The organism is Nocardia sp. NPDC055002 (assembly GCF_053608825.1).
The window spans coordinates 167,962-217,314 of sequence record NZ_JBSGWE010000010.1 but is presented as its reverse complement, the minus strand read 5'-3'; the positions used below and the strand labels follow the sequence as shown (position 1 = coordinate 217,314).

The 49,353-nt window shown below is 67.8% G+C and carries 52 protein-coding genes (1 of these 52 only partly in view); 23 read left to right on the top strand and 29 right to left on the bottom strand.

Going from position 1 to position 49,353, the window contains the following annotated elements:
• Nucleotides 1-207 precede the first annotated feature (207 nt).
• From ACWF99_RS30800 to ACWF99_RS30790, 3 genes are all read left to right on the top strand, one after another.
• Nucleotides 208-873, top strand: coding sequence for a YdcF family protein (locus ACWF99_RS30800; protein WP_452538096.1), 666 nt, complete (start codon nucleotides 208-210; stop codon nucleotides 871-873).
• Nucleotides 874-965: 92 nt separating this feature from the next.
• Complete coding sequence (locus tag ACWF99_RS30795; RefSeq protein ID WP_378639364.1) at nucleotides 966-1,775, top strand: SAM-dependent methyltransferase; 810 nt, start codon at nucleotides 966-968, stop codon at nucleotides 1,773-1,775.
• Between the two features lie 34 nt (nucleotides 1,776-1,809).
• Nucleotides 1,810-3,102: a diguanylate cyclase domain-containing protein gene (locus ACWF99_RS30790; RefSeq protein WP_378639361.1), complete on the top strand. Its 1,293-nt coding sequence runs from the start codon at nucleotides 1,810-1,812 to the stop codon at nucleotides 3,100-3,102.
• Between the two features lie 18 nt (nucleotides 3,103-3,120).
• Here the strand turns inward: ACWF99_RS30790 and ACWF99_RS30785 are convergent, their stop codons facing one another.
• Nucleotides 3,121-4,113: an acyl-ACP desaturase gene (locus ACWF99_RS30785; RefSeq protein ID WP_452538095.1), complete on the bottom strand. Its 993-nt coding sequence runs from the start codon at nucleotides 4,111-4,113 to the stop codon at nucleotides 3,121-3,123.
• A gap of 201 nt (nucleotides 4,114-4,314) precedes the next feature.
• Here ACWF99_RS30785 and ACWF99_RS30780 point away from each other — a divergent pair, with 201 nt between their 5' ends.
• Nucleotides 4,315-5,562 (top strand): KasA/KasB family beta-ketoacyl-ACP synthase, encoded by a 1,248-nt coding sequence (locus ACWF99_RS30780; protein WP_378639369.1) that lies wholly within the window; start codon nucleotides 4,315-4,317, stop codon nucleotides 5,560-5,562.
• Nucleotides 5,563-5,617: 55 nt separating this feature from the next.
• Nucleotides 5,618-7,501, top strand: coding sequence for a long-chain-fatty-acid--AMP ligase FadD32 (gene fadD32, locus ACWF99_RS30775; RefSeq protein ID WP_378664315.1), 1,884 nt, complete (start codon nucleotides 5,618-5,620; stop codon nucleotides 7,499-7,501).
• A gap of 89 nt (nucleotides 7,502-7,590) precedes the next feature.
• On the opposite strand, the gene ACWF99_RS30770 is transcribed toward fadD32, so the two are convergent.
• From ACWF99_RS30770 to ACWF99_RS30750, 5 genes are all read right to left on the bottom strand, one after another.
• Complete coding sequence (locus tag ACWF99_RS30770; protein WP_452538094.1) at nucleotides 7,591-9,201, bottom strand: LCP family protein; 1,611 nt, start codon at nucleotides 9,199-9,201, stop codon at nucleotides 7,591-7,593.
• Nucleotides 9,198-10,406: a L,D-transpeptidase gene (locus ACWF99_RS30765; protein ID WP_452538093.1), complete on the bottom strand. Its 1,209-nt coding sequence runs from the start codon at nucleotides 10,404-10,406 to the stop codon at nucleotides 9,198-9,200. Before ACWF99_RS30765 ends, ACWF99_RS30770 begins: the two co-directional genes overlap by 4 nt.
• A 25-nt stretch (nucleotides 10,407-10,431) precedes the next feature.
• On the bottom strand, nucleotides 10,432-10,974 hold the full coding sequence (locus ACWF99_RS30760; protein ID WP_378639347.1) for a YceI family protein: 543 nt from the start codon (nucleotides 10,972-10,974) through the stop codon (nucleotides 10,432-10,434).
• Between the two features lie 92 nt (nucleotides 10,975-11,066).
• Complete coding sequence (locus ACWF99_RS30755; RefSeq protein WP_452538092.1) at nucleotides 11,067-11,261, bottom strand: hypothetical protein; 195 nt, start codon at nucleotides 11,259-11,261, stop codon at nucleotides 11,067-11,069.
• Between the two features lie 82 nt (nucleotides 11,262-11,343).
• Complete coding sequence (locus ACWF99_RS30750; protein WP_378639341.1) at nucleotides 11,344-12,564, bottom strand: MFS transporter; 1,221 nt, start codon at nucleotides 12,562-12,564, stop codon at nucleotides 11,344-11,346.
• A 167-nt stretch (nucleotides 12,565-12,731) separates the two neighbouring features.
• On the opposite strand from ACWF99_RS30750, the gene ACWF99_RS30745 reads away from it, so the two are divergent.
• Entirely contained in the window at nucleotides 12,732-13,574 is an 843-nt protein-coding gene (locus ACWF99_RS30745; protein ID WP_378639338.1) for a DUF72 domain-containing protein, read from the top strand.
• A 280-nt stretch (nucleotides 13,575-13,854) separates the two neighbouring features.
• Nucleotides 13,855-14,217 carry an Rv3235 family protein gene (locus tag ACWF99_RS30740; RefSeq protein WP_452538091.1) on the top strand — a complete coding sequence of 121 codons (363 nt, stop codon included), beginning with the start codon at nucleotides 13,855-13,857 and terminating at the stop codon, nucleotides 14,215-14,217.
• Nucleotides 14,218-14,289: 72 nt separating this feature from the next.
• Here the strand turns inward: ACWF99_RS30740 and ACWF99_RS30735 are convergent, their stop codons facing one another.
• The 5 genes from ACWF99_RS30735 to ACWF99_RS30715 all read right to left on the bottom strand — a co-directional run bounded on the left by ACWF99_RS30735 (nucleotide 14,290) and on the right by ACWF99_RS30715 (nucleotide 18,287).
• A complete protein-coding gene (locus ACWF99_RS30735) occupies nucleotides 14,290-14,829 on the bottom strand; it encodes a metallophosphoesterase family protein (protein ID WP_452538090.1) in 540 nt (179 codons plus the stop codon).
• A 10-nt stretch (nucleotides 14,830-14,839) separates the two neighbouring features.
• Complete coding sequence (locus ACWF99_RS30730; protein WP_452538089.1) at nucleotides 14,840-15,670, bottom strand: metallophosphoesterase; 831 nt, start codon at nucleotides 15,668-15,670, stop codon at nucleotides 14,840-14,842.
• A gap of 114 nt (nucleotides 15,671-15,784) precedes the next feature.
• Nucleotides 15,785-16,240: a DUF4254 domain-containing protein gene (locus ACWF99_RS30725; protein WP_378663877.1), complete on the bottom strand. Its 456-nt coding sequence runs from the start codon at nucleotides 16,238-16,240 to the stop codon at nucleotides 15,785-15,787.
• Nucleotides 16,241-16,468: 228 nt separating this feature from the next.
• Nucleotides 16,469-17,614: an acyl-CoA dehydrogenase family protein gene (locus ACWF99_RS30720; RefSeq protein ID WP_378639328.1), complete on the bottom strand. Its 1,146-nt coding sequence runs from the start codon at nucleotides 17,612-17,614 to the stop codon at nucleotides 16,469-16,471.
• A gap of 112 nt (nucleotides 17,615-17,726) precedes the next feature.
• Complete coding sequence (locus ACWF99_RS30715) at nucleotides 17,727-18,287, bottom strand: hypothetical protein (protein ID WP_378639326.1); 561 nt, start codon at nucleotides 18,285-18,287, stop codon at nucleotides 17,727-17,729.
• A 425-nt stretch (nucleotides 18,288-18,712) separates the two neighbouring features.
• Here ACWF99_RS30715 and ACWF99_RS30710 point away from each other — a divergent pair, with 425 nt between their 5' ends.
• Nucleotides 18,713-20,005 (top strand): hypothetical protein, encoded by a 1,293-nt coding sequence (locus ACWF99_RS30710; RefSeq protein ID WP_378639323.1) that lies wholly within the window; start codon nucleotides 18,713-18,715, stop codon nucleotides 20,003-20,005.
• Nucleotides 20,006-20,065: 60 nt separating this feature from the next.
• Here ACWF99_RS30710 and ACWF99_RS30705 read toward each other — a convergent pair whose 3' ends face one another.
• The 10 genes from ACWF99_RS30705 to ACWF99_RS30660 form a co-directional block, all read right to left on the bottom strand.
• On the bottom strand, nucleotides 20,066-21,601 hold the full coding sequence (locus tag ACWF99_RS30705) for an AIM24 family protein (RefSeq protein WP_452538088.1): 1,536 nt from the start codon (nucleotides 21,599-21,601) through the stop codon (nucleotides 20,066-20,068).
• A gap of 88 nt (nucleotides 21,602-21,689) precedes the next feature.
• Complete coding sequence (locus ACWF99_RS30700) at nucleotides 21,690-22,247, bottom strand: GNAT family N-acetyltransferase (RefSeq protein WP_452538087.1); 558 nt, start codon at nucleotides 22,245-22,247, stop codon at nucleotides 21,690-21,692.
• Nucleotides 22,244-23,221 carry an ABC transporter substrate-binding protein gene (locus ACWF99_RS30695; protein ID WP_452538086.1) on the bottom strand — a complete coding sequence of 326 codons (978 nt, stop codon included), beginning with the start codon at nucleotides 23,219-23,221 and terminating at the stop codon, nucleotides 22,244-22,246. Before ACWF99_RS30695 ends, ACWF99_RS30700 begins: the two co-directional genes overlap by 4 nt.
• A 75-nt stretch (nucleotides 23,222-23,296) precedes the next feature.
• A complete protein-coding gene (locus tag ACWF99_RS30690) occupies nucleotides 23,297-24,385 on the bottom strand; it encodes a FecCD family ABC transporter permease (protein ID WP_452538085.1) in 1,089 nt (362 codons plus the stop codon).
• A complete protein-coding gene (locus tag ACWF99_RS30685) occupies nucleotides 24,382-25,194 on the bottom strand; it encodes an ABC transporter ATP-binding protein (RefSeq protein WP_452538084.1) in 813 nt (270 codons plus the stop codon). Before ACWF99_RS30685 ends, ACWF99_RS30690 begins: the two co-directional genes overlap by 4 nt.
• Nucleotides 25,191-26,138 (bottom strand): GHMP family kinase ATP-binding protein, encoded by a 948-nt coding sequence (locus ACWF99_RS30680; protein WP_452538083.1) that lies wholly within the window; start codon nucleotides 26,136-26,138, stop codon nucleotides 25,191-25,193. The genes ACWF99_RS30685 and ACWF99_RS30680 overlap by 4 nt, the downstream gene beginning before the upstream one ends.
• Before the next feature lie 5 nt (nucleotides 26,139-26,143).
• The gene (locus tag ACWF99_RS30675; RefSeq protein ID WP_452538082.1) at nucleotides 26,144-27,448 is read right to left on the bottom strand and encodes an MFS transporter; all 1,305 of its coding nucleotides are present in this window, start codon (nucleotides 27,446-27,448) and stop codon (nucleotides 26,144-26,146) included.
• A gap of 34 nt (nucleotides 27,449-27,482) precedes the next feature.
• The gene (locus tag ACWF99_RS30670; RefSeq protein WP_452538081.1) at nucleotides 27,483-28,523 is read right to left on the bottom strand and encodes a PLP-dependent cysteine synthase family protein; all 1,041 of its coding nucleotides are present in this window, start codon (nucleotides 28,521-28,523) and stop codon (nucleotides 27,483-27,485) included.
• Nucleotides 28,520-29,347, bottom strand: a complete 828-nt coding sequence (locus ACWF99_RS30665; protein WP_378663846.1) for a hypothetical protein — start codon at nucleotides 29,345-29,347, stop codon at nucleotides 28,520-28,522. Before ACWF99_RS30665 ends, ACWF99_RS30670 begins: the two co-directional genes overlap by 4 nt.
• Nucleotides 29,344-30,600: an ATP-grasp domain-containing protein gene (locus tag ACWF99_RS30660; protein WP_452538080.1), complete on the bottom strand. Its 1,257-nt coding sequence runs from the start codon at nucleotides 30,598-30,600 to the stop codon at nucleotides 29,344-29,346. Before ACWF99_RS30660 ends, ACWF99_RS30665 begins: the two co-directional genes overlap by 4 nt.
• A 101-nt stretch (nucleotides 30,601-30,701) precedes the next feature.
• Between ACWF99_RS30660 and ACWF99_RS30655 the strand changes: the two genes are divergently transcribed.
• Nucleotides 30,702-31,409, top strand: coding sequence for a Rieske (2Fe-2S) protein (locus tag ACWF99_RS30655; RefSeq protein ID WP_378639298.1), 708 nt, complete (start codon nucleotides 30,702-30,704; stop codon nucleotides 31,407-31,409).
• A 65-nt stretch (nucleotides 31,410-31,474) separates the two neighbouring features.
• Complete coding sequence (locus ACWF99_RS30650) at nucleotides 31,475-32,899, top strand: amidase (RefSeq protein ID WP_452538079.1); 1,425 nt, start codon at nucleotides 31,475-31,477, stop codon at nucleotides 32,897-32,899.
• Nucleotides 32,900-32,946: 47 nt separating this feature from the next.
• On the opposite strand, the gene ACWF99_RS30645 is transcribed toward ACWF99_RS30650, so the two are convergent.
• Nucleotides 32,947-33,177, bottom strand: a complete 231-nt coding sequence (locus ACWF99_RS30645; protein WP_378639293.1) for a hypothetical protein — start codon at nucleotides 33,175-33,177, stop codon at nucleotides 32,947-32,949.
• A 212-nt stretch (nucleotides 33,178-33,389) separates the two neighbouring features.
• Nucleotides 33,390-33,830 (bottom strand): MarR family winged helix-turn-helix transcriptional regulator, encoded by a 441-nt coding sequence (locus ACWF99_RS30640; protein ID WP_378639291.1) that lies wholly within the window; start codon nucleotides 33,828-33,830, stop codon nucleotides 33,390-33,392.
• Between the two features lie 80 nt (nucleotides 33,831-33,910).
• Between ACWF99_RS30640 and ACWF99_RS30635 the strand changes: the two genes are divergently transcribed.
• From ACWF99_RS30635 to ACWF99_RS30615, 5 genes are all read left to right on the top strand, one after another.
• Nucleotides 33,911-34,285, top strand: a complete 375-nt coding sequence (locus tag ACWF99_RS30635; protein ID WP_378639288.1) for a cupin domain-containing protein — start codon at nucleotides 33,911-33,913, stop codon at nucleotides 34,283-34,285.
• A 133-nt stretch (nucleotides 34,286-34,418) separates the two neighbouring features.
• Complete coding sequence (locus ACWF99_RS30630; RefSeq protein WP_452538078.1) at nucleotides 34,419-35,291, top strand: metal ABC transporter substrate-binding protein; 873 nt, start codon at nucleotides 34,419-34,421, stop codon at nucleotides 35,289-35,291.
• Nucleotides 35,288-36,022, top strand: a complete 735-nt coding sequence (locus ACWF99_RS30625) for a metal ABC transporter ATP-binding protein (protein ID WP_358116468.1) — start codon at nucleotides 35,288-35,290, stop codon at nucleotides 36,020-36,022. The genes ACWF99_RS30630 and ACWF99_RS30625 overlap by 4 nt, the downstream gene beginning before the upstream one ends.
• Complete coding sequence (locus ACWF99_RS30620; protein ID WP_378663827.1) at nucleotides 36,019-36,903, top strand: metal ABC transporter permease; 885 nt, start codon at nucleotides 36,019-36,021, stop codon at nucleotides 36,901-36,903. Before ACWF99_RS30625 ends, ACWF99_RS30620 begins: the two co-directional genes overlap by 4 nt.
• 54 nt (nucleotides 36,904-36,957) lie before the next feature.
• The gene (locus tag ACWF99_RS30615; protein WP_378639280.1) at nucleotides 36,958-37,296 is read left to right on the top strand and encodes an MmcQ/YjbR family DNA-binding protein; all 339 of its coding nucleotides are present in this window, start codon (nucleotides 36,958-36,960) and stop codon (nucleotides 37,294-37,296) included.
• A gap of 30 nt (nucleotides 37,297-37,326) precedes the next feature.
• On the opposite strand, the gene ACWF99_RS30610 is transcribed toward ACWF99_RS30615, so the two are convergent.
• Complete coding sequence (locus tag ACWF99_RS30610) at nucleotides 37,327-37,758, bottom strand: hypothetical protein (protein ID WP_452538077.1); 432 nt, start codon at nucleotides 37,756-37,758, stop codon at nucleotides 37,327-37,329.
• Nucleotides 37,759-37,844: 86 nt separating this feature from the next.
• Between ACWF99_RS30610 and ACWF99_RS30605 the strand changes: the two genes are divergently transcribed.
• Both ACWF99_RS30605 and ACWF99_RS30600 read left to right on the top strand, forming a co-directional pair.
• The gene (locus ACWF99_RS30605; RefSeq protein ID WP_378639275.1) at nucleotides 37,845-38,387 is read left to right on the top strand and encodes a YaeQ family protein; all 543 of its coding nucleotides are present in this window, start codon (nucleotides 37,845-37,847) and stop codon (nucleotides 38,385-38,387) included.
• 100 nt (nucleotides 38,388-38,487) lie between these two features.
• The gene (locus ACWF99_RS30600; RefSeq protein ID WP_452538076.1) at nucleotides 38,488-39,390 is read left to right on the top strand and encodes an alpha/beta hydrolase fold domain-containing protein; all 903 of its coding nucleotides are present in this window, start codon (nucleotides 38,488-38,490) and stop codon (nucleotides 39,388-39,390) included.
• A 6-nt stretch (nucleotides 39,391-39,396) separates the two neighbouring features.
• On the opposite strand, the gene ACWF99_RS30595 is transcribed toward ACWF99_RS30600, so the two are convergent.
• Complete coding sequence (locus tag ACWF99_RS30595) at nucleotides 39,397-39,978, bottom strand: TetR/AcrR family transcriptional regulator (RefSeq protein WP_378663813.1); 582 nt, start codon at nucleotides 39,976-39,978, stop codon at nucleotides 39,397-39,399.
• A gap of 89 nt (nucleotides 39,979-40,067) precedes the next feature.
• Here ACWF99_RS30595 and ACWF99_RS30590 point away from each other — a divergent pair, with 89 nt between their 5' ends.
• The gene (locus ACWF99_RS30590; protein ID WP_378639267.1) at nucleotides 40,068-41,105 is read left to right on the top strand and encodes a beta-ketoacyl-ACP synthase III; all 1,038 of its coding nucleotides are present in this window, start codon (nucleotides 40,068-40,070) and stop codon (nucleotides 41,103-41,105) included.
• Here ACWF99_RS30590 and ACWF99_RS30585 read toward each other — a convergent pair.
• The 4 genes from ACWF99_RS30585 to ACWF99_RS30570 form a co-directional block, all read right to left on the bottom strand.
• Complete coding sequence (locus ACWF99_RS30585) at nucleotides 41,102-41,614, bottom strand: DUF1990 family protein (RefSeq protein ID WP_452538075.1); 513 nt, start codon at nucleotides 41,612-41,614, stop codon at nucleotides 41,102-41,104. The genes ACWF99_RS30590 and ACWF99_RS30585 overlap by 4 nt on opposite strands.
• A gap of 28 nt (nucleotides 41,615-41,642) precedes the next feature.
• Nucleotides 41,643-41,972, bottom strand: a complete 330-nt coding sequence (locus ACWF99_RS30580; RefSeq protein ID WP_378639262.1) for a hypothetical protein — start codon at nucleotides 41,970-41,972, stop codon at nucleotides 41,643-41,645.
• Between the two features lie 156 nt (nucleotides 41,973-42,128).
• Nucleotides 42,129-42,710 (bottom strand): TerD family protein, encoded by a 582-nt coding sequence (locus ACWF99_RS30575; RefSeq protein WP_378629622.1) that lies wholly within the window; start codon nucleotides 42,708-42,710, stop codon nucleotides 42,129-42,131.
• A gap of 54 nt (nucleotides 42,711-42,764) precedes the next feature.
• The gene (locus tag ACWF99_RS30570; protein ID WP_378629624.1) at nucleotides 42,765-43,043 is read right to left on the bottom strand and encodes a hypothetical protein; all 279 of its coding nucleotides are present in this window, start codon (nucleotides 43,041-43,043) and stop codon (nucleotides 42,765-42,767) included.
• Nucleotides 43,044-43,429: 386 nt separating this feature from the next.
• Between ACWF99_RS30570 and ACWF99_RS30565 the strand changes: the two genes are divergently transcribed.
• From ACWF99_RS30565 to ACWF99_RS30545, 5 genes are all read left to right on the top strand, one after another.
• Nucleotides 43,430-44,470, top strand: coding sequence for an ATP-grasp domain-containing protein (locus ACWF99_RS30565; RefSeq protein ID WP_378629625.1), 1,041 nt, complete (start codon nucleotides 43,430-43,432; stop codon nucleotides 44,468-44,470).
• An 89-nt stretch (nucleotides 44,471-44,559) separates the two neighbouring features.
• On the top strand, nucleotides 44,560-46,515 hold the full coding sequence (locus ACWF99_RS30560; protein WP_378663888.1) for a hypothetical protein: 1,956 nt from the start codon (nucleotides 44,560-44,562) through the stop codon (nucleotides 46,513-46,515).
• 79 nt (nucleotides 46,516-46,594) lie between these two features.
• The gene (locus ACWF99_RS30555; protein ID WP_067457219.1) at nucleotides 46,595-47,170 is read left to right on the top strand and encodes a TerD family protein; all 576 of its coding nucleotides are present in this window, start codon (nucleotides 46,595-46,597) and stop codon (nucleotides 47,168-47,170) included.
• A gap of 193 nt (nucleotides 47,171-47,363) precedes the next feature.
• Nucleotides 47,364-49,169: an alkyl/aryl-sulfatase gene (locus ACWF99_RS30550; RefSeq protein ID WP_452538074.1), complete on the top strand. Its 1,806-nt coding sequence runs from the start codon at nucleotides 47,364-47,366 to the stop codon at nucleotides 49,167-49,169.
• 110 nt (nucleotides 49,170-49,279) lie between these two features.
• On the top strand, nucleotides 49,280-49,353 hold the beginning of the coding sequence (locus ACWF99_RS30545; RefSeq protein ID WP_452538073.1) for a nuclear transport factor 2 family protein. The gene runs 325 nt beyond the window's last position; the window shows 74 of its 399 coding nt (coding positions 1-74); its start codon is at nucleotides 49,280-49,282; its stop codon lies beyond the right edge, outside the window.

Sequence of the window (49,353 nt, the reverse complement as noted above, 5' to 3'; positions counted from 1 at the left end):
GTACTGCACTCGACAGGGTGTGGGAGAGTAGGACACTGCCGGAACATCATTGCGAAAGGCCCTCCAACTTCGGTTGGAGGGCCTTTTTGCGTTCCGAGGATACCTCCTGGACCGGGGCGAACAGTCCGAACCGTCAACATTTCAGAAATGGGCATGTCGGAGGTTCCGGTAGGCGACGATGATGCGACGTCGCTTCGGGAGGTCACCATGAACTGGCTCTTCACCCACCAGGCACTGCGTCGTTGTGCGGCCGTCCTGGTGCTGCCTGCCGCACTGGTCGGAGCGGTCGCGACCGCGCCACTCGGTGCCGCCGCGCCTTCCGCCGATCCGCTGATCGGCGCGGCCGGTTCGGTCGCCGGCCTCGCCGGGATCGTGCTGCCTGCCACCTACGGCCCCGAGACGGCGATCGTGGTGCTCGGATACGGTCTGCTGCCCGATGGCACGATGCGGCCCGAATTGGGTAATCGCTTGCACGCGGCGCTGATTCAGGCCTTTATGTCGCCCGCTTCGCCGGTGATCGTGACCGGCGGTAACCCACGCAACGGTGTCACCGAGGCGCAGGTGATGGCCGACTGGCTCAATGTTCGTGGTGTCGCCAGGCACCGGTTGCACGCGGAAACCGAAGCCGGTTCCACCGTGCAGAATGCCGAGTTCTCGGCGCGCATGATGGAAGCGCTCGGCGTGACCGAAGCTGTCCTGATCACCTCCGCCGACCATATGCGCCGGGCGCTGGACAATTTTATGGCGGCCGGTATCCCGGTCGTCGCCACTATGACCCCGGATGTGGCCCCCCTGTGGGCCCAGCCGTACGGCTCCGAAAAAATAGACCCGGCAGCACCATCGGTCGAGGACATGACCCTCGCTAATGGATAGCCGCGCCGATGTCGGTGGCGCCGATTACGATGCGGGAGGCGTCATCGCGGGTTGCGAGGGTGCGGTGCGGTAATGGCAGACAGGGGAATTCGATGGAACGGCCGGTATGGGCGCCCGAAGGTGTCGATATGCAGCATCCGAGTCCGGCTCGGATGTACGACGCTTTGCTCGGCGGCTCGCACAACTTCGCGGTCGACCGGGACGCCGCCGAGATGGCTACCGGGCTGGTTCCCGACCTGCCGCGGTTGGCGCTGAGTAATCGCGCGTTTCTGCGCCGGGCGGTCCGCTTCATGCTCGACGCCGGTATCCGGCAGTTCCTCGACGTCGGGTCGGGCATCCCCACCGCGGGCAACGTGCACGAGATCGTGCACGAGCTCGACCCGGAGGCCACGGTGCTCTACGTCGACATCGACCCGGTGGCGGTCGCTCATTCGCGAACCATCCTGCAGGGCAACGAGCGCGCGGGTGCGATCGAGGCCGATCTGCGCAAACCCCTCGACCTGGTCGCCGCGGTACGCGAGACAGGATTGATCGACTTCGACGCCCCTGTGGGGTTGCTGCTGATCGCGGTGCTGCATCTGGTGCCCGATGCCGACGATCCGGTCGGCAAGGTGGCAGCGCTGCGCGAAGTGGTGGCAGCGGGTAGTTTCATAGCCATTTCACATCTCACCTCCGAGCTTCGGCCCGATGACGCCGGTAAACTGGGCACGCACTCGGTGAACCAGTCCAAGGTCGGTATTCATTTCCGTTCCAAGGATGAGATCGTCGCGTTGTTCGAGGGATGGGATTCGGTCGAGCCAGGCGTTGTCGAGTTGCCGTTGTGGCGACCCGAGTCCGAGCGTGATCAGCACGAGAAGCCGGGCCGTTCGCTCGGCATGGGCGGTGTCGCGATCAAGAAGTAGACCGCTGACATGGCGGGGCGATAGACGATGACAGGTGGATGAGGCAGTGGGGTCGTGGGAGCTGGCGCAGCGGTGGGCGGATGCCCTCGATGGCGTCGTAGCTCCTACCCTCAACCGCTCGCAGATCGAAGAGATGCTGGCTGCCCTGTGCACCGGTCTGATCGACGCGGCGCGCGGTGGGGAGGATCCCGACATCGCGCGGCGGGCGGCGCGGATGCTGGTCGCCGCCAACTACCGTGACCCGTCGGCGGTGAGCCGTTCGGTGCCGGTGATCTGTGCCGATCTGGTCGAGATCGTCGCCGACGGGCCGACCGACCCCGCGCTGCCGCAGATCCGCGACCGGGCGATCGTCCTGGCAGCTGACTTCGCGGCAGGCTTCACCGCGGCGCTGCGGGCCGCCGCGCTGGCCGAACAAGAGGCCACGCTGGCCGCGGTGCTCGCCGCGGCGCAGGAGGCCGAGAACCGCCGTGCGCTGTCGGAAGCCCGTTTCGAGGCGGTCTTCGACGGCGCGCTCGTCGGCATCGGCACCGTCGACATGACCGGGCAGGTGGTGAATTGCAACGCCATCATGGCCCAGATGCTCGGCCAGACCCCGGAGACGATGCCGGGCCGGACCGTCGCCGACATCCTGGGCCCGCAGAACCTGAACTTCGCGTTCGAACAACTCCAGTTGATGGTCGCCGGCGAATCCGAGAGCTTCCGCACCGAGACCGAGCATCTGCATACCGACGGTCGGGTGACCGCGATCGACCTGTCGATGTCGGCGGTGCGCGGCACCGATGGGGGTATCGAGTTCCTGATCGGCGTCGCGGTCGACGTCACCGAGCGCAAGCAGCTCGCCGACCGCCTGTGGCACGACGCCAATCACGACGCGCTCACCGGTCTCCCGAACCGCCCGCACCTGTTCAACCGGCTGGCAGAAGCGCAACCGCCGATCGGGGTCTGCTATCTGGACCTCGACGGGTTCAAAGAGATCAACGATCTGTGGGGGCACACGATCGGAGACCGTGTGCTCGAGGTCGTGGCTGACCGGATGCGCGAAGCGGTGCGCCCGGACAAGGCGCTCGCCGCCCGCATCGGCGGTGACGAGTTCCTGGTGCTGGTCGAAAGATGTTCCGGTGAAGCGCAATTGGCGCGACTGGCCGACGAGCTGCTGTCCGCGCTCACCGAGCCGCTCGAGGTGGACGGACACATGCTCGCCGTCGGCGCCAGCATCGGCACCGCGTTCTTCGAGCAATTACCCGGCGCCGTAGACGAATTGGTGCACGCCGCCGACGCGGCGATGTACCGCAACAAGAACGACGCGCGCCGGGATCCGGCCCGGTAGCGGCCGGGCCGTAGTCGATCAGACCGATTGCCGGTCGCGCTCGGCCGCCCGCGCCAATGAGCGGTCGCGTTGTTCCTCGAAGCGAAGAACGTCTCCGCCCAGTCGATCGAGGAAGGCTGCCAGATCCTCGCGAGCACGCTCGCCTCGAGGTCCGAAGTCGTTGCGCTCGAAGATGTTCCATTTGCGCAGCACCGGCATCACAACCTCTTCGAGATGCTGGCGCAGATCGTAGATGCCGTGCTTGGCCATCAGCACGCCGTTGCGCCGCCAGCCGGGCATGCCCGCACCGGGCATCTGGAAGTTCTGCACGATGGTGTTGATCGCCTCGATGGTCTGGTCGGGGGCCAGGTCGAGCGAGGCGGCGCAGAGGTTGCGGTAGAAGATCATGTGCAGGTTCTCGTCGGCGGCGATGCGGGCGAGCATGCGATCGGCGATCGGATCGTCGCAGACACGACCGGTGTTGCGGTGGCTCACCCTGGTGGCCAGTTCCTGGAAGGTCACATAGGCCACGGAGAACAGGAATCCGGCGCCGGTCGAGGCGTGGATGTCGAAGCCCGGCGCCTTGTCGTCCACCACGGCCATCGCCGAATATCCGTTGGTCATGTGGATCATTCGGGCCTGTTCGAGCGCGACCGGGTCGACCCCGCGGGTCACCACGAGGTAGTCGCGCAGCACGATCCCGTGCCGGTTCTCCTCGGCGGTCCAGCGACCCACCCAGGTGCCCCAGGCTCCGTCCTTGGAGAAGTTCTCGGCGATCTCACGGTGGTAGGAGGGCAGGTTGTCCTCGGTGAGCAGGTTGGTGACCATGGCCGCCTTGGCGAGTTCGCTGAGGGCGGATTGTTCTGGGTCCCAATCGATTCCGCCCATGGATGCGAAGTTGCGGCCACGGTCCCACGGCACATAATCGTGCGGGTGCCAGTCCTTGGCCATCGATAGATGGCGGTCGACATTGCTCGCGGCGATGGGTTCCAGCTCGATCAGTAGTTCCAGTTGGGTCAGGTTCCTGGCCACGCTCGTTGCCCTTTCCGGTTAGTGAAAAGCGAGAGTTGCGTCGGTCCGGTAGTGTTGCCCGTCGTCACAATAGACCCGGCGCATCGCGCCTGGAAACGACACGGTGTTCCTGCGCACTGTTTCGGAATTTGGGCGCGTCGCGCCGTGTGCATATACGCTCCACCAGTTCAGCTCCATCAGCGGTTCCCGTTCAGTCGTGGCATAGCTAGAGAGAGTGAGCGAAAAATTATGACGGACATCGTGGTCACGAGCCTGGCGGCGACCACGTCGATCGCGGGCGACGTCGACTCGACCTGGAAAGGTCTGCTCAACGGCGAGAGCGGAATCGACGTCTTGGAAGACTCCTTCATCGACGATTTCGAACTGCCGGTGCGGATCGGCGGCCACCTGAAGGTGTCGCCCACCCTCTCGCTCACCCGCGAAGAGGCGCGCAAACTGTCCTACGTCGAACAGATGGCCGTGGTTCTCGGCCGCGAGGTGTGGCGCAACGCGGGCAGTCCCGCCGTGGACCGCGACCGGCTCGGCGTCTCGATCGGTACCGGCCTCGGCGGCGCCGAATCGCTGATCTACGCCCGCGACCGGCTCCGCAACGGCGGCTACCGCAAGGTCTCGCCGTTGACCGTGCAGGCCATCATGCCCAACGGTCCCGCGGCCTGTGTCGGCATCGAATTGGGTGCGCGGGCCGGGGTTTCCACGCCGGTGTCGGCCTGCTCGTCGGGCTCGGAGGCGATCGCCAACGCGTGGCGGATGATCATGATGGGCGATGCCGACATGGTGGTGACCGGCGGTGTCGAGGGCTCCATCCAGGCGGTGCCGATCGCGGCGTTCACGCAGATGCGAGCCATGAGCACCCGCAACGACGATCCCAAGGCGGCCTCGCGTCCCTTCGACGCCGACCGCGACGGGTTCGTCTTCGGCGAGGCGGGCGCGATGATGGTGATCGAAACCGAGGAGCACGCGAAGGCGCGTGGCGCGACGATTCACGCCAGGCTGCTCGGCGCGGGCGTCACCTCCGACGGATTCCATCTCGTCGCACCGGATCCCGAGGGCACCGGCGCCGCGCGGGCGATGACCCGGGCGATGCAGACCGGCGGGATCAGCCGCACCGACGTCACCCACATCAACGCACACGCCACCGCGACCCCGATCGGTGACACCGCCGAGGCCAACGCGATCGCGAAGGCGATCGGCTCGCACGCTTCGGTGTACGCGCCGAAATCGGCTCTCGGGCATTCGATCGGCGCGGTCGGTGCGCTCGAATCGGTGCTGACGGTGCTCAGTGTGCGCGACGGCATCGTGCCGCCCACGCTGAATCTGGACAATCAGGACCCTGAAATCGATTTGGACGTGGTGTCGGGTCAGGCGCGGCGTGGTCGCATCGATTACGCGGTGAACAACTCCTTCGGTTTCGGCGGTCACAACGTGGCGATCTCGTTCGGACGGTATTGACGATTCGCCTTGTCGTGGCGGATTCGGAGTCAATGTGCGTTGAAAAGGATTGGGAATGATCGGCGAGACTTTCGACGACTATGTAGACGAACTGGGGACTATCCGGATTCCCGGTGATCAGACCCTGATCGACTTCGTCGACAAACACAGCGAGGCCAACGGGGACGACCTGGCCTATCGCTTCATCGACTATTCGACAGAACGTGAGGGGGAATACCAGGAGCTGACCTGGCGTGAGTTCGGCGTGCGGCTGCGCGCGGTGGCCGCGCGACTGCAGCAGGTGACCCAGCCCGGCGACCGGGTGGCGGTGCTGGCGCCACAGGGCCTCGACTATGTCGTCGCGCTGTTCGCGGCGGTGTACGCGGGGAATGTGGCTGTGCCCCTGTTCGATCCGGAGGAGCAGGGCCACAGCGACCGGCTGCACGCCGTTCTCGGCGACTGCGAACCGGCCGCGGTGCTCACCGTCGGTAGCGCGGCGGCCGGCGTGCGCAACTTCTTCCGCGAACAGCCCGCGGCGCAAAGGCCCAGAATCATCGCGGTCGAGGCGATTCCCGACACTGTCGGCACGCGGTGGCGCAGGCCCGACATCAATATCGACAGCGTGGCGTATCTGCAGTACACCTCCGGGTCCACGAGGGTGCCCGCCGGTGTCGAGATCACCCACCGCTCGGTGGGGACCAACCTGCTGCAGATGATCGACGCCATCGGGATCACCGAGAACGCCCGCGGGGTCACCTGGCTGCCGCTGTTCCACGACATGGGGCTGCTCACGGTGATCCTGCCGACCATCGGTGGCAAGTTCATCACCATCATGTCGCCCAGCGCGTTCGTGCGCAGGCCCTCGCGCTGGATCAAGGAGCTGGCCGCGCAAGCGGATGGTGCCGAGATCTATTCGGCGGCACCTAATTTCGCCTTCGAACACGCGGCGATGCGCGGGTTGCCCAAGGGAGACGAATCGCTCGACCTGTCGAACGTGATCGGTCTGATCAACGGCAGTGAGCCGGTGTCGGTGGCCTCGATGCGCAAGTTCAACGAGGCGTTCGCGCCCTACGGGCTGTCCAAGACCGCGATCAAGCCGTGCTACGGGATGGCCGAGGCGACGCTGTTCGTGTCGGCGACCAAGCGCGACGACGAGGCGCGGGTGGTCTATGTCGATCGCGGGCAGCTGAACGACGGCCGGATGGTGGAGTGCGACGAGCACGCCGAGAACGCGGTGGCGCAGGTGTCGTGCGGATACGTGGCGCGGTCACAGTGGGCGGTGATCGTCGATCCCGGTACCGGGGTCGAGCGTCGCGACGGCGAGGTCGGCGAGATCTGGCTGCACGGTGACAATATGGGCATCGGGTACTGGGGCCGGGCGGAGGAGACCGCGGAGACCTTCCACAACCGGGTGGTCGCGCGCATGCCGGTCGGTAGTCGCGCCGAGGGTGCGCCCGATGACGCGAAGTGGATGCGGACCGGCGACTACGGCGCCTATCACGACGGCGAGCTGTTCATCACCGGCCGGGTGAAGGACCTGGTGATCGTCGACGGGCGCAACCACTATCCGCAGGATCTCGAATACTCGGCGCAGGAGGCCAGTACGGCGCTGCGACCCGGCTTCATCGCGGCCTTCTCGGTGCAGGCGGGGCAGTTGCCCGCGCCGGTGCTCGAGGCCGGGGCGGTGTCCGATCCGGCGGCGGAGCGATTGGTGATCGTCGCCGAAAGAGGGACGGGCGCGGCGAAACTCGAGCCGGGCCCGATCACGGACGCGGTGCGCGCGGCGATCGCCCGCAGGCACGGGGTGATGGTGCGTGATCTGTTGCTGGTGCCCGCGGGGTCGATTCCGCGGACGTCGAGCGGGAAGATCGCCCGACGGGCTTGCAAGGCCGCGTATCTGGACGGGACGCTGCGCGGTGGATACCGGCAGCAGGCCTATCCGGACGCACCGGAGGAGTGAGAGTCGGTCGGCCACTGGGCATTCCGGTGGCCGACCGATATCCGCCGAGGGCTCCGGCACCTGCGCCCGGCTGATGCGGCGCAGGTCGCTCAGTTGACGCAGGGAATGGTGTCACCGATGTTGGTGGACAACGGTTTTCCCCGGTCGGGCAGTGGCATCGAGCCCGACGTCGTGGTCGTGGGGGGAGTGGTCGTCGATGTGGTCGGGCTCAGCTCGGTGGGCATGGTGAAGTCGGTGGGCATGGTGAAGTCGGCGCCGAGCGCGACCTTGATCCGCCCGTCTTCGATCGACGGCGACGCGGAAACCGGCAGCCCGCCGAGAAGTTCCGCCAGCGCACGCGCATCGTCGGCGGCACCGAGGCCGTAGGTGATGGCCGAGTACGGGCCGTCGCTCGAATCGCCGTTGCCGATCAGCCCCGCACCGTAGCCCCTGCTCGTCAGTGCGGCCGAGAGCGCCGCCGCCTGACCTTTCGCGGTGCCCACATTGTGTACATCGACCACGCTCGCTGGGGTCGGCGCCGTGGTCGTGGTCGCCGGCACCTCCTGGCCGAAGGCCGCCCGCACCTCCCGTTTGATCGCGGCCGGGTCGACGATGTTCACGTCCTGACCGTCGATCACGTCGTAGCGCACCACCGGCAGCGTGCGGAATTCGACCGGTACCGAGCCGGCGGAGCCCATGTCGCGGGCGAAGTCGAACAGATTCCAGCCGTCGGAGAGCACCACGTCACGGTGCGCCACGTCCATCAGTTCTGTGAGCTGGCTCAGGTTGGTCAGCGTTCCGGAGTCCTTGAGCGACTTGGCAACCGAGGTGAGGAACGCCTGTTGACGATGGGTGCGGTCGAGGTCGCCGTTGAGCAGTCCGTGACGTTGACGGACGAACGCCAGGGCTTGTGCACCATCGAGATGCTGCCTGCCCGCGGGGAAGCTCGCGCCGGAGAACTCGCTGTCGTCGACGGCGTGGTTGAGACACACGTCGACCCCACCGACCGCGGTGGCCAGGTCGTAGAAGCCCGCGAGGGAGATCTCGGCGAACCGGTCGATCGGAACCCCGACGAGATTGCGGACGGTGGTGACGATGGACGCGCGTCCGGCTTCCCGGCCGCGCCGCTCCAGCACGACCGGATCCTTTTCGCCCTGGTCGATCAGCTTCGCCTGCACCGCGGCCTTTTTCAGCCCGTACGCCTCTTTGATCTTGATCTGCTGGTAGCCGGGGATACCCGTCACCGGCACATAGTCGTCGCGGGGGATGGAGAAGGCGACGACCTTGCTCTTGTCGGCCGGGATGTGCAGCAGGATCAGCGAGTTCGCGTTGTAGCCGCCCTCGGTGCCGTCACCGGCGTGCAACTGGTCGAGCACCTCTTTCGGCAGGTCGTTGCCGTTGAGGTCCTTGCGGGTGTCCAGGCCGATCAACAGGATGTTGACAGCGCCGCCCCCGGAACGCGGGGCGTCCTCACCGAGTGCGGTGGAATGGGTGAAGCCGGAATCGAAGTCCTGCTTGGCCGACCAGGCCAGGCCGGTGCCCGCGAGGACGGCCAGCGCGGTGGTCGCCACGAGCATCCTGACCATGATCAGCCCGGCTCGGCGAGCGCGTCCGTGCCGTGGGGCGCGATGGTCGGTGGGGGCGTGCCTGCCGACGCGCTGTGGTTCCCGCCGTGTTTTCTCCCGGCGCGGCGGCGCCGGAAAGGTGTTGTCCCCGTTCACCGCAGCGCGCTTCCTGCCTGCCACTGTTCCCACGGCACACTCCAGTCGCCGTTCTGCCACACCTCGAGCGGGGCGCCGCCGGTATTCCTGATCTCGACCACGTCGCCGGGTTGGGAGAAATCGTAGAACCAGCGGGCGTTCTCGCCGCTGAGATTGAGGCAGCCATGTGAGACGTTGGTGTTGCCCTGCGCCCAGATCGTGTCGTCGAGTTGGTGCAGATAGATGCCGTCGGTGCTGATCCTGGTCGCCCAGCCGATGGATTCCTTGTAGCCGAGCCGGGAGTTCACCGGCAGGCCGTAGGTGGAGGAGTCCATGATCACCGGGTTGGCCTTGTCCATCACGGTGTACACCCCCGGCTGGGTCCAGAAGGTGATGGTCTTGCCCGCGACGGTCTGGCTGCCGCCCATGCCCAGCGAGGTGGGCATGGTCTTGATCAGCGTGCCGTTCTCGTACACCTGCACCTGCTTGTCGTTGTCGTCGACGATCGAGACGTGCGAGGGGCCGATGGTGAAGCTGGTCTTGGTGTCTTCCTGCCCGTAGAGGCCGCCGCCGAGATCCTTGCCGTAGATGTCGGCGGTGAGTGTCACCTTCGTGCCGGGCGCGTAGTAGTTCGCGGGGCGCCAGTGGGCGTTGCGGTTGTCGAGCCAGTACCAGGCGCCGGTGACGGGCGGATCGGTGGTGACCGACAGGTACTTCTCGGCCGTCGCGCGATCGGGCACGTCCTCGTCGAAGTGCGCGACGACGACGGTGCCCACGCCGAAGGTGCCCGACGAGGAGAGTTCCGTGCCGCCCGTAGTGCGGAAATAGACCTTGGTCTGGTTGTTCGGCGCCAGGGTGGTGAACGACGAGGTGATCGGCCCGACCCGGCCGGTGACGGTGACCGCCTCGGCCGTGACCGTGTAGGTGTGGCCGTAGCCCAGCGGTTCCGACGGCTTCCATGCCGACTGGTCGGGGGTGAAAATACCGTCGACCGTGCCGCCCTGCTCGTTGGTCATCGTGACCGCGGTGAGCTGTCCGTCGCTGGTACTCACGCGGACCGGGCCCAGCGGATCGATCTCGGTCGCGCCGTCTTGCGGCGCGACCGAGATCGCCGGCGCCGGTGGGGCGGCGGATTCGGTCCCGGATTCGGTGGGCGAGCCGCCGCAGGCCGCGACCAGCACCAGGAGCCCGGCGGCTAGGCCGGCTCGAAAACGTCGTCCTGACATGCGCCCCTCCTGTGCTCGGTGCCGCTCAGCTCTGCAGGCCGACCTCGACGTCGAGCGAGAGGTTGATCTTGTCGCCGATCACGGCGCCGCCGTCGGCCATCGGTATGTCGGTGGTGAGGCCGAAATCGCGGCGGTTGATGGTGGCGGTCGCGGAGAAGCCGGCGACCGGGGCGTCGGCCATCCCGGGGCCGGTGCCGAGGAATTCGACCTCGAGGGTCACCGGGTGGGTGTTGCCGCGGATGGTGAAGTCGCCGGTGACGGAGAATTCAGTGCTCAGCGCCTTGAAACCGGTGGCCTTGAAGGTGGCGATCGGGTGGTTGGCGACGTCGAAGAAGTCGGCGCTGGCCAAGTGCCCGTCTCGCTGCGCGTTGTCGGTGGTGACGGAGGCCACCTTCATCTCGACATCGGCGTCGGCGGTGCCGTCGGGATGAACCACGAGCGTGCCCGCGAAATCGGTGAAGCGGCCGCGCACTTTGCTCACCATCAGATGACGCACGGAGAACTGGAGCGTCGAATGCGCGGGGTCGATGACCCAGGTTCCAGCGGGTAGTCCGGTAGGGGCCGACATGGTCTCTCCTCACTTGGCGATCCGGCCGTGTGCGGGCCGACTGGCGTGAAGCGATAACGCCAACCAGCGTAACCCTGTTCACCGCGGGCGGGTCAGTCCTCGCTGGTGGCGCGTTCGCCGAGAAACCGCAGGAGGGCGGGATCGGTGGAGGTGATGCGGTCTACTTCCTGTCCGCCGGTGCATTCGTAGAGGGCGACGGTCACGGAGTCGGGCCTGCGGCTGACGACCCGCCAGACCGCCCCGGAATCCTGCCAGCGGAGAAGGGTTTCGACGGGGTCGGTGCTCACCCGATCCACCGTAACGCGCGGTCGCGGATCGTCGAGGTCGGCCGATGCGCGGGCGACGGGCTTCAGCGGGGAGGGATTCCGTTCAGATCCGTTCGCGGTAGTTCGCGGCTACGAGCGCGAGGCAACCTGCGGCGATCGCGGCGGTGACCAGATACATGGCGGGGTAGCCGAAACCGAGGCCGCTGTGCAGGGACGACAGGACCGCGGGCACGCCGAAGCCGAGGTAGCTCACCGAGTAGAAGACCGCGTTCAAGCCCGCGAGGTCGCCGGGGCCCGCGAGACGTTCGATCTGCTGCAGCCCGGCGACGAGGCCGATGCCGTAGCCGCTGCCGAGCACCACGGCGGTCAGCAGCGTCACCCAGATGCTCAAAGTGGCCGCCGTCCACGCCGCCAGGACCATGCCGGTGGTGAGCAGCACGAGCGCGACCACCGCCGCGCGCGCGGTGCCGGGACGGTCGATGCGTCGCGCCACCGATTGGATGGTGAATCCGCAGCCGAGCGTCACCATGGTGACCAGGGCGGAGAAGGCGATCGGGGCCTGCTGCACGCGCGGCAGCATCAGCGTCGGCAGGACCGCGTAGGCGGTGGCGTTGGCGGTGAACAGCCACAGGGCGATCGGCACCGCCACCCGCAGGAACCGCCGGTGCCCGGCGGCGGGGATCTTCAAGTCGTCGCGCAGCCTGCCCGGATTCGCTCGGCGGGTCACGGTTTCCGGGGTTCGGGCCACCCAGAACGCGGTCGCGACGCAGAGCGCCGCATTGACGAGATAGGCGGTCGAATCGGGCAGCGGACCCCACTGCGCGAGGGTTCCCGCCACACCCGCGCCGAGAGCGAACCCGGCGGTCAGGCTCATCGCGGATCGCCGGGCACCCTTGCCCGTGGCAGCCGCGGCGAACGGAGGTTGCGACAATTCCTTGAGCCAGCTGCCGCCGACCGCCATCGCCAGTCCGAGCGCGACACCGCACAGCATCCGCCCGGCCGCCAGCATCGGCACCGAGGCCGCGCCCACCGCGAGCAGCAGCGAACCGGCCGCGGCGATCAGCGGTGCGGGCAGCATCAACGGGCGGCGGCCGAACCGGTCGGACAGTGGGCCGCCGATGAGCAGGGCGGGCACGATGCCGAGGACGTAGTAGAACAGCAGCAGGTCGACCGCGGTCAGCGCAAGGCCGTGGGCTTTGTACATCACCAGCAGTGGTGTGAACTCGTTGCCGCCCCACGCGATCGCCACCATGGCGGCGGACACGCCCAGCCACGCGCGGGTGACGGAGACAGCACTGGGCCGCTCGGTGGTGAGAATCGCCATCACAGGCCCTTTCCGTTGTGCGCGCACCGGAATTCATGGATGTGGCGGTCGTACGGTCGCCGACCTGCTCGGCCGGACACCGCTACTCCCGCCGCCCGCGCACAGGGCGAACTGGTGGCAACCGGTCTCATTTTAGGGGCGGCCGGTCGCTGTATTACCGTCGGCCTGTGCGTGAGCTGCGGATGGGGTGTGCGATGTGGACGCATCCGCAGTGGCAGCAGCGGTTGCCCGCGCCGGGGGAGCGCTTGCGTGCCTACGCCGGGCACTGCGGTGCGGTCGAGGGCAACACCACGTTCTACGCGACGCCGTCCGCGTCCACCGTCGAGTCGTGGGCGCGACAGACCGCGCCCGATTTCCGGTTCGTGCTCAAGCCGCCGAGGGCGGTGACGCACGAGCGCCGGCTCGTCGACGCGGGCGCCGAACTCGGTGCGTTCCTCGACGTGATGGCGCCGCTCGGGCCCCGGGTGCACGCGTTGTGGATCCAGCTGCCCGCGTCGTTCGGCCCGACCGATCTCGGCGCCCTCGCGCGCTTCCAGCGCGAGCTGCCCGGTGGACTGCGCAGCGCCGTGGAAGTGCGTCATCCAGCGTTCTTCGAAGACGAGCGGGCCGCGGTGCAGCTGGAACGGGTGCTCGGGCGGATCGGGGCCGAATGGGTGCCGTTCGACACGACGGTCCTGTTCGACGGGCCACCGGGTGACCCCTCCGAATTCGAGGCACGGGCCAAGAAGCCTCGCGTTCCGCGCCGGATGCGGGCGCTCACCGAGTACCCGATCGTGCGCTACCACGGGCGCGCCGACACCGACCGCACCGTGGCGGGCTGGCAGCCGTGGGTGGAGACGGTCGCGGGGTGGCTGCGCGAAGGTCGCTCGCCGACGGTCTTCGTGCACACGCCCGACAATGCCGCGGCCCGTGGCCTGGCTCGCCGCTTCCACGACGAGGTCCGTGCGATCGTCCCCGACCTGCCCGCCCAGCCGACGCCTGAGTCCGACGAGCCGATGACGCTGTTCTGAGCGGACATCCGCGGCAAACTGCGTTGATTTCGCGAACACTTGTCGGAGCTCCGTGTCATGCTGTGCGCCACCACTGGGGAGTGGGTGGGCTGACTCGAAGGGGACGAGCATGTCTACGGAGGGAACGGTGTTGTCGCCCGCGCCGCATTGCGAGCCGCGGTTGGAGGGTGGGGAAGAGGTGCCGCGGTCTGTGGCCGTGAATACTGCTGTGCCCCAACGGGTTACTGGTTCCGGTCGCCCGAGGGCCGCGGGCGGGACGCCGGCGAGTATCCGCAGGGCAGTGCGCGCGTCCTGCACGCAGGCAGCGCCTACCGGCGAATCTGTCGCGACCGCAAAGCGATTCGCCGAGCAGGTGCTCCGGCTGCTCCTGGAGGTGGTCGATCGGCGCAGATCGTCGACTCACCTGCGCGCTCACACAGACGCGCGAGTACTCGCCGCCATCAACACCATGCTCGCGCAGGACCTGGTCCCCGGCCGGGGCTTGGGCGGCGCCACCCTGACCCGCGTGAAACTGACCGCGACACAAGACGGTGCCGCCGAAGTCTTCGCCTCGTATCAGCGTGGGCCGCGGACCCTCGCTATCGCGGGCCGCATCGAGGCGACCAAGGACAGTTGGCGCTTGGTCGCGGTGCGGATGTTCTGATCGCCGGGACGGTCGAAGCGTGGATGTCGAAGTCGATATCGACGAGCTCCTCAGCGAGGTCTGTCGACTGCCTCAACGCAGCGCGGTGACGCCCGAGAAGTCGTGGGGTGCGCGGTGATTGCGATCGGAAAGGCTGCCGAGAGAGTGGTCGGGATGAAGGCCGAAGTATTGCCTGCGGGTCCGGCTGGTCCAGGCCAGCGCGGCCGCGGCGGCGATGCGGTGGAAGTGGACGGTGTAGCCGTGTTCGTAGATGCGCAGCAGGGCGTAGCCCCCGGGGTACTCCTTCACGGCAGCCACCTCCAGATATTCGACGTGGCCGGAATCGGGGCGGCTGCGGCGATTCCGGTGGGTGTGGCCGCTGTGGTGCAGGAATACTCCAGGGGTCGTTCGATAGCAGGCCTGCAGTGCGGCCACGCTCGCACGATCGAGAACGAAACCGGGGCCGCCGGGGTTGCTCAGTGCCGCGTAGCGGGTCGCGGGGTGGTGTCCGAAGATCAGCGTCGGGCGGTCGGGGTCGGCGGCGAGTGTCGCGCGGAGCTCGGCCAGTTGGTCGGGGTCGATCGTGCCGCCGGAACCTCGCCTGCGCGTGGTGTCGAGACCGATCAGGCGCAAGCCGCCGAGCTCATGGCAGGGTGAGTTGACCGAACGGCTGAAACACCGTGCCCCAGTGATCATTCGCGCCGCGCGCAACGTCGTGATTGCCACGGCAGACGAAGTGATCGCTGCCCGCCTTGCCCCAGGCGTCCAGACGCGTCGCGATGCCCGCGGACTGTTCGGCGGTGCCACAATCGGTGAGATCGCCCGCGACCACCAGATGATCTACCGCGCGATCGGGTCGGCGGATGTCGTGCAGCAGTGCCTCGGTCATCACCTGCGGGTAGTGGCCGTCGTCGTGGCGCAGCCCCGGCGGCAGCCCGGCGACGATCAAGCCGCTGCGGTCCTCGCCCCAGTGCAGGTCGTTGGCGAGGGCGATCGTGCGCAGCAGTCGGCCCGGCGGTGGCGGCGCGGTCAGGAAAACGCCCGTGACCTCCGGAGTTCCAGGGCGCCGAGTCACCCAGGTGCGGCCGGGAACAGCGGTTTCGCCGTCGGAGCAGGCCCGGAAGCGATATCGGCGGCCCGGCTCGAGGCCACGTACTTGCGCGTAGTGGTGCGCGGTGCGACGGCCGTCGAGGTAGCGGGTCACCGGTGCGGCCGAGCTGTCGGCGGGCGCGAGCAGCACTTCGGTGTCGGCCGCGGCCGGGTGCAGCTGTCCCGCGCGATCACGTCGATGGGTCGACCACGTGAGGATCGCGGTGTCGTGAGTGACCGTGACGACCTCGAGATCGGTGACGACGAGCCGATCACGCACGCCGTTCCACGAGTACGGCCGTGCCATCGGCGCGCGCACGGTTGCCGCCGCCGCCCCCGAGGCGGCGTTGACCAGCCACGCGGTGTGCAGTCGCGGATCGAGCATGCCGGGCTCCGTTCGCCGTCTCCGGCTGACGGTACGGCGCCCGCCTGAACACCCGTGGGCGGTGATGTGGACATTGATCGCCCAGGTAGCGACCGGAAAGCGAGGACGCCGCCGCTAGTCGTTGCGTGGCTTCTTCCGGAGCTGCTGTGTCCCATCGCTGTGCGGTGGGTCGCTGTCGAGTCCGTCGGGTAGCCGCCGCGCCCCACTGGCTACCTCGGCGATGAGATCGTCGTAACCACAAGCCAATTCGTGCAGGCGTAATTGCGCGGCGCGCAGTTGGGCCTCGGCGCCGCAGGCCAGCGCGCGGTAGGTGAGCGCGGCGAAATGGGCCATGCGGTCCACGACGGCGCCGATGCTCTCGGTGTGCATCGGCGCCGAGGTCGCCGGAGTGGGTGAGCGGATCACGACCCAGCGGTCGATCTCGCAGACCAGACGCGCACGCGCCCAATCGATCTCGCTGGTATCGCCGGGAATCTGCTGTTCGCGGCGTTCGTGCAGCGTGGCCAGCTCGTGCGCGGCGGAGAGGACGGGGTCACTGGCACCGGCGACCCCGCAGACCGCCTGCATCATCTGTGCTCGGTCCGGCAGTACCGGTTCCGGTCCGGGTCGTCCCGTCGAACCGCTGCCGTCCGTGTCCACTGTTGCCGCACCGTCCCCGTCGTCGGTTTTGTACCGCTTGTCGAAGGACATTCGTCTCGGCGGGGACGACGGATAGGTCACGAAATGACCCCCCAACAGCGAAAACCGGCCGTGAACAGGTGTTCACGGCCGGTCGGGATCACCGATCGAGCTGGAGTATCACAGGCTCCGGGCGATGATCTCCTTCATGATCTCGTTGGTGCCCGCGTAGATCAGCTGGACGCGGTTGTCGACCCACATGCGGGCGATCGGGTACTCGTTCATGTACCCGTAGCCGCCGAACAGCTGCAGACAGGTGTCGGCGATCTGCATCGCCTTGTCGGTGGTCCACCACTTCGCCATGGCGACGGTGGGGATGTCGAGTTCGCCGCGGATGTGCTTCTCGACGCAGTCGTCGATGAACACGCGCGCGATGCGGGCCTCCGTGGCGACCTCGGCCAGCTTGAACTTGGTGTTCTGGAAACCGAACACCGGACGGCCGAACGCCTCGCGCTCCTTGGTGTAGCGCAGCGTGTGGTCGAGGGCGACCTCCATGCCCGCGACCGCGCCCATCGATACGATCAGGCGCTCCTGGGGCAGCTGCTGCATCAGCTGGATGAAGCCCTGACCCTCCTGGGTACCGAGCAGGTTGGTCACCGGGACGCGCACGTCCTCGAAGAACAGCTCGGAGGTGTCCTGGCCCTTCTGGCCGATCTTGTCGAGCACGCGACCGCGACGGAACCCTTCGCGATCGGCCTCGACCAGGACCAGCGAGACGCCGGAGGCGCCCTGGGTGGGGTCGGTCTTGGCGACCAGGATGATCAGGTCGGCCTGTGCGCCGTTGGTGATGAAGGTCTTGGAGCCGTTGATGACGTACTCGTCACCGTCACGGATCGCCTTGGCCTTGACGGCCTGCAGGTCGGAGCCGGTACCGGGTTCGGTCATCGCGATGGCGCCGACGACCTCGCCGCTGGCCATCTTGGGCAGCCAGTGCTTCTTCTGCTCCTCGGTGCCGTAGGCGAGCACGTAGTGGGCCACGATGCCGTTGTGCAGGCTGACGCCCCACGAGGTGTCGACCGCGCGGGCCTGCTCCTCCATGAGCACGGCCTCGTGCGCGAAGGTGCCGCCACCGCCGCCGTACTCCTCGGGGATCGAGATGCACAGCAGGCCGACTTCGCCCGCCTTGTTCCACAGGTCGCGGTCGACGTGGTGCTGCTCGCGGTACTTGTCGATGTTGGGGACAAGTTCCTTGGCCATGAACGCACGGGTCATGTCACGCAGGGCGTCCAGGTCCTCGTTCATCCAGCTGGACCGATTGGCGGCCATCGAGTCTCCTTGTTCGGCTCGGCACAGCACCGGCCCAGGCGTGACCGGTGGTTACGGACACCAGTGTGCCGCAGTATTGGCGTCGTGACAATAGTGCTGCCGAAATGGCCTCTCACCAGCGCATCATGGGTAACGGTGAGAATGGATGGATGAGCGCGCGCCGGACCGTCAGCTCCACCAGCTTGAGGTGGAAGCCGCTGTCGGGGTACCGGCGCATCAGCGCGGAGTAGGCCGCGTAGGGCAGTCCGTAGCGCCGCGCGCCGAACGTCACATCGATCAGATCGGCTCGCCGGAACAGCTCCACCGGATCGGTCGCGCCCCCGGCCGGGCGCACACGGTGGTGGTCGCGGATCATCTCGGTGACGAGCTCAGCGATGTCCTCCCGGTCGTGCGTGATCAGCCAGTCGCCCGCCAGCGCGCACGACGGTTCGAGATAGTCGAAGGTGCACGCTGCCCAGATGCCGAGATCGTGGAAGGTCGCCGCGGTGCGGAACTCCTCGCGCGAACTCGGCGGCGGCCCCGGCTCGCCGCTGCGGGCGAACAGGAGATCGGCTGAGCGCAATACCCGCAGCACATGATGGAAATAGGCCTTGCGGTCGGCGCCGAGCCGGGCGGTCCACGGTTCGAGTCGTTCGGCGATCGCCTGGTCGAGTTCGCTTGTGTGCTCGGTCAATTCGTCACTCCGAAGTAGATCTCACGGGCGTGTGCGACCCCCCGGCACCCCCGAACCAACCCTAGGTGTCCACGGCAAGCGCCGCCGGGCGAAACGGAGTTTCACTCGCACCGCTCGGCTACGCGGTAGGGCGGCGTGCGAACAGTGCGCCACAGCGGCCCGGTCGGGTTGTCCGCGAGCGGTGTTCGGCAACGGTCGGGCACCGAACTGCCGGAAACTCGGGCCCGGGCGGCGGCGGGGGATTATCTTCGCTGATCGAGTGTCCGACCGAAATTGTTGGGCGTGTCGCGCGCGGCGCGCCGTGTTCGGGGAGCCGTGTAGGAGCATCGGTTTCGCGCTCGAGGGTATATCGACTAAGAATGGCCTGTGCCGTTCACACCTGTGGTCACCTGCCTGCCTTCGCGCGCCCGGGGCGGTGGTCTGGCATGACGATCGAATCCGGTCTCGAGGACGACGTCAGCCAGCTCGCCCAGCGAGTCGAACGTGCCCGCGGGCGTCTCGCTTACCAATTCGATCCGGCCCTCACCGACGCGCTCTCCGAAGACGAGCTGCGCGCCGAACGCGAACTCGCCGAACGCATCCGTGAACAGGATCGCGAACAGCGCTGGAAGCACACCCAGGCGATGGCGTCCGCATCGGACCGCAGCCGACAGACCACCGAAGCGATCGAGAAGGCCGACATGCGAGATCTGCTGCTCGCCAGGAAGGCGATGGCGTCCCAGCGTCGCGAATCGAGCCCGCACGCGAAGCTCGCTTCGCTGTACCGGCACCGGTCGTGGTCGCTGAAGGCACTGGCCGGCGTGGTCGGCGCGGGCATGCTGTGGTCCGCGGTGAACGTGCAGCAGAACATCGCGCCCGGTGGGCCGAGCGATCCGCTGTTCTGGTTCAGCTACCTGCTCGAAGCGATGATCAGCGTGTGTCTGATCATCATCATGGTCGGCACGAACAAGGTCGCCGAGTGGGGCGTGATCGACAACCGCCGCCAGGTCGCGCTCGCCGAGCTCGCGCTGCTGGGGCTCACCGTCACCCTCAACACCTATCCCTACGTGCGGGAAGGGCGCTGGTACGACGTTGCCGTGCACGCGGTCGCGCCGGTGATGATCGGTGTCGCGCTACTGATCCACGACGCGGTCAGCGCCCGGTACGGCTTGGCCATCACTCGCGCGACCAGCCAGGTCAGGGACCTGCCCGACCCCGCCGACAACATCCTCGGCCGCCAGGCCTCCGAGGGTATCCGCCTCACCTACACCCCGCCGATGACGGGCGCGGCGCGCGCCGAGGCGATCGCTGCCACCGAAACGGCCGCGACCACGCCGATCACCCGCGAACCCGCCTGGACTCCCCCCGAGCCGGTCACCAACGGCAACGGCCGCTCGCCGGAGAAGCGCAAGCGCTTCGGCATCGGCAAGCCGTCCTCCGCGGACAAGGCCACCGCGAAGAAGTCCGCTCCCGCGCCCGTAGTGGCACCGGAGCCCGCCAAGGAGCCGGTCAAGCCGGAGCCGGCCACCGATTCGGTTCCCGCCGCCCGCAAGAGCGCCATCTCCGATATCGAGGCCCGGGTCGAAAAGGCGTTCGCCGAAGCCAATTTCGGCTACGAGGCGATCGAGCCGACCAGCATCTACGACACCGGCCAGTTCCGCATCGCGGAGAGCCTGGAACAGGAACTCAACGACATGCGTGAGGCCCGCCGCCAGGCCCGCAAGGAGCGCGCGAACTAGCAGGAAGGACAAAGGCCGATACCCGCGACTGCGCGGGTATCGGCCTTTTCCGTGTTCGGGTCAGCCGAAGATGCTGCCGCCGGTGCCCGCTTGCTGGCCGCCGCCGGTGCCGCCGATGAGGCCGCCCGGGGGAAGTTCGGAGGGCTGGACGATGACGAAGCCGCGGCCGGAGAAGGCGAGGGTGCTCGCTTCGCCGGTGCTGCGGCCCATCAGGCGACCGAGGCCGAAGGAGTCGTTGCGCTTGATGCCGGTCTGCAGGCTCGACGACCACGCTACGGCGGCGTTGGGGTCGGCGTAGGTGGCCTGGTCGACGGTGAGGACGACCGGGGTGCCGTGGGTGGTGATGGCGATGCGGCCGCGGCCGGTGAAGACGCAGTTGAACAGGCCCGCGTTGGAGGCGTAGCCCGCGGCGCCCTGGACGCGGCCGATGTCGTAGCGCAGCGTGGAGTCGAAGGCGAGCACGTTGGCGCCGTTGATGGTGAGTCCGTCGGTGCCGTCGAGGTCGATGATGTGCACGTCGGCGGCGCTGTTGGCCAGGAACAGGTCGCCGCGGCCGGTCACCTTCATCAGCGGCACGCCTTCGCCGGTGAGGTGCTGGCGGATGGCGCGGCCGATGCCGCCGGAACCGAGCGCCTCGAACTTCAGGTCACCCTGGTAGGCCACCATGGACCCGGACCGCGCCATCACCTCCCCGTTCATGCCGACCTTCACCATCTTGCCGCCCTGCTTCTGGATACCGAGGCCGTTGACCTCGGCATGCGAGGGGTCGAACAGGTCGCTGTGCACGGGCTGGGCTCCTTGCTGAGATGCATACGTCGGCTGTTGAGCGGGTCCGCCGGGTTGTCCGTAGGCGGGTGGCGGGTAGGGCGGTGGGGGCGCTGCTGGGTAGGCAGGTGCGCCCGGCGGGGGTGCGGCCGGGTAGCCGGATGGCGTCCCCGGCTGACCGGGAACAGGGGGCGGCGCGAATCGGCCGGGTGGCATCGGGGCGTGGGAACCGGGAGGGGGCGGCGGCGGGTGACCTGGGCCGGGTGCACCTCGGGAGTCGCCGGCAGTGCCCGCCACGGCACCGGAATTGCCCTGTGCCGCAGCGGGTGCGGGGTCGTCGTCGAGGTTCACTCCGTAGGCCGATGCGATACCCGCGAGCCCGTCGTCGTACCCCTGGCCGATCGCGCGGACCTTCCACGCGTCGTTGCGGCGATAGATCTCCACGCACACCACACCGCTTTCGGTGGTGAGTCCGGGGATCGGGAAAGTCAGTGCGGTGGAGCCGGATTCGATGGTGGTGGTCAAGGTGCCGACGGCGGCGAACGTCGCGGGTCCACGGCCGTCGAGGCTCGCGGTGACCACCACCTTGTCCACATCGGCGGGCAATGCCGAGGTCTGCACGCCCACCACGTCGGGTCCGCCGTTGCCGTGCCGGTACACCACGCCCGGCCCGGTCGGCTGATTGAAGAAGACGAAGTCGGCGTCGGAGCGCACCTTGCCCGCCGCGTTCACCAGCAGGGCCGACACGTCGACCGACGCCGAACTCGCGACCGTGACGGTCAGTTGATCACCGGGCGCGGGCCGGTTCTCGCCGGGAGCCAGCGCGGTCACGACACAGCACCCGAACGTCGCGCGATTCGCAAGTGTTCCACGCGTTCGATAGTGCCGTGTATGCCGTCACCGCGCCAGCGACGACCCGTCAGCCCGGCTGTTCACCGCCGCGATCCAGCGGAATTTCCAGGTGCACCGTCTGGAAGCCGTCGTGTGGTCCTCGGGCGTCGTACACGATGTGGCCGAAGGTCAGCCAGAATTCGAGCGCACCGGGTGTCCGGGCGTCGGTGTGCAGGTACAGCCGCTCGAAAGCCGGGGTGGCGCGTACGTGCGCGACCGCCGCGGCGACCAGCCGGGTGGCCAGTCCGTGTCGATGGTGCTCGGGCCGCACATAGACCCGGAACAGCTGCGCGGTGGTCTCGTCGGGGTATCGGCGCGTGAGCTCGGCCGGATGTGGGGGATGCGCGGGCCCCTGCGCCCGGATCGCGGTAGTACCGACGATGACGCCCTCGTGCTCGGCGACCCACAGCCGGTGGCGCGGATGCCGCAGATACGCGGTGTCCGGGTCGATCACATCCTGGTGGTATTCGGGCAGATAGCCGATGCCGAACACCTGGTAGAAGGTGTCGAGCATGACGCTGCGCGCGCCCGCGAGATCCGCGGTGCCTGCCTCACGGACGAGGTAGCCGGTGGTGGTGGCGGTCATCGCAGCTGCGCCAGTTCGCGGTCGAGAACTTCCAGACCCTCGACGGCTACCGGCCCCGGGCCGGTGTAACCGAAGGGCGCCACGATGATCCGGTTCTCGCGGATCGCGCGCAGCCCGGCCAGTTCGGGACGTTGGCGCAGGGCGGTGCGCACCGAGTCGGGTGTCTGGTCGCCCTGGGTGAGCAGGATGATCACTTCGGGGTCGGCGGCGATGAGTGTTTCGGTGTTGGCTTCGAAGTTGCGCTTGTCGATCTGGCCGTAGATATTGCCGAGACCGAGGATCTTCAGCTGTTCGTGGACGGTGCTCTTGGCGCCGTAGGCCTTGAGCTGGGCGCCGTCGCGCGACAGGATCAGCGCGGCGGCGGGACGGGGAGTCGGTGTGCCACTGTGCCGTTCGGTCACCGCCTGTACTCGCCGCTTCAGTGTGGTGACTTCGGCGTCGGCCGCGTTCTCGGTGCCGAAGAGCTTTCCGTAGAGGGTGATGTCGGCGAAGACGTCGTCGAAGGTGCCCGCCGCGTCGCGGCAGTAGCCGCGGGTCACGATCAGCGGGATGTTCACCTGGGCGAGGTCGTCGGGGGTCACCGAGAGTCCTTCGACGCTCACGACCAGGTCGGGGGACCGGCTGATGATCTCCTCGCGGGCGAGTTCGGCGGTGGGCGCGGTGATTTCGATGCCCTGCAATGCCTCGCCGTACTGGCCGGGGAAGGCAGCGGCTTCGAAGGTGCGGGTGACGATGCGGTCCGCGGCGCCCGCGGCGGCGATCAGCGGTGCGGCGATGGAACCGACCGTGACGACGCGCTGTGGGGGCGAGGAAAAGGTGACGTCGCGACCGCAGCTCGAGATCGTCAGCGGGAAACCGCTTGCCGAGGGTGCGGTGGCGGGAGCTGTTGTGCCGCAACCAGTAACGATCGCACTGGTGAGTAGGGCGAGTACGGGAACGGCGGAGCGGCGGGCGGAGATGACACGGGTGAACACGGTGTGGGTCCTCATCAATCGGTGGCGGGGATCGGCCGGTCGTTGTGACCGGGGCACAGGGGTGGAGTGCGGGATTCAGGACTCGCCGGTCGCACGGAAGCGGCGGATCAGGACGAGTAGCAGCGGGGCGCCGACCGCGGCGGTGACGATGCCGATCGGCAGTTCGCGTGGTGCGAAGACGGTGCGCGCGGCCACATCCGCGATCACCAGGAAGAGCGCGCCGATCAGTGCACTGACCACCAGTAGGTTCCGGTGTGTGCCACCGGTACACAGCCGGGCCACGTGCGGCACGATCAGCCCGACGAAGCCGATCGCCCCGGCGACGGCGACCACCGCGCCGACCGCGAGTGCGACGATCAGCAACGCCCACAGCCGAATTCGGTTCGGTGCGATGCCGAGCGTGCGCGCGGTGTCGTCACCGGCGGCCAGTGCGTCCAGCCGGGGTGCCATCAACAGCACCGCGACCAGTGCCACCGCGACCACGGCGACGGTGGTCGCCACCGAGGACCAGGCGGCAGGCGCGAGCGAGCCGAGCAGCCAGAACAGCACGGTGCGCGCGCCTTCGGGCCGGTCGGAGGCGAAGATCAGGAAGCTGGTCGCGGCCGAGAAGATGTAGCCGATGGTGACCCCGCCGAGCAGCAGCCGCAGCGAGGTGAGCCGGCCGTTGATCCGCGAGATCACGAACAGCAGCGCGGTGGCGATCAGCGCGCCGATGAACGCGCTCGCCGCGAGGGCGGTGGCTGTGGTCGCCGCGGCGACCCCGAACAACAGATACACCGCGGCGCCGGTCGACGCGCCCGAGGTGACGCCGAGGATGTGGGGGTCGGCGAGCACGTTGCGCACGATGGTCTGCAAAACGGCGCCGGTGATCGCCAGGGCGGCGCCCACTAGTGCGCCGAGCAGCACGCGCGGTACCCGCACCAGCCAGACGATGGAGTCCTGGGCGGCGCTCCAATCGACGGATGCCCGGTGACCGAAGACATGGTGGCCGATGATCCGCGCCACGGTGCCCGGCGGGACGGCGACCGGCCCGAGCCCGGCCGCGACCACCAGCGTGCAGGCGAGCGCGATGGTCAGCGCGGTCGTCAGCAGCAGTGCGCGGCCGCGGTGGCGGGCGTGGTCGAGGTCGTCGATGGCCGGATCGGCCACCGGGGTCGCGGTCATGTCGTGGCCGCCTCTCGGGTCTCGGACGGAGATGTTGTGGCGGGCGGTTCGGTAGCCGGGCCGAAGAGGAGCTGGACAGCGCCGAAGGCCGACGTTCGGCGGACGGGGATCTTGTAGACGGGTTCGAGGATCCGCGGGGTCAGGACCTCGGCGACAGTGCCTGCGGCGGCGACGCGCCCCTGGTCGAGCAGGACGAGGCGGTCGCAGTAGCGGGCGGCCAGGTTCAGCTCGTGCAGCACCACGATCGTGGTGGTCGTGGTGAGATCGCGGACCAGGGTGAGCAATTCGTGCTGGTAGCGGATGTCGAGGTGGTTGGTCGGTTCGTCGAGGAGCAGGTGGTCGGCCTGCTGGGCGAGTGCTCTGGCGATCAGGACGCGCTGGCGTTCGCCGCCGGAGAGCGTCGCGAAACGGCGGTCGGCCAGCGCCCGCGCCCCCACGTGTTCGAGCGCGGCCGCGGCGGCGATCCGGTCGGCGCGCGAATACCCCTGGAACGCGCCGACCCACGGCGACCTGCCGAGCAGCACGGTCTCGGCCACGGTGACCGGCGTATCCGGCGGCGCTTCCTGTGCGACGACGGCGAGGCGACTCGCGAGCTCGCGCCCGCGCAGCCGCTCCACCGGCACCGTGTCGATGACAACGGATCCGCCGGCCGGGCGCAGCGCCCGATACATCAGCCGCAGCAGCGTGGACTTGCCCGAACCGTTGGGGCCGATCAGTCCGAGCGTGCTGCCGGGTTCGACCCGGAAGCTGATGTCGTCGAGGGTGATTCGGCCGTCGTAGGTGAAGCGGATCTGGTCGACGGTGATCATCGCGGAGAGCTCTCTGTTCGGGGAATCGTCATCAGGTGTGGGTGATCGACGGTGGGAGCGCGCTGTACGCCGGGTCGCCACGAGTGATGCACCGCCACCGAGCAGGCGAAGGCGGCGCAGATCTCGTGCGCGGCGAGGACTTGCTCGCGCAGACGTGGATCGTTGTCGGCGAGCAGGATTCCGGTGGTCGTGCCGCTGTGGGCGACGACGACTCCGGCCGCGCCGATGGCGCGCGCTGCCCGGATGGTCGCGTCCAGATGCGGACGCTCACGCGATGCGGCGCTCAGTACGGCGCTGCGGGTGGACACCGCGCCGATCGCGGCGATGTCACCGTGGGTGATCGCCGGGCCGAGTTCGCCGAGCAGCCTGTCGAATTCGCGCTTGTCGGCGGCGCTGAAACCGGGTTCGCCCCGGTTGAATTCGACGGTGTCGACCGACCCGCCCTCGTCGCCGGTGACGATCGTCAGTGCCGGGAGGGTGCCGAGGCGGGCGAGTAACCGCACCTCGCGATGGAAATAGGCGACGGTGCCCGGGTACATGACGCCGTCGGACGGTTCGATGGCGCGCAGGTCGGCTTCGAGTTCCGCGACGGGCACCGAGCGGCCCTCGGCGTCGGCGACCGCGCGGGCGGTGGCGACGAGGTCGGCGGTGGAGCTGGCCAGCCCCTTGCCTTCGGGAAGTTCGCTGTGCAGGGTGAGTCGCCCGCCGCGCAGCACACTCGATCTGCCGACCATCCCGCTCGCGAGTCGCGCCGCCTTCGACTTGCCCTCGGGCACCACGTCTATGCGGTCGCCGCCCGGCTCGAAGACGGCCACCGTGCCGCGCCGAATGGGGAGCGTGACCAGGAAATGCCGATTCTGTTCGGTGACGCCCTGCAGCAATTCGCCGCAGCTTCCGTAGGCGCGGCCGACACCGATTCCCGGCGTGGCGAGGTCAATGGTCATCGGAGTCATCGCCTTTCGCTGGGGGTGTGGTCGTCGGTGACCGGTGCGGGTTCGGGCCGGAGCGCTGCGGGGCCGGGCAGCAGGTTCCGGCGGTGTAGCCGCAGCAGCGCGAGGGCCGACAGCAATCCGGCCGCGGCGCACAGCAGCGAGGGCGGCCAGCTCAGGGGGCCGCCGGTGTGGTCGAGGACCGCGCCGGTGATCGAGGTGGCGACGACCGTGAAGAGGCCGGACGCCAGATAGAACGCGCCGAAATAGGTTCCGGTCAGCCGAGTTCCGGCGAATCGGCCGATCGCCTCGTTGACGAAGGGTTGCACCGCGGTCACGCCGATCGCGAGCAGCACCGCGGCCGCGACCACCGGGGCAATCCGGATCGCTGTGCCCGCCACGCTGTTTCCCTCGACCGGCACAACCCCCGCGATGGCGGGAGGCAGCAGGAACGCGGTGCCCATGACAGCCATCCCGAGCGCCATCGCGGGCCCGCGCTGTGGTCTGCGCGCCAGCACCGTGGTGACCCGAACCTGGAGCGCCACCACGGCGATCGTCTCGACCACGAACAGCGCCGCCACCGCCGCCGGACCGTGACCGGGCCCAGCACTGTCCTGCGCTTGGAGGGTGAACAGGAAGTAGATCTGGCTCTGCAAGGCGAACATCGGCATCAGCGCGATGGTGAACGCCCAGAATCGGTGATCGGTGAACACCGTCGCGAAGTCGGCACCGATCCCACCCTCGTGCGCGGGCACCGGTCGCGCGGGCACCAGTAGCCATTGCACCACGGCCAGCACCGCGAAGATCGCGGCCGCGACCAGGGCCGATATCCGGAATCCCGCCGCTATCAACACGGTGCCGAGTACCGGTCCGATCGCGGAGCCCGCATTGCCGAAGACGTTGAACAGCGCGAAGGCCTGCGCCGAATGCGCACCGCTGTCCCTGGCGATGAACGCGCGGACCGCCGGATTGAACAGTGCCCCCGCGAAACCGGTGAGCACCGAGGCCGCCAGCACCACCGGCAGCGAACCACCGACGGCGAACAGCGCGAAGCCGAGTGCCCTGATCGCCAGGCCGACCATGATCACGCCGCGTGCGCCGAGCCGGTCGGCCGCCGAGCCGCCGACGAGGAACAGACCCTGCTGGCTGAGATTGCGCACCCCGAGCACGATTCCGACCACGGCCGCCGACAGCGCGAGGTCGTCGAGGAGGTAGTCGGCCAGAAACGGTACGAGGAGGTAGAAACCGATATGGCCCACAAGATGATTCACGAGCAGTAGCCGTACGGCCCCCGGTAGCGCGCGGAAGGTGTCGATGCCGTTCATCTGCCGGTTCCGGGCCGGAAAGCCGTTGCGGTGCTCACGCGCTCACCTCGGCGGCAGGGTCGCGGACGATCGAACATCGGCCCCAGCCGAGCACCTCGGCGCTGTCCGGGGTGGCGATCGTGGTGGGTTCGAGGGCGGGCGCGCGGAAAAGGCCGTTGGTTCGGCACCAGTCGTCGTTGTAGATGGTGCCCAGGTAGCGGTGTGGCCCGTCGGGGAACACGGTCAGCACGCGGGCGTCGGGTTCGCGCTCGGCGACCCAACCCGCGACCAGGGCGGCGGCGCCGGTGCTCCAGCCGCCCGCGATGCCGGTGGCCGCCGCGACCCGGCGACACGACGCGACCGCCTCGGCGGCGTCGACCCAGTGCACCTCGTCGAAGTCGGCGTAGGCGACATTGCGGGGCAGGATGCTGCTGCCGAGACCGCGCATGAGCCGGCGGCGATCTGGTTGGCCGAAGATCCGGGAGCCGACGGCGTCGACCCCGATCACCCGCAGCCGGGGCCACCGTGTGCGCAGGACCCGGGCGAGCCCGGCGCAGTGCCCGCCGGAACCGATCGAGGCGACCAGCACGTCGACGCCGTCGACCTGGGCGAGGATTTCCTCGCCCATCGCCTGATAGCCGCCCGCGTTGTCGGGGTTGTCGTACTGGTCGGGCCAGTACGCGCCCGGTGTGGCGGCGAGCAACGCGGCCAGCCGATCCAGCCGGGCCTGCTGCCAGCCACCGGTGGGGTGCGGTGCGGTGACCACGTCGAGCGGGATCTGAAACGCCGAGAACAACGCGCGGAGATCGGGTTCCAGCTCGTCGTCGACCACCAGCAGCACCGGATGGCCCAGTGCCTTGCCCGCCAGCGCCAGGCCGAGTCCCAGAGTGCCGCTGGTGGATTCGATGATCGTCGCGCCCGGCGCGAGCTCGCCTCTCGCCGCAGCGGCGCGCAACATCGACACTGCCGCACGGGCTTTCATGCCCGCCACGCTCGCTGCCTCGAGCTTCGCTGTGTACCAGCTGTTTCCGGACGGAATGGGCACGGCGGGCGTGCCGCCGATCAATTGCAGAAGCGCGGGTTGTGGGGACGTCATGACAGCTCTCGATAGGTGACGACGGCGCTCGGCCCGCCGTCGAGGGAGAAGAACGGGTAGGGCTCGGCCGAGACCGCGTGCACGCCCGCGCCGAGGAACCAGGGCAGCACCGCGCTGCCGGTCTGGGCGAACAGGACCAGCGGCAGGCCGCGCCGGTTCGCCACGGCCCGGAATTCGTCGAATGTCTCGTTGCCCAGCGACATTCCGGTGACCAGCAGCGCGTCGTAGTCCGACGGAGCGTCGGCGACCGATTCGAAGACCGGCTCACCCCATTCGGTGACGCCACCGGCGAGGTCGCACGGTAGATACGAGATGGCACGCGCCCGCAATTCGGCGAGCAGCGAACCGACAACGCCCACCACCAGCACCCGCGACACCCCGGCGGGCAGCAGGTCGACGACGGTGCTCGCCCGGCGGCGTGACTTCGTGAGCGAGGTCGGCCCCTCGATCACCACCTGCTCGCCCCGCACGCCGCCCGCGTGTGGATGCGGACGCACGTGCATCAGATAGGCATCGAGCGCGGCGATGCGGACCGCGGGTACGGGATGCTCGAGCAGCTCGTCGATCGTCGCCGCGACACAGCTGTCGACCAGATCGTCGGTGGCAGTGCCGGGTTCGAGACCGCACGAGCCCACCGCCGCGCCGACCCGCAGGCTCAGCACCTCGTTGCGGTATCCGCGAGAGCGGCCCGCGTGCCGGGTGCCGTAGGCGGTGCGAAATGCCGTGGACGCGTGCAGGGTTGCCGGTTCGGGTCCGAGCCTGCCCCGGCGCGCCCACGTGATGAGTTCGGCGACGGAGTCGGGGCGCACGGCGGACTCGATCATCGCGCACCGTCGAGTTCGAAACGGAGATCGGCGATCAACCGCTGTGCGAGATCGCCGGTGGTGCGGTGCGTGTCGTCCACCACCATGACGTGACCGAGATAGGTGTTGTTGTCGGTCGCGGGACGCACCTCGGTGCCGGGGGCCGCCAGTTTCCGCTCCACGATTCTGGGGTCCGCCGCCCAGTTCTGTGCTCCGTCCACCGTGGTCAGCAGGCCGGTATCCGTCGGAACCGCGAATGCGACGGCCGCGCTGGCGATACCGGTCTCCCGGGGTGTGACGTCGGGCTTGCCACCCGCGACAGCGTCGGCGTGCACGGCTGTGAGGTCGATTCCGGTGACCCGTCGCACCAGTTCGGTGATGCGATTCCCGGCGGGGCGGGGGTTCACCTCGATCAGGCGGGGGCCTTGCGCGCCGAGTTTGATCTCGGTGTGGGCGACGGTCGCGTCGAGCCCGAGCGCGGTGATCGCCGCGACTGCCAGCTCGGCCACCGCGGTGGTATCGCCGGGCTCGAGGGCCGCGGGGAACATGTGGCCCGACTCGATGAAGGCGGGGGCGCCGGTGATCCGTTTGTCGGTCACTCCGATCACCGTCGTCTGCCCGGCGACGGTGACGGTTTCCACGCTGAATTCCGGCCCGTCCACACACTCTTCGAGCAGGATGCTCGGTGAGCGGTGCTGTCCTCGGGCGTTGATCGGGAATCCGGCGATGGCGTCCACCGCGACGCGCAACTCGGCCTCGTCGCAGACCCGGCGCACGAACATCCCGCCGCAGAGGTCGACCGGCTTGACCACCAGTGGATAGCCGAGTTCGGCTGCGGCGCGCACGATCTCATCCCATTCCCGCGCGACCGCGAAGGCGGGACCGGCGACACCGGCGGCACGGCAGATCAGCCTGGTCCGGTGCTTGTCGCAGGCGTCGGCCACCGCGGTCCGGCCGGGCCCGGGCAAGCCGAGGTCAGCGGCGATCGCGGCGACGGTCGGCAGGTAGTAGTCGCACGAGGTGAGCACACCGTCGAAACCGAATGCCGCCTGCAGTTTTCGCACGTGGGGCAGCAGTGCCGACTCGTCGTTGGTCTCGGCGGTGAACACGTTGGCCGCCCCGAGCAGGGGGTGCGGCAGGGGTGTTCCCGCCCGCAGGTAATGCCCGAGATCCCGGGTCAGAAAGCTGAATTCGTGGCCACTGTCCTTGATTCCCGCCGGGAGCAGGGTGCTCATCGAACCGACCCAGCTCTCCACCATCAACAGGTGTCCCACATGTCCTCCAACCCTCGAGCAAGATGCTAATGATAACCATTTTCGTTAGGATTGCGATAGTCGAGCACTTCGCTCGACTGGAATCCGATGAGGAAACACCTGTGTTCTCGAGTAAATTCGTTGTGCCCCTTGCGCTGTCGATCGCCGCGCTGACTGTCTCGGCGGGGACTGCGCAGGCGCAGCCCGGCGCTGTCGACCAGCCGGTCTCCTTCACCGCGCACGCCACCGACCACGCGTCGATCATCGAGATCGACCGTGGGTCGCTGACGGTGAACAACGGTGTGTTCGAGATACGCGATACCGCGGGCACGCTGGTCGCCGCGACGCCACTCACGTTCGCCGTCGATGACTTCCTGTTCCCCATCACGGCCCGCATCGACGGCCGCGCGGCCACTCTCACCCCCGAGCTGACGATGGCCGAGGCCGTCTACCGCCCGATCGCCCTGCCGTTCGAGGACAAGGCGCCGTGGAAGTCCGAATACGACCGGGAGCAGGCCGCCTGGTCGCGGATGACCAGCACCATCGGGATGGGCGCCAGCATCGGTACCCTCGTCGGCGGCCTCGGGGGCGCCGCGGTGGGTTGTGTGCTCGGCGGCATCGCCGGGGCAACGGTCGCCGCGGCCACGATCGTCGGGATGTTCGGCCCGTTCATCCCGGCCGCCGCGGTGGGCTGTCTCGGTGGTGTCCTCGCGATCGGTGCCCTCGGTACGGTGGCCGGGCAGATTCTGGTGACCGCGCCGGTGGCGGTCGGGGCGGTAGTCCAGTACCTCGCCACGATCAACCAGCCTTTCGTGGCTCCCGCCAAGTAGATCGCGGCCCCCGCGGAATCTCGTTACCGCTGCAAAGGGCCGACTCCTCGCATTACGCTGCGGATATGAGCTCTGCCGTGCACGGATTCACCGACGATGCCCTGGGAACGCTGGACGCGGTCGGTGTCGCCGCGGCGTTGCGCGCGGGGGAGGTGAGCCGGTCGGAGGTTCTCGAGGCCGCTGTCGCCAGGACGCGGCGGGTCGACCCGAGGCTGGACGCGGTGCAGATGACGTGTTTCGATCGCGCGGCGTCGACGCCCGAGACCGCGGGGGTGTTCGCCGGGGTGCCCGCGTTCGTGAAGGACAACACCGACATCGCGGGGCTGCCCAGCTGCCACGGCTCGGCCGCGTTCACGCCGCGTCCGGCCACGGTCACCAGCGGTCCCGGCGCGCAGTTCCTGCACTCGGGCGTGATCGTGCTCGGTAAATCGACGCTGCCGGAATTCGGGCTCACCGCGAGTACCGAATTCACCGATCGCGCGCCGACCCGCAATCCGTGGAATCCGGAGTACTCGGCGGGCGCCTCCTCGGGCGGTTCGGCGGCGCTCGTGGCGGCCGGGGTGGTGCCGATCGCGCATGCCAACGACGGTGGCGGCTCGATCCGCATTCCCGCCGCGGCCAACGGTCTCGTCGGCCTGAAAACCACCCGCAACCGCCTGCTCGACCAGCCCGGTGCCCGCAAACTGCCGGTGCATCTGGTCGCCGAGGGTGTGGTCACCCGCTCGGTCCGCGACACCGCGCACTACCTGGCCGCCGTGGAACGATTCGGTGCGAATCCGGCGCTGCCCCCGGTTGGTCTGGTCGAGGGGCCGAGTGCGCGACGGTGGCGGATCGGCCTGATCACCGCCGATGTCCTCGGCCGGCCGGTGCACGCCGACAACGGCGCGGTCCTGGCCTCGGCGGCGAAGGTACTCGGGGGCCTCGGCCACGAGATCGTCGAGATGCGGCTGGATGTGGATCCGCGCTTCGTCGAGGACTTCAAGCAGTACTGGGCGGTGATGGCCGCGGCGATGGCGCTGTCGTTCCGGCTGGGGCACCGCGGGTACTTCGATGCGCGCAAGCTCGACCCGTTCACCACCGGTCTGATCGGGCTGGCCAAGCGCAATCCGCTCGCGGTGGCCGCGTCGACGTGGCGGTTGCGCGGGGGAGTCGCGGCCTACGACCGGCATTTCGCCGAGGTCGACGTGCTACTCACCCCGGTGCTCTCGCATCCCGCGCCGCGCATCGGCGAGCTCGCGCCCGGCCAGCCGTTCGACGCGCTGTTCGCCAAGCTCGCCGACTACGTCGGCTTCACCCCGCTCAACAATGTCGGTGGGGGACCTGGCATTTCGCTGCCGCACGGTCTGGTGCCCAGCGGCCTGCCCGGATCGGTCCAGCTGGCCGCGCGCCGTGGTGACGAGCGGACGCTGCTCGACCTGGCCTACCAGCTGGAAGCGGCGAGCCCGTTCCCGCGGATCGTCGATCGGGCCGCTGCCGCGGGTGCTGCCTGATCAGGGTGGTGTGCACCGCGCTGATCAGGCGCTCGTCACCGCGTTGATCAGTTGTTGCGCGCCGCGACATTGATCGGGCGCAGCCGCCCCGGGCTGTCGGTGCCCGCGTCGAACGCCCAGTGCTCGCCGTCCCAGTCGGGGTAGGCGGCGCGCCAGCGATCCACGAGGCGGGCGTCCTCGAGCGAGGCGACCACGCCGGCCGAACCGGTGTACTGCAGCCGCTCGTACTTGTGCCGAGTGACGGTGTCGATTGTGGGAACGGTGACCAGGGCTGACATTGACCCTCCGGGATCGAGACGAACGGTGACGTGACGAGTGCGCTACCCGGACCGTCGGCCCGGGTGCTGCGGTGGCGCGTCACCGCTCGATCCGAGAGTATGCCGCTCGCCGTGACACCGCGCAGGTTTTGAAAATCCAGTTCTTCGGATTGTTGGGTACCCGTTATGCACATCGTCGGTTTGCAAGATTTGGTTACGGCGGCGGTGGCGGTTCACCAGCTCGGGCGGACCCGCCCCGGGGTGACGACACGACCCAGCGCCCTGCTGACCTGGGTGAGAGTGGTCGCGCCCAGGGTGTCCGACCAGTTCTGAGTGAACTCGGCGAGGGCGGCGTCGGCGGCCCGCGTGCACGCCCAGCCGCGCTCGGTGAGGGTGATCAGGCGGGCGCGCGCATCGCGCGGGTGTGGATTGCGATCGGCGTAGCCCTTGGTGACCAGCTCGTCGACCAGCTGGCTGGCTGCCTGTTTGCTGACGCCGAGGTGGTCGGCGATCTCCCCGACCGTGGCGCCGTCGGGCGCCATGCGGACGAACGCGAAGCCGTGCGTCGGCCGGATGTCGGTGAATCCCGCCGCGGCGACCCTGGCGTGCACCGCCTGGGTTACCTCGGCCGCTGCCGCGAGCAACAGGAGGGGGAGGTCTGCGTTCGCGGGCACGACAGTCATTCTGGCACTTGACACAATAGTCAATCTACTTGACTATATAGACAAGTCGCTTGACCTTATGGAGGTTTCGAATGCCGGTGATCCGTTCCGCGGACGCGCAGGTGCACGAGGTGCACAACGCCCGCTTCACGTCCCTCGTCCGACCCGGCACCGGCAGTGCCGAGCTATGCGTCTGGCAGACCGAGGTTCGGGCAGATTCGGTCGGCGTACCCCATCGCATCCTGGGTGAGGAGGCGTTCGTTGTGCTGTCGGGCGAGGTGACGATGACGATCGACGGCGAATCCACGCCGATGAAACCCGGTGACGCGGCGGTCGCGCCCGCCGGTTCGATGATCGCCCTCGCGAACTCGGCCGACGAGATCGCCAGGCTGCTGGTGACTGTGCGGGTCGGCTTCGCGGCCGAGCTCCCCGACGGCTCTACCTTCACCCCGCCCTGGGCATCCTGAGCCGTCCTCGCGACTGTTTCAAGCCCAGAACTTGAAAGTTCGGGTACCCGAACAATATAATTCCGGAATGAGGGTTGGGTTCTACCGTTCGCCGGCGCGCCGCCGGGTACTTGCGGCATGTGTTCTGAGTGTCATGGCGTTCGCGCTGACCGCCTGCGGTGGGATCACCTCCGATGACGACGGGAAGAAGGTGGTTCTCACCACCTTCACGGTCCTGGCCGACATGGCGCGGAATGTGGCAGGCGAGCATCTGCGGGTCGAATCGATTACCAAGGTGGGGGCTGAGATCCATGGGTACGAGCCGACGCCGGGCGATATCAAGAAGGCCGCCAAGGCTGATCTGATCCTGGACAACGGGCTGAACCTCGAGGCCTGGTTCACCCAGTTCGTCGCCGACCTCGATGTGCCGCACGCCGTGGTCAGCGAAGGGGTGGCGCCGATGGACATCAGCGAGGACGCCTACCGGGGCAAGCCCAATCCGCACGCCTGGATGTCGCCGGTGAACGCGCAGATCTACGTCGACAACATGGTCCGCGCGTTCACCGATCTCGACCCCGAACACGCCGACGCCTACCGTGCCAACGGTGATGCCTACAAGACGCAGCTCGGCGCCGTGCGCGACGATCTCGTCGCCGCGGTGAACACCCTGCCCGCCGGCCAGCGCGCCCTGGTCACCTGCGAGGGCGCGTTCTCCTACCTGGCTCGCGACGCGGGGCTGACCGAGAAGTACATCTGGCCGGTCAACGCCGAACAGCAGGCCACCCCGCAGCAGATCGGCTCGACCATCGACTTCGTTCGCCAGCGCGGCGTGCCCGCCGTGTTCTGTGAATCGACGGTGTCGGACGCGCCGATGCAACGCGTGGTCGAGGCGTCCGGTTCACGGTTCGGCGGCGTGCTCTATGTCGACTCGCTCTCCGAGGCCGACGGACCCGTCCCGACCTACCTGGACCTGATCCGCCACGACGCGAAGACCATCGCGACCGCACTCGCCGGAGTCTCGAAATGACCGCACCGGTTGTCGAAATCCAGGACGTGACAGTCCACTACGGTGATGTGCTCGCTCTCGACACTGTCGAACTGACCCTGAAATCGGGCCGGGTGTGCGGGCTGATCGGTATGAACGGCTCGGGCAAATCGACGCTGTTCAAGACCGTGATGGGACTGGTCACGCCCGATCGAGGCCGGGTGCTGATCAACGGCCGCCCCCCGGCCGCCGCGCGCAAGGCGGGCAGTCTCGGTTACGTGCCGCAGTCCGAGGATGTGGACTGGAGTTTTCCGCTGTCGGTGCGCGATGTGGTGATGACCGGGCGCTACGGGAAAATGGGGTTCACCCGCCGGGCGAGCAAGGCCGACCGCGCCGCCGTCGACGCGGCGCTGGCCCGCGTCGAGCTCACCGACCTGGCCGACCGGCAGATCGGGCAGCTGTCGGGTGGTCAGAAGAAGCGCACGTTCGTGGCGCGGGGCATCGCCCAGGAGGCCACGATCCTGCTGCTCGACGAGCCGTTCGCCGGTGTCGACAAGCGCTCCGAGGCGACCATCACCGCGCTGTTGCGTGAGCTCGCCGCCGACGGTGCCACCATCCTGGTGTCCACCCATGATCTGCACGCGTTGCCCCAATTGGCCGACGAGGCAGTGCTGTTGAACCGCCGGGTGCTCGAGCACGGCGACCCCGATGTGGTGTTGCGCCCGGAGAACCTGGCCAAGGCCTTCGGCCTGGATGTGGACGGAGACCGATGAGCCTCGAGGAATTCTTCATCGACCCGCTGCGCTACGAATTCATGGTGCGCGCGCTGGCCACCACGGTCACCGCCGCCGTGGTCTGTGCGGTGCTGTCGTGCTGGCTGGTGCTGATCGGCTGGTCGCTGATGGGTGACGCGGTGTCGCACGCCGTGCTGCCCGGTGTGGTGCTGGCCTACATCGTCGGCTGGCCGTTCGCTGTCGGCGCGGTGATCTTCGGGTTCCTCGCGGTGGCGTTGATCGGCGTGGTCCGTGATACGAGCCGGGTGAAGGAAGACGCCGCCATCGGCATCGTGTTCACCACCCTGTTCGCGTTCGGTTTGGTGCTGGTGTCGGTGACGCCGAGCCAGACCGACCTGAACCACATCGTCTTCGGCAACCTGCTCGGCGTGAGCCGCGGCGAGATGATCCAGATCATGATCCTGGCCGCCATCGTCCTGGTCGCCCTGGTCCTCAAACGCCGTGACTTCACCCTCTACGCCTTCGACGCCACCCACGCCCACGCCATCGGCCTCAACCCTCGCGTCCTCGGCACCGCCCTGCTGGCCCTGCTGGCCCTGACCTCGGTGGTCGCGCTGCAAGCGGTCGGCGTGGTGCTGGTGGTGGCCATGCTGATCATCCCCGGCGCCACCGCCTATCTCCTGACCGACCGCTTCTCCCGCATGCTCGTCATCGCCCCCACCATCTCGGTGCTGTGCGCGGTCACCGGCCTCTACATCAGCTACCACCTCGACACCGCCGCCGGCGGCATGGTCGTGGTGACCCAGGGCATCGCCTTCACCTTCGTCTACCTCTTCGCCCCCCGCCACGGCGTGATCGGCCGCCGGATCACCGCCTCCCGCGCCCGGAAGACCGTCGCCACCCTCGGTGCCGTCGACTAGCGGTCCCGCGGCGATGGATCCGATCGTGTCGGTGTGTGGTGTCAGGATGTGGGCATGAATGTCACCGGGGAGGACGTCCGCGCCTTCGTGCTGTCACTGCCGCAGACGGCAGAGCACTTCGCTTGGGGCATGCCGATTTTCAAGGTCGCGGGCAAGCTGTTCCTCACCCTGCCCGAGGACGAGACCTCGATGGCGGTCCGCTGCCCGATTCTCGACCGCGACGAACTGGTCCTCGCCGAACCCGGCAAATTCTGGATCGCCTCGCACGAGTCCGGTAACCCCTGGGTCCGCGTCCGACTGGCGGCACTCGACGATCGCGAGGAACTGGAAGCCATAGTCACCGACTCGTGGCGTCAGGCAGCCCCGCGGGCCTTGCTGGACGCGGACCAGTGAGCGCGAGAGAGCTCGTCGGCCGCGAGGTCGTTACAGCACCGGCGTGATCGTGGCCTCGATCGTCTGGATGGCGTCCACCGGGATGACGAAGGTCTCGGTGATCTCCACGGTGGTCAGGCGGATATCGGCCACTCCGGCGTCGAGGAGGTAGTGGGTGGTGACCGTGTCGCCGGACTCGGACATGGTCAGGTCGCGAATGCCTTGGATCACGCGGTACTGGAGGCCGTGCTCCAAGTCGGCGCTCAGTTGCGGGCCCGAGTAGCCCGTGTGGAGGCCGGCCTCGACACGGGTGGCGTCGGGGGCGAAGGGGACCGCGCTCGCGTCGTGGGAGACCAGGGCGTCGAGGTAGGCGCGGGCGATGGCCTGGCGGGGCGAGTCGGCCGCATTCGGTTCTGCCGCAACGGTTGCCGTGCCGAGTGCGAGGAAAACGGCGGCCAGAGCCGAAACGTGAGTGATTCTCATGTAGAGATGCTGGCGGTCCGGACCGGTCAGTGCAACCGGGTGCTCGCGACTAGGCGACGTCGCGGCCCGGTAGGGTCGGAGCTCCTATGGCACTCAGCGCAACACTGCACAACTTCGCCGTTCAGCTCGCCGATGTGGATCGGGGGGTGTACGAGGATCTCGAGTTGCGGGTTGCCCGGCACCCGTCGGAGACAGCCGAGTACATGATCACCCGGATCCTCGCCTACTGCTTGCAGTACGAGGAGGGGATCGTGTTCAGCGACGGCGGGATCTCGGCCACCGATGAGCCCGCGGTACAGGTTCGGGACATGACCGGCCGGACGACCGCGTGGATCGAGGTCGGCGCGCCCGACGCGGACCGTATTCACCGCGGGAGCAAACTCGCTGGTCGGGCTGTGGTCTACACCCACCGCGACCCGGCGAAGGTGCTCGCGCAGTACGCGGGCAAGAAGATTCACAACGCGGCGCAGATTCCGCTGGTCAGTTTCGATCGCGCGTTCATCGATGAGGCCGCGGGGCTGGTCGACCGTCGCAATACCGCCACCCTCTCGGTCACCGAGGGCGTGCTCTATCTGGACCTCAACGGCACCAGCTTGCGCACCGATGTCACCGAGCAGCCCCTCGGCTGAGGCCGGCACGGAGTAGCTTGGCTGGCACCGGTGACGCTCGGCCCGAGCGCTTGGACCGCACCGGTCTCGTCGTCGAGTGGAGGTCGCGGTGCCCGGTGTGATGAGTCGGTTCGTGATTCCGGGATTCCTGCGGGTCACCCGGCGCAACCGGAATTACGTCGATGCCGAGCTGGCCGCTGCGCACGTGCGCGAGCGCGGTCTGCGGCCCCTCGCCTACGGTCCGCCACGCAAACTCCGTGGTGTCGAGGTCTCGGTGGAGCACGACCGCGGCTGGCCGATCTACACGCTGACTCCGTCGGACGGGATCTCTCGCGGCGGCCTCGTGTACGCGCACGGTGGCGGGTGGGTGGGCGAGATCGCTTCGCAACATTGGCAACTCGCGGCCAGGATCGCCGCCCAGACGCATCTCGTCGTGACGGTCCCGATCTATCCGCTGATTCCGTTCGGCACCGCGGCGGAGGTGATTCCCCGCTTCGCCGAACTGGTCACCGCGGCCGACGAGCGCTACGGTCCGACCTTCCTCGCCGGCGACTCCGCGGGCGGTCAGATCGCGCTGTCCACCGCGCTGCACCTGCGCGACGCGGGCCATATCGTGCCCCGCACGCTGCTGATCTCGCCCGCGCTCGACCTCACTCTCGAGAATCCCGAGATCGACGCGGTTCTGCTGCGTGACCCGTGGCTGGGTCGCGACGGTGGGCTGGTGTTCGGCCGGATGTGGAGCGGCGAACTCTCGATGAAGGACCCCCTTGTCAGCCCCCTGTTCGGCGACTTCGGCGGGCTGGGTCCGATCACCGTGTTCACCGGCACCGACGACATCCTGAACCCCGACGCCCGCCTGCTGGCGGCGAAGGCACGCGCGGCGGGCGTCGACCTCGACTATCAGGAAGAACCCGGACTCGTGCACGTCTACCCGCTGACGCCCAGTCGCGAAGGGGCGGTCGCCCGCCGCCGGATCATCGCCACGCTGCGCGCCGAACTCGATGCGGCACACAGCATCTCGTGAGACGGCTCACCGCTCGGTCAGGTGCACCTTGAACAGGATCGTCAGCTGAGTGACCGCCTGGTCGAACGGATGCGCCGACTTGAGCGCGCGGCTGTGCACGATCGTGCCCTCGATGGTGGTGAGCAGGAATCCGGCCAGCGACACCGCGGTCGACCGCTCGATCCCGGTGGCGACGATCCCGTCGGCGAGCCGGGCGGTCCATTCGGCGAACGCCTGGCCCGCGATGGACTGGACGGCGGGGTCGAGTTCGTCGAGAGCGGCCGCCATCATGAACGAGCCCGCGGTGTAGTCGGACTTCTCCAGCGGGGCGCGCCAGAACGCGAGCAGGTCGGTGAGCCACTGCTGGGCCGATGGCGCGGTCTGCAGGGCGTCCGCCATGGCACTCACATGCGAGTACACCAGGCGTGCCACGATCCGTGCCGCTGTCTGCACCAATTCGCCCTTCCCGGAAGGGAAGTGCTGGTACAGCGAGTTGCGTGAGGTTCTGCTGCGCTCGAGTAGTTCGCTGAGGGAGGACGCGTGCACGCCGTGTTCCTGGACGGTGCTGATCGTGTGCTCGATGAGTCGGGCGCGTGGTCCGGCGGCCATCCGATCTTCTCCTACCCCTTGATTGAACCGATCGGTTCATGTTAGACCTATTCCTACGTGAACCGATCGGTTCATATGGAGAGGATGTCATGCCCACCCCCATTGCCACCGCGGTTCCGGTCACCCACGCGGGAATTCTCGGCCTCGGCGTGTACCGCCCGCGCCGTGTTGTGCCCAACTCCGAGATCGTCGACGCGATCGAGTCCTCGGACGAGTGGATCAAGACACGTTCCGGGATCGCCGCCCGGCACTGGGCCGAGCCCGACGAGACGATCGTCTCGATGAGTGTCGCGGCTGCTCGGGACGCGCTCACGGCGTCCGGGGTGAGCGCCGAGCAGATCGACGCGGTGGTGCTGGCGACGTCGTCGCAGATGGTGCTCGGTCCGTCGGCGGGCGCGGTGGTGGCGACCGAACTCGGTATGCACGACACCGCCGCGTTCGATATCTCCGCGGGCTGCGCGGGCTTCTGCTACGCGTTGGCCGATGCGGCGAATCTGGTGCGCTCGGGTCAGGCGCGGCAGGTGCTGGTGATCGGCGTGGAGCGGTTGTCGGATCTGCTCGACACCACCGATCGCGGGTGCGCGTTCATCTTCGCCGACGGTGCCGGTGCGGTCGTCGTCGGGCCGGCCGAGCAGGAGGGCATCGGCCCGGTCGCGTGGGGATCGGATGGCGCGCGCACGTCGGCGATCAAGCAGGACAAGGACTTTCTGGAGTACTTCGCCGAAGTGGCCGCGGCAGAGGCCAGCGGAGGCACTTCACAACGTCCCTACATCCGGATGAACGGCACCGAGGTCTTCCGCTGGGCCGTCACGTTCTTGGAGAAGGCCTGTCGTGACGCGCTCGACCACGCGGGTCTCACGGCCGACGACCTCGACGCGTTCGTTCCGCACCAGGCCAATATCCGCATCACCGACGCGCTGGTCCGCACCCTCGGCCTGCCCGACACCGTCGCCGTCGCGCGCGACATCATCGAAACCGGCAACACCAGCGCCGCCTCCATCCCGATGGCCATGGAACAGCTCCTGCGCTCCGGCGCCGCCGACGCCGGCGACACCGCGCTGCTACTCGGCTTCGGCGCCGGTCTGGCCTACGCGGGCCAGGTCGTTCACCTGCCGCCGATCGCCTAGTCCACCAGCGCGCGCAGGTATCGCCGACGGTAGAGGCGCTGTGCGACGAGAAGTGCCGGGAAGAGGGAGCGCCATGGTCCGGCCGGTGCCGGTCTCGTCAGTGAACGCAGAGTCAGCGAGACGGTGCCGGTCGAATCCCGGTGCACGACGAAGGCTTCCTCGCCGCTGACCGGATGACCGGGCAGGGTGCCGTAGGCGAAGCCGCACCGGTTCTCGGTGTCGATAACGGCGACTACGCGAACCGGTTCGTGGACGGAGACAGGTCCGCATCCCGCGCTGATCCGGTACTCCGCGTCCGTCGACACCGTGGCATCGGGGGCAACTCTGAAACCGCTGCGGCGCTTGATACCCCACCGCAGCACGGATTCGGACGCGGCCGTCCATCGAGGCTCGCCGTGCCCGATCACCACGGTGGTGTCGAACCGGCGGAAGCCGGGAAATTCGCTGGTCCACAGATCGTCGGCGGGGCTGGTCGCGCCGGCTGGGGTGTAGGTGAGTCCCTGGTCCATGGTGTGACGATAGGCGTTGCTCAGGTCGTCACGCGTTCGCCTTCTCGCGCAGCGACCGCTGGGTGACCGGTACGGCGTAGGCCGCGCCGTCGCGGATGCCGAATTCGAAGCGGCAGGGGAACAGTGAGGGTAGGCCGGTCGCGCGTAGGTCGAAGTTCGCGGCGAGGGTTTGCATGGCCCAGTTCTGCAGCGAATCCGGGAGCTGCAGGGTGGTGCCGTCGACGCAGCACACATAGGCGTGGGTCTGTTCTCCGTCGACGGGCAGGGGGTTGCGCAGACCGACCGCGCCGATTTCCAGAATTCGTCCGGCGTTGTGGGAAGTAGCGACGCTCGGCAAATCCAACTCGATGTCGTCCATGCGGAAAACCGTAGCGCAGCAACTATTCAGGGAACACCTAAATCGCGTGGTCTTGACGAACTTCGCTGATGTCGCAAATGCGTGAAAGTGCGAGGTCTGTTCCCCGCGCCGCGGCGGAGCCCGGCGCACCGCGCGCCGGGCCCCGCCGTCGCGATGTCAGCCGATCGCGAAGCGCAGCAACGCCTGGCGATCGCCCTGCTTGATCTTGCCCTTGCGGTCGAGGACCTCCAGCTGCCACACCGGACCGTTGCGGAAGGTCCGCGCGATCGCGTTGGCGTTCTCCGCACCGAGCAGTGACGGCCAGATATCGGCGACAGGCTGGGTATCGCCGCCGGTGGCGTCGTAGATCTTGAACGAGACGTTGTTCGCCTTCTCGAAGGAACTGCCCTTCTTGAACGCGACGGCCACGAAGACGATGGAGTCGATCGCGGGGGGAACATTGGCGAACGTGACGTGCACGGTCTCGTCGTCGCCCGCGGCCGCACCGGTCTGCTCGTCGCCGGTGTGCAGCACCGATCCGTTGCCGAGCGGGTCGAGCGAATCCAGGCCGGCGAATCGCACCGGCTCAGCGCCCTGGAACAGCACGGCGATCAGGTCGAGGTCGACACCGCGCTTGCGCCGGGCCATTCCGAGAATTCCACCGCTGGAACCCGCCGACGGATCCCAGCTCACCCCCACGCTCATTTTGGTGATACCGGCGAGATCGGCCGCGCCGTCTTCCTTCTTGAGAGTAATCACGATTTTCAGGCTACGGACTTCGCCCGCCCCGTGCATGACGACGGAATACGCTCGTCAGCCGGAGTGGGTCGCGAGGTAGACGAGGGCCGTGACCGCCAGCGCGATCGCGCCGAGGATGCCGCCCGCGATCGTGTCGGCGCGATTGGTGGCCACACCGTTCTCGATCCGTTCCCAGCCGATGAACGCGGCGGCCACGGCGCCGATACCGGCTGGGGCGGCGACGAACTCGCTGACGACGGGAATGAACGAGACCGCGCAGGCGATGATGCCGAGCACCAACGACGCGAGGCCGACACCGTTGCGTGGCGGCGGAAGGGTCTCTGGACCGGGCATTGCCTGAGCGTAGTCCCGCCGCGGGGTGGGTGCTGGTCACGCCCGGTCACAAGCCCTCGGTCACAGCTTCGTCATGGTTGATCGAGCAGGGGCCGGGTACTCCATGAAAATGGCAGCCCTGCAGGGATTCATTTCAGCGTCCCGGTTTCCGGGCTGTGGAGTTCGAGAAGGGATAAGGTTTGTCGATTTCAGCTGACGAATCGAAAAGTCGAAACCCGAACAAAGGTTATGTAGCCCTGCTGGGCTGGAGTTTGAATGCGGTCGAGGCGGTTGACCGGTTCGACCGCCGCTATATCGTAGTTGCGCCCGAATGGGCGGAAAGTTATTGCACGGAGCACGACATACCCTATATTCCCTGGGATTTCGAGCGGCTCAACGATCGTTCGATGGAGATCGCCGAGACCCTGAAGAAAAAGGGGGTCGACGTCGCCATTCCGATCTTCGAGGAGACGGTGGAATGGGCCGGGGCGATCAACTCCGTCCTGCTCGACAATCCTCGCCTGCTCGGGCAGTCGATGCTGCTGCGTGACAAGTCGTTGATGAAGCGGCGCGCGCAGCTCGGCGGTATCCGGGTCGGAATCTTCGAAGAGGCGCACGAACGCGATGACGTGATCCGATTCCTGAAGCGGGTCAATCAAACCCTGCTGAAACTCGACGGTGATCCCAACGATCCGATTCACCTCAAGGCGTTCGACAAGGCGGGCTGCCTCGGTCACCGGATCATCCGGACCCCCGACGAGGTGGACTCCATCCCCGACGACGAGTTCCCGATGCTGATGGAATCACACCTGGACGGCTGGGAGTTCGCGGTCGAGGCCTGGGTCCACAACGGCCGCATCTGCTTCCTGAACATCTCGGAGTACGTGACGCTCGGATACTCGGTGTTCGTCCCCGCGACGCCGGAACTCGAGAAATATCGGCCCGAGATCACCCGGCAGGTCGAAAAGCTGATCAAGACTTTCGACATCGAGTTCGGCTTCATCCATCCCGAGTACTTCGTCACCAGCGACGGGGAAATGTATTTCGGCGAGGTCGCTTACCGGCCACCGGGTTTCAAGGTGTTCGAACTACTGGAACGGACCTACGGTTTCAACGCCTACCACGCACTGGTGCTGGCGTTCGACCCGAAGACCACCGACGAGGAGATCGACGCGTTCTTCCCGAAGGAAGTGGTGGATGCCACCGGCCATGCGGGGTGCTTCGGCGTGTATCCGCGGCGACGTGTGGTCAGCCGGCTGTCGGTGCCGCCCGAGACCGAGGATCACGATTACTTCGAGACGCACGAGCTCACCGCGCCGCAGGCCGAAAAGGTCACCAAACGAACCGCATTCGGTAATCACTGGGGTCTGCTCTATTTCTTCGGTGAGGACCCGTACACTCTGCGGGATCTGTTGAAGCGACAAGAAGAGCTCGACTTCTATATCTGATCCGTTGCCATGGCAACGGTGGGCGAAGGGATCGGCGATTGAGTCCGGACGGCCACGACGGGACGAGCCTGGACCGGCGCCTCGCCACGATGGACCACGCCACACAGTCCCTCGCGGACGCAGGCGATTTCGGCAAGCAGGTCAAGCTGCCCAGGGTCATGGACTCCCTGCGGCGGGTGCTTCTGCTGCCCGGCGGTTGCGCCGCGGTGCGCGAACGCGCCGAGAAGCTGGAGACCGCGGGCCTGTTCCTCGGCACGGATTGGGCACAACCGCAGATCCTCATCCCGGCGCTGAGTACCGGTGCGTTGCGCAGCGCCAACGCCGACACCATGGTGTTGGAGGCGGTGAGTGATCTGCGATTGCTCGCGGTGGCCAAGGGCGAATATCGGCACGCGCTGGTTTCGGCCGAACAGGCCGCTGATCATCTGTCGCAGGTACTCGCGGTGAATCTGTCGCTGCTGTTCTCCCCGCCCACCGAGGCCGAGCGGGAACAGCAGGGGCGGATGGCGCAGGTCTCGCGCGAGCTGCTGCACTATCTCGTCGCCGAGGTCGGGTACGAGAAGGTGCTCGAGAACCTGGTCGACGAGATCTGGCGCATCCTGCGGCAACGGCCGATCCAGGTCGACGGGGTCAAGCGGATGATCACCCAGATCGCCGTGGCCCGGGCGAATCCCGACGTGGATCTCGGCGCCAGCGGTCTGGGCGCCGACCGGCTGATCAGCAGCCTCTACGGGACCACCGAGGGGTGCAGGGAAGACCCCGGGGTCGAGGTCTACCGCGCGCGGCTGGAATCGATGGACGACAGTGCGTTGCAGTACGAGGCAACGGGATTCGCGCGGTCCATGCACGACACCGGGCTGGTCTCGCCGTATCACGCTGTGCTGCTGCGTTTTCTGCTCACCAAGGGTGCGTACCTGCTCGGCGAGGCGATGGGTCTGTCCAGCACCGGCCGCGACAGCCTGCTCTGCTATCACGAACTCGTCCACACCCTCATCGAGCAGGCCGTCCACGTCGAAACGGCGCAGTGCGTGTACGGACTCACCTTGCTGCTCGAACGCGGCATCCTCTATCAGCCGCCGGTCGCGCCCGCGCTGTGGCGTCAACTGGCACTGCGGCTTTCGCCGCACTCGCGTCGGCGGCTGACCCAGGTGTTCGGGCCGACGCCGGAACCGCGGGCGTGGTTGCTGTCGGGGATGCTGTCGGTTCTCGGCCTGCCGCTGGGAATCGGGCAGGGCGACAACCCCACCTGCCAATCGGCGCGGGCACTGTCGATGTGGGCCTACAACGACCCTGACTATCTGCTGCAGACGCTGGTGTGGGCCGCGCGCGACGACGAGATCGTCATGCACTTCGAAGGACAGCCGATCTCCTCGCGCGAGACCGGTGACACGGAATCGACCGCGCTGCAACTGGATCTGGACCCGGTATCGCTGCTGGTGGTACCGCACCTGGACCGGATCTACGCGGAGATGGGACGGCGCTGTATCGGCCGCGACGGCGATCCGCACCGCTGGATCAACCCGGAATTCCACGGCTGGTGGTCCGGACGCGGCTTCCGGATCAATGTCGACGTGGCCACCGGGCAGCTGACCGACCTCGACGAATTCCTGCGCCACTTCTACGCCGGGTACCACCCCTTCTACAACGGCAACCAGCCGGTGATCCACCCGCAGCCCGCCGGTATCGCCGTCACCGACAGCGCGGCCCGCTTCGTCGGCTGGCACGCGATCACCGTGCTGCGCGTCAGCCTCGACCCGCAGGATGTGATGCGGGTGTACTTCTACAACCCGAACAACGACAGCGGCCAGGACTGGGGCGACGGGGTCGTCGTCGGAACAGCCGGGCACGGTGAGCGTTTCGGTGAAGCGTCGCTGCCCTTCGAGCAATTCGCCTCGCGGCTCTACATCTTCCATTTCGATCCGCTCGAGCCGGGTGAGCTGGCCGCCGTCGAGCGCGCGGAGCTGGACCGGGTGATCGGCTATCTGCGGCGCAGTTGGGGTGCCGACCGCATGCCCGTGGAAACGGGTGCGGCCGAACAGGATTGATCACAGCAAACGTTCAGAGTCGAACGCTAGGGTGTGGGCGTCGGCGCGCTTCGTGCCGCGATGAGCAAGGGGATTCGATATGGGTGTCAGCTTGTCCAAGGGCGGCAATGTCTCACTGACCAAGGCGGCGCCGAACCTCACCGCCGTCGCGGTCGGCCTCGGCTGGGATCTGCGGACCACCACCGGCACCGACTTCGACCTCGACGCCAGCGCCATCGGCCTCGGCGCCGACAAGAAGGTGGTGTCGAGCGGGCACTTCGTCTTCTTCAACAACCTGAAGTCGCCCGAGGGCGCGATCGAGCACGCGGGCGACAACACCACCGGCGCCGGCGACGGTGACGACGAGACGATCAACGTCGACCTGGCCAACACCCCGGCCACGATCGACTCCATCGTGTTCCCGGTCTCGATCTACGACGCCGCCACCCGCAACCAGTCCTTCGGCCAGGTGCGCAACGCCTACATCCGCGTCCTCGACCGCAGCAACGGCGAGGAACTGGCGCGCTACGACCTCTCCGAGGACGCGTCCACCGAAACCGCCATGGTCTTCGGCGAGCTGTACCGCAACGGCGCCGAGTGGAAGTTCCGCGCCACCGGCCAGGGCTACGCCTCCGGCCTGGAAGGCATCGCCCGCGATTTCGGCGTCAACCTGTAGCGGGGCCGGTCAGCTGCGGACATTCCCGAAGGCCGGGAAGATACGCAGCTGACCAGCCGGCTTCTCAGCGTCCGGCTTCCGCGGTGCGATGTCACCCGACCGGCCCAATTCACCCGTGGTGGGTGAGGCGGTGGGTACCGCTGACAGCGAGCATCGAGTCGACGCGTCGACCGAGCTGAGGAGCTGATTCGCGATGGCACTGGACTACGACGATCGCACCGATTTCGAGAATGCTGATCGCGGGTTCATCAAGACCTTGACGCCCATGCGGATCGCCGAGGCCGACGGCACGGTCGTTTTCGACACCAGTGGGTACGGGTTCCTCGACGGGCCGTGTCCGGAAACGATCAACCCGAGTCTGTTCCGGCAGGCCCAGCTCTGTGTGAAGAACGGGCTGTTCGAGGTCGTGGACGGCATTTATCAGATCCGTGGTTTCGACATCTCCAATATGACGATCGTCGAGGGCGATACGGGCATCATCGTGATCGATCCGCTCATCTCGGCCGAGTGCGCGGCGGCCGGGTTGGCGTTGTATCGCGAGGAGCGCGGCGATCGGCCCGTCACCGGTGTCATCTATACCCACTCCCACGGCGACCACTTCGGCGGTGTCGACGGCGTGCTGCCCGACGGTCGTGGTGACGTGCCGATTCTCGCGCCCGCCGGTTTCATGGCGGAGGCCGTGTCGGAGAACGTCTACGCGGGTGTCGCGATGACGCGACGCGGCACCTATATGTACGGCATGGGGATGACGCCCGGACCCGAAGGCCAGTGCGGCACCGGGCTGGGCATTCAGGCCTCCCATGGCACGTTCGGCCTGATCCCGCCGACCGTCGACATCACCCACACCGGCCAGCAGGAGACCGTCGACGGGGTCCCGATCGTCTTCCAGATGACGCCGGGCACCGAAGCGCCCGCGGAGATGAACTTCTATTTCCCCCGCCACCGCGCACTCTGTCTCGCTGAGAACGCGACCCACAATCTGCACAACCTGCTGACCCTGCGCGGCGCCCAGGTGCGCGATCCGCGGATCTGGTCGCGCTACATCGACGAGGCGATCGAGATGTTCGCCGTCGACGCCGACGTCGCGTTCGCCTCGCACCACTGGCCCACCTGGGGTGCGGAGAACATCATGGAATTCCTGGCGCTGCAGCGCGACCTGTACATGTACCTGCACGACCAGACCCTGCGGATGATGAACGAGGGACTCAACGGCCCGGAGATCGCCGAACAGTTCGAGTTGTCGCCGAACCTGGCCGACGCGTGGAGCGCCCGTGGCTATTACGGGTCGGTGAGCCACAACGTCAAGGCGGTCTACCAACGCTATCTCGGCTGGTTCGACGGGAACCCGACCTCGCTCTGGGAGCACCCGCGTACGGCGAAAGCGGTCCGGTACGTCGAGACCATCGGCGGCATCGACGCGGTGATCGAGAAGGGACGTGCCTACGCCGACTCGGGCGATCTGCGCTTCGCCGCTGAGCTGCTCACCCACGCCGTGTTCGCCGAACCGGACAACGAAGCCGCGAAAGACGCCCTCGCCCAGACCTATCGAACACTCGGCTTCGGTGCGGAGAACGCCACCTGGCGCTGCTTCTACCTCACCGGCGACAACGAATTGCGGCACGGAATCCAACGGACCGAGCTCGACCTCGGCGGCGGGATGGCGGCGGCACTGTCGGTGGAGCAGCTGTTCGACTCGATCGCCATCCGGGTGAACGGCCCACGCGCGGCGCAGGATTCGTTCCGGATCGAATGGCATTTCACCGACCAGGACTCCGTCGTGCGTCTCACCCTGTCCAATGGTGTTCTCATCCAGACACCGGACCCACGGTCCAAGGCCGACATCGACCTCACCCTCACTCTCACCAAGCCACAACTGCTCGGCATCCTCGCCGGCAAGGGCCTGGACGGGATCGACCACACCGGCGACCCCGGCGTCCTCCAGCGGCTGTTCGGCCTCCTGGACACCCCCGACCCGAACTTCGCGGTCGTGACACCGTAACCGTGCGGCGATGCGGCCGCGCCGGCCCCGGGCGCGGCCGCATCGCCGGTCAGAGGTGTGCGTTCCATTCGTCCAAGACTGCCGAGAGCTCTCGGTCATAGCGTTGCTGCATGGCAACAACACGAACTTCCCCCGGACGCGCGGAAGCTGACCAGCTCCTGGCCGTTCTCGACCAGTGGCAGGT

Excerpts from the sequence above, each read along its gene's own strand:
- ACWF99_RS30730 (WP_452538089.1), bottom strand. The coding sequence starts at position 15,670 with ATGCTCGATCCGCGACTGCACACCGCGTGGCTGGTCAACGCCGCCTCG.
- ACWF99_RS30670 (WP_452538081.1), bottom strand. The coding sequence starts at position 28,523 with ATGACGTCCCCACAACCCGCGCTTCTGCAATTGATCGGCGGCACGCCC.
- ACWF99_RS30630 (WP_452538078.1), top strand. The coding sequence starts at position 34,419 with ATGGCGTTCGCGCTGACCGCCTGCGGTGGGATCACCTCCGATGACGAC.
- ACWF99_RS30725 (WP_378663877.1), bottom strand. The coding sequence starts at position 16,240 with ATGATGCAGGCGGTCTGCGGGGTCGCCGGTGCCAGTGACCCCGTCCTC.
- ACWF99_RS30560 (WP_378663888.1), top strand. The coding sequence starts at position 44,560 with ATGGACCACGCCACACAGTCCCTCGCGGACGCAGGCGATTTCGGCAAG.
- ACWF99_RS30585 (WP_452538075.1), bottom strand. The coding sequence starts at position 41,614 with ATGGACCAGGGACTCACCTACACCCCAGCCGGCGCGACCAGCCCCGCC.
- ACWF99_RS30800 (WP_452538096.1), top strand. The coding sequence starts at position 208 with ATGAACTGGCTCTTCACCCACCAGGCACTGCGTCGTTGTGCGGCCGTC.
- ACWF99_RS30750 (WP_378639341.1), bottom strand. The coding sequence starts at position 12,564 with ATGGCGATTCTCACCACCGAGCGGCCCAGTGCTGTCTCCGTCACCCGC.
- ACWF99_RS30565 (WP_378629625.1), top strand. The coding sequence starts at position 43,430 with ATGGAGATCGCCGAGACCCTGAAGAAAAAGGGGGTCGACGTCGCCATT.
- ACWF99_RS30720 (WP_378639328.1), bottom strand. The coding sequence starts at position 17,614 with ATGGCCGCCAATCGGTCCAGCTGGATGAACGAGGACCTGGACGCCCTG.
- ACWF99_RS30690 (WP_452538085.1), bottom strand. The coding sequence starts at position 24,385 with ATGACCGCGACCCCGGTGGCCGATCCGGCCATCGACGACCTCGACCAC.
- fadD32 (WP_378664315.1), top strand. The coding sequence starts at position 5,618 with ATGATCGGCGAGACTTTCGACGACTATGTAGACGAACTGGGGACTATC.
- ACWF99_RS30570 (WP_378629624.1), bottom strand. The coding sequence starts at position 43,043 with ATGCCCGGTCCAGAGACCCTTCCGCCGCCACGCAACGGTGTCGGCCTC.
- ACWF99_RS30610 (WP_452538077.1), bottom strand. The coding sequence starts at position 37,758 with ATGAGAATCACTCACGTTTCGGCTCTGGCCGCCGTTTTCCTCGCACTC.
- ACWF99_RS30710 (WP_378639323.1), top strand. The coding sequence starts at position 18,713 with ATGACGATCGAATCCGGTCTCGAGGACGACGTCAGCCAGCTCGCCCAG.
- ACWF99_RS30765 (WP_452538093.1), bottom strand. The coding sequence starts at position 10,406 with ATGTCAGGACGACGTTTTCGAGCCGGCCTAGCCGCCGGGCTCCTGGTG.
- ACWF99_RS30680 (WP_452538083.1), bottom strand. The coding sequence starts at position 26,138 with ATGACCATTGACCTCGCCACGCCGGGAATCGGTGTCGGCCGCGCCTAC.
- ACWF99_RS30795 (WP_378639364.1), top strand. The coding sequence starts at position 966 with ATGGAACGGCCGGTATGGGCGCCCGAAGGTGTCGATATGCAGCATCCG.
- ACWF99_RS30615 (WP_378639280.1), top strand. The coding sequence starts at position 36,958 with ATGAATGTCACCGGGGAGGACGTCCGCGCCTTCGTGCTGTCACTGCCG.
- ACWF99_RS30590 (WP_378639267.1), top strand. The coding sequence starts at position 40,068 with ATGCCCACCCCCATTGCCACCGCGGTTCCGGTCACCCACGCGGGAATT.
- ACWF99_RS30635 (WP_378639288.1), top strand. The coding sequence starts at position 33,911 with ATGCCGGTGATCCGTTCCGCGGACGCGCAGGTGCACGAGGTGCACAAC.
- ACWF99_RS30605 (WP_378639275.1), top strand. The coding sequence starts at position 37,845 with ATGGCACTCAGCGCAACACTGCACAACTTCGCCGTTCAGCTCGCCGAT.
- ACWF99_RS30650 (WP_452538079.1), top strand. The coding sequence starts at position 31,475 with ATGAGCTCTGCCGTGCACGGATTCACCGACGATGCCCTGGGAACGCTG.
- ACWF99_RS30555 (WP_067457219.1), top strand. The coding sequence starts at position 46,595 with ATGGGTGTCAGCTTGTCCAAGGGCGGCAATGTCTCACTGACCAAGGCG.
- ACWF99_RS30645 (WP_378639293.1), bottom strand. The coding sequence starts at position 33,177 with ATGTCAGCCCTGGTCACCGTTCCCACAATCGACACCGTCACTCGGCAC.
- ACWF99_RS30625 (WP_358116468.1), top strand. The coding sequence starts at position 35,288 with ATGACCGCACCGGTTGTCGAAATCCAGGACGTGACAGTCCACTACGGT.
- ACWF99_RS30595 (WP_378663813.1), bottom strand. The coding sequence starts at position 39,978 with ATGGCCGCCGGACCACGCGCCCGACTCATCGAGCACACGATCAGCACC.
- ACWF99_RS30665 (WP_378663846.1), bottom strand. The coding sequence starts at position 29,347 with ATGATCGAGTCCGCCGTGCGCCCCGACTCCGTCGCCGAACTCATCACG.
- ACWF99_RS30620 (WP_378663827.1), top strand. The coding sequence starts at position 36,019 with ATGAGCCTCGAGGAATTCTTCATCGACCCGCTGCGCTACGAATTCATG.
- ACWF99_RS30675 (WP_452538082.1), bottom strand. The coding sequence starts at position 27,448 with ATGAACGGCATCGACACCTTCCGCGCGCTACCGGGGGCCGTACGGCTA.
- ACWF99_RS30685 (WP_452538084.1), bottom strand. The coding sequence starts at position 25,194 with ATGATCACCGTCGACCAGATCCGCTTCACCTACGACGGCCGAATCACC.
- ACWF99_RS30580 (WP_378639262.1), bottom strand. The coding sequence starts at position 41,972 with ATGGACGACATCGAGTTGGATTTGCCGAGCGTCGCTACTTCCCACAAC.
- ACWF99_RS30760 (WP_378639347.1), bottom strand. The coding sequence starts at position 10,974 with ATGTCGGCCCCTACCGGACTACCCGCTGGAACCTGGGTCATCGACCCC.
- ACWF99_RS30550 (WP_452538074.1), top strand. The coding sequence starts at position 47,364 with ATGGCACTGGACTACGACGATCGCACCGATTTCGAGAATGCTGATCGC.
- ACWF99_RS30600 (WP_452538076.1), top strand. The coding sequence starts at position 38,488 with ATGAGTCGGTTCGTGATTCCGGGATTCCTGCGGGTCACCCGGCGCAAC.
- ACWF99_RS30700 (WP_452538087.1), bottom strand. The coding sequence starts at position 22,247 with ATGACCGCCACCACCACCGGCTACCTCGTCCGTGAGGCAGGCACCGCG.